General features: G+C 41.1%; 41 protein-coding genes, 2 tRNA genes and 3 rRNA genes (1 of these 46 running past the window's edge). 33 read left to right on the forward strand and 13 right to left on the reverse strand.

Annotation, left to right across the window (positions count from 1 at the left end; genetic code table 11):
- The 4 genes from dnaA to gyrB all read left to right on the forward strand — a co-directional run bounded on the left by dnaA (position 1) and on the right by gyrB (position 6,270).
- Positions 1–1,404, forward strand: coding sequence for a chromosomal replication initiator protein DnaA (gene dnaA / locus AC0JIQ_RS00005; RefSeq protein WP_346512020.1), 1,404 nt, complete (start codon positions 1–3; stop codon positions 1,402–1,404).
- 90 nt (positions 1,405–1,494) lie between these two features.
- Positions 1,495–2,643 (forward strand): DNA polymerase III subunit beta, encoded by a 1,149-nt coding sequence (gene dnaN, locus AC0JIQ_RS00010; protein ID WP_474202259.1) that lies wholly within the window; start codon positions 1,495–1,497, stop codon positions 2,641–2,643.
- A 27-nt stretch (positions 2,644–2,670) separates the two neighbouring features.
- Positions 2,671–3,753: a DNA replication/repair protein RecF gene (gene recF, locus AC0JIQ_RS00015; RefSeq protein WP_474202260.1), complete on the forward strand. Its 1,083-nt coding sequence runs from the start codon at positions 2,671–2,673 to the stop codon at positions 3,751–3,753.
- Between the two features lie 48 nt (positions 3,754–3,801).
- Positions 3,802–6,270 (forward strand): DNA topoisomerase (ATP-hydrolyzing) subunit B, encoded by a 2,469-nt coding sequence (gene gyrB, locus AC0JIQ_RS00020; RefSeq protein WP_474202262.1) that lies wholly within the window; start codon positions 3,802–3,804, stop codon positions 6,268–6,270.
- Positions 6,271–6,383: 113 nt separating this feature from the next.
- Here the strand turns inward: gyrB and AC0JIQ_RS00025 are convergent, their stop codons facing one another.
- Entirely contained in the window at positions 6,384–6,941 is a 558-nt protein-coding gene (locus AC0JIQ_RS00025; RefSeq protein ID WP_474202263.1) for a VTT domain-containing protein, read from the reverse strand.
- Between the two features lie 312 nt (positions 6,942–7,253).
- The gene (locus AC0JIQ_RS00030) at positions 7,254–9,182 is read right to left on the reverse strand and encodes an ATP-binding cassette domain-containing protein (protein ID WP_474202264.1); all 1,929 of its coding nucleotides are present in this window, start codon (positions 9,180–9,182) and stop codon (positions 7,254–7,256) included.
- A 211-nt stretch (positions 9,183–9,393) separates the two neighbouring features.
- Between AC0JIQ_RS00030 and AC0JIQ_RS00035 the strand changes: the two genes are divergently transcribed.
- The 6 genes from AC0JIQ_RS00035 to erpA all read left to right on the forward strand — a co-directional run bounded on the left by AC0JIQ_RS00035 (position 9,394) and on the right by erpA (position 15,664).
- Complete coding sequence (locus AC0JIQ_RS00035) at positions 9,394–10,401, forward strand: putative solute-binding protein (protein ID WP_474202265.1); 1,008 nt, start codon at positions 9,394–9,396, stop codon at positions 10,399–10,401.
- Between the two features lie 52 nt (positions 10,402–10,453).
- Positions 10,454–11,467 carry a putative solute-binding protein gene (locus tag AC0JIQ_RS00040; RefSeq protein WP_004660569.1) on the forward strand — a complete coding sequence of 338 codons (1,014 nt, stop codon included), beginning with the start codon at positions 10,454–10,456 and terminating at the stop codon, positions 11,465–11,467.
- Between the two features lie 223 nt (positions 11,468–11,690).
- Complete coding sequence (locus AC0JIQ_RS00045; RefSeq protein ID WP_050041824.1) at positions 11,691–12,692, forward strand: putative solute-binding protein; 1,002 nt, start codon at positions 11,691–11,693, stop codon at positions 12,690–12,692.
- 216 nt (positions 12,693–12,908) lie between these two features.
- The gene (locus tag AC0JIQ_RS00050) at positions 12,909–13,916 is read left to right on the forward strand and encodes a putative solute-binding protein (protein WP_474202266.1); all 1,008 of its coding nucleotides are present in this window, start codon (positions 12,909–12,911) and stop codon (positions 13,914–13,916) included.
- 285 nt (positions 13,917–14,201) lie between these two features.
- Positions 14,202–15,206, forward strand: coding sequence for a putative solute-binding protein (locus AC0JIQ_RS00055; protein ID WP_004660574.1), 1,005 nt, complete (start codon positions 14,202–14,204; stop codon positions 15,204–15,206).
- 122 nt (positions 15,207–15,328) lie between these two features.
- The gene (gene erpA, locus AC0JIQ_RS00060; RefSeq protein ID WP_474202267.1) at positions 15,329–15,664 is read left to right on the forward strand and encodes an iron-sulfur cluster insertion protein ErpA; all 336 of its coding nucleotides are present in this window, start codon (positions 15,329–15,331) and stop codon (positions 15,662–15,664) included.
- Positions 15,665–15,714: 50 nt separating this feature from the next.
- On the opposite strand, the gene AC0JIQ_RS00065 is transcribed toward erpA, so the two are convergent.
- Positions 15,715–16,842, reverse strand: a complete 1,128-nt coding sequence (locus AC0JIQ_RS00065; protein WP_474202268.1) for an anhydro-N-acetylmuramic acid kinase — start codon at positions 16,840–16,842, stop codon at positions 15,715–15,717.
- 61 nt (positions 16,843–16,903) lie between these two features.
- Here AC0JIQ_RS00065 and tyrS point away from each other — a divergent pair, with 61 nt between their 5' ends.
- The 9 genes from tyrS (at position 16,904) to AC0JIQ_RS00110 (ending at position 27,672) form a co-directional block, all read left to right on the forward strand.
- Positions 16,904–18,136, forward strand: a complete 1,233-nt coding sequence (gene tyrS / locus AC0JIQ_RS00070) for a tyrosine--tRNA ligase (protein WP_152630146.1) — start codon at positions 16,904–16,906, stop codon at positions 18,134–18,136.
- Positions 18,137–18,660: 524 nt separating this feature from the next.
- On the forward strand, positions 18,661–20,784 hold the full coding sequence (locus AC0JIQ_RS00075; protein WP_474202269.1) for an AAA family ATPase: 2,124 nt from the start codon (positions 18,661–18,663) through the stop codon (positions 20,782–20,784).
- A 498-nt stretch (positions 20,785–21,282) separates the two neighbouring features.
- Positions 21,283–22,819, forward strand: a 16S ribosomal RNA gene (locus AC0JIQ_RS00080).
- Between the two features lie 59 nt (positions 22,820–22,878).
- Positions 22,879–22,955, forward strand: a tRNA-Ile gene (locus AC0JIQ_RS00085).
- A gap of 55 nt (positions 22,956–23,010) precedes the next feature.
- Positions 23,011–23,086: transfer RNA gene (locus AC0JIQ_RS00090), tRNA-Ala, on the forward strand.
- Between the two features lie 359 nt (positions 23,087–23,445).
- A 23S ribosomal RNA gene (locus tag AC0JIQ_RS00095) occupies positions 23,446–26,336 on the forward strand.
- 159 nt (positions 26,337–26,495) lie between these two features.
- Positions 26,496–26,610, forward strand: a 5S ribosomal RNA gene (gene rrf / locus AC0JIQ_RS00100).
- Together the 16S, 23S and 5S rRNA genes with 2 tRNA genes alongside form the textbook arrangement of a ribosomal RNA operon.
- Positions 26,611–26,700: 90 nt before the next feature.
- Positions 26,701–27,333, forward strand: a complete 633-nt coding sequence (locus tag AC0JIQ_RS00105; protein ID WP_168154660.1) for a hypothetical protein — start codon at positions 26,701–26,703, stop codon at positions 27,331–27,333.
- 27 nt (positions 27,334–27,360) lie between these two features.
- The gene (locus tag AC0JIQ_RS00110; RefSeq protein WP_474202270.1) at positions 27,361–27,672 is read left to right on the forward strand and encodes an ankyrin repeat domain-containing protein; all 312 of its coding nucleotides are present in this window, start codon (positions 27,361–27,363) and stop codon (positions 27,670–27,672) included.
- A gap of 285 nt (positions 27,673–27,957) precedes the next feature.
- On the opposite strand, the gene AC0JIQ_RS00115 is transcribed toward AC0JIQ_RS00110, so the two are convergent.
- The gene (locus tag AC0JIQ_RS00115; RefSeq protein ID WP_474202271.1) at positions 27,958–28,653 is read right to left on the reverse strand and encodes a TIGR04219 family outer membrane beta-barrel protein; all 696 of its coding nucleotides are present in this window, start codon (positions 28,651–28,653) and stop codon (positions 27,958–27,960) included.
- Between the two features lie 132 nt (positions 28,654–28,785).
- Here AC0JIQ_RS00115 and AC0JIQ_RS00120 point away from each other — a divergent pair, with 132 nt between their 5' ends.
- From AC0JIQ_RS00120 to AC0JIQ_RS00130, 3 genes are all read left to right on the forward strand, one after another.
- Positions 28,786–30,228 (forward strand): aldehyde dehydrogenase family protein, encoded by a 1,443-nt coding sequence (locus tag AC0JIQ_RS00120; RefSeq protein WP_474202272.1) that lies wholly within the window; start codon positions 28,786–28,788, stop codon positions 30,226–30,228.
- Between the two features lie 372 nt (positions 30,229–30,600).
- The gene (locus AC0JIQ_RS00125; RefSeq protein WP_004659682.1) at positions 30,601–32,079 is read left to right on the forward strand and encodes a sodium-dependent transporter; all 1,479 of its coding nucleotides are present in this window, start codon (positions 30,601–30,603) and stop codon (positions 32,077–32,079) included.
- A gap of 10 nt (positions 32,080–32,089) precedes the next feature.
- Complete coding sequence (locus AC0JIQ_RS00130) at positions 32,090–32,233, forward strand: methionine/alanine import family NSS transporter small subunit (RefSeq protein ID WP_004659683.1); 144 nt, start codon at positions 32,090–32,092, stop codon at positions 32,231–32,233.
- Positions 32,234–32,279: 46 nt separating this feature from the next.
- Here AC0JIQ_RS00130 and rsmB read toward each other — a convergent pair whose 3' ends face one another.
- Together rsmB and fmt are read right to left on the reverse strand one after the other, a co-directional pair.
- Positions 32,280–33,587 (reverse strand): 16S rRNA (cytosine(967)-C(5))-methyltransferase RsmB, encoded by a 1,308-nt coding sequence (rsmB, locus tag AC0JIQ_RS00135; protein WP_474202273.1) that lies wholly within the window; start codon positions 33,585–33,587, stop codon positions 32,280–32,282.
- Entirely contained in the window at positions 33,584–34,546 is a 963-nt protein-coding gene (gene fmt, locus AC0JIQ_RS00140) for a methionyl-tRNA formyltransferase (RefSeq protein ID WP_474202274.1), read from the reverse strand. The genes rsmB and fmt overlap by 4 nt, the downstream gene beginning before the upstream one ends.
- A gap of 603 nt (positions 34,547–35,149) precedes the next feature.
- On the opposite strand from fmt, the gene ilvD reads away from it, so the two are divergent.
- The 3 genes from ilvD (at position 35,150) to AC0JIQ_RS00155 (ending at position 39,244) form a co-directional block, all read left to right on the forward strand.
- A complete protein-coding gene (ilvD, locus tag AC0JIQ_RS00145; RefSeq protein WP_005219091.1) occupies positions 35,150–36,979 on the forward strand; it encodes a dihydroxy-acid dehydratase in 1,830 nt (609 codons plus the stop codon).
- A gap of 164 nt (positions 36,980–37,143) precedes the next feature.
- Positions 37,144–38,433: a hypothetical protein gene (locus AC0JIQ_RS00150; protein WP_474202275.1), complete on the forward strand. Its 1,290-nt coding sequence runs from the start codon at positions 37,144–37,146 to the stop codon at positions 38,431–38,433.
- 79 nt (positions 38,434–38,512) lie between these two features.
- Positions 38,513–39,244, forward strand: a complete 732-nt coding sequence (locus tag AC0JIQ_RS00155) for a sulfite exporter TauE/SafE family protein (RefSeq protein WP_474202276.1) — start codon at positions 38,513–38,515, stop codon at positions 39,242–39,244.
- Between the two features lie 12 nt (positions 39,245–39,256).
- On the opposite strand, the gene AC0JIQ_RS00160 is transcribed toward AC0JIQ_RS00155, so the two are convergent.
- From AC0JIQ_RS00160 to AC0JIQ_RS00175, 4 genes are all read right to left on the reverse strand, one after another.
- Complete coding sequence (locus tag AC0JIQ_RS00160; protein WP_474202277.1) at positions 39,257–40,147, reverse strand: LysR family transcriptional regulator; 891 nt, start codon at positions 40,145–40,147, stop codon at positions 39,257–39,259.
- 108 nt (positions 40,148–40,255) lie between these two features.
- Positions 40,256–41,551, reverse strand: a complete 1,296-nt coding sequence (locus AC0JIQ_RS00165) for a solute carrier family 23 protein (protein ID WP_474202278.1) — start codon at positions 41,549–41,551, stop codon at positions 40,256–40,258.
- Between the two features lie 294 nt (positions 41,552–41,845).
- A complete protein-coding gene (ppc, locus tag AC0JIQ_RS00170; protein WP_474202279.1) occupies positions 41,846–44,527 on the reverse strand; it encodes a phosphoenolpyruvate carboxylase in 2,682 nt (893 codons plus the stop codon).
- Positions 44,528–44,611: 84 nt separating this feature from the next.
- Positions 44,612–45,235, reverse strand: a complete 624-nt coding sequence (locus AC0JIQ_RS00175; RefSeq protein WP_474202280.1) for a TetR/AcrR family transcriptional regulator — start codon at positions 45,233–45,235, stop codon at positions 44,612–44,614.
- Between the two features lie 153 nt (positions 45,236–45,388).
- Between AC0JIQ_RS00175 and AC0JIQ_RS00180 the strand changes: the two genes are divergently transcribed.
- The 6 genes from AC0JIQ_RS00180 to AC0JIQ_RS00205 all read left to right on the forward strand — a co-directional run bounded on the left by AC0JIQ_RS00180 (position 45,389) and on the right by AC0JIQ_RS00205 (position 53,071).
- Positions 45,389–46,489 (forward strand): efflux RND transporter periplasmic adaptor subunit, encoded by a 1,101-nt coding sequence (locus tag AC0JIQ_RS00180; protein WP_474202281.1) that lies wholly within the window; start codon positions 45,389–45,391, stop codon positions 46,487–46,489.
- Positions 46,490–46,491: 2 nt separating this feature from the next.
- Positions 46,492–49,620, forward strand: coding sequence for an efflux RND transporter permease subunit (locus tag AC0JIQ_RS00185; protein ID WP_474202282.1), 3,129 nt, complete (start codon positions 46,492–46,494; stop codon positions 49,618–49,620).
- A 132-nt stretch (positions 49,621–49,752) separates the two neighbouring features.
- On the forward strand, positions 49,753–50,130 hold the full coding sequence (locus AC0JIQ_RS00190; protein WP_005219113.1) for a hypothetical protein: 378 nt from the start codon (positions 49,753–49,755) through the stop codon (positions 50,128–50,130).
- 143 nt (positions 50,131–50,273) lie between these two features.
- A complete protein-coding gene (dnaJ, locus tag AC0JIQ_RS00195; protein WP_005219116.1) occupies positions 50,274–51,392 on the forward strand; it encodes a molecular chaperone DnaJ in 1,119 nt (372 codons plus the stop codon).
- A 113-nt stretch (positions 51,393–51,505) separates the two neighbouring features.
- Positions 51,506–52,327 (forward strand): 4-hydroxy-tetrahydrodipicolinate reductase, encoded by an 822-nt coding sequence (gene dapB, locus AC0JIQ_RS00200; protein WP_005219118.1) that lies wholly within the window; start codon positions 51,506–51,508, stop codon positions 52,325–52,327.
- Positions 52,328–52,423: 96 nt separating this feature from the next.
- On the forward strand, positions 52,424–53,071 hold the full coding sequence (locus tag AC0JIQ_RS00205) for an START domain-containing protein (RefSeq protein WP_474202283.1): 648 nt from the start codon (positions 52,424–52,426) through the stop codon (positions 53,069–53,071).
- A gap of 65 nt (positions 53,072–53,136) precedes the next feature.
- On the opposite strand, the gene AC0JIQ_RS00210 is transcribed toward AC0JIQ_RS00205, so the two are convergent.
- Together AC0JIQ_RS00210 and dkgB are read right to left on the reverse strand one after the other, a co-directional pair.
- A complete protein-coding gene (locus AC0JIQ_RS00210; protein ID WP_474202284.1) occupies positions 53,137–54,324 on the reverse strand; it encodes an MFS transporter in 1,188 nt (395 codons plus the stop codon).
- Between the two features lies 1 nt (position 54,325).
- Positions 54,326–55,132, reverse strand: coding sequence for a 2,5-didehydrogluconate reductase DkgB (dkgB, locus tag AC0JIQ_RS00215; protein ID WP_474202285.1), 807 nt, complete (start codon positions 55,130–55,132; stop codon positions 54,326–54,328).
- Positions 55,133–55,263: 131 nt separating this feature from the next.
- On the opposite strand from dkgB, the gene AC0JIQ_RS00220 reads away from it, so the two are divergent.
- The gene (locus tag AC0JIQ_RS00220; protein WP_005219125.1) at positions 55,264–56,166 is read left to right on the forward strand and encodes a LysR substrate-binding domain-containing protein; all 903 of its coding nucleotides are present in this window, start codon (positions 55,264–55,266) and stop codon (positions 56,164–56,166) included.
- On the opposite strand, the gene AC0JIQ_RS00225 is transcribed toward AC0JIQ_RS00220, so the two are convergent.
- Positions 56,114–56,521, reverse strand: a complete 408-nt coding sequence (locus tag AC0JIQ_RS00225; protein WP_474202286.1) for a hypothetical protein — start codon at positions 56,519–56,521, stop codon at positions 56,114–56,116. The genes AC0JIQ_RS00220 and AC0JIQ_RS00225 overlap by 53 nt on opposite strands.
- 90 nt (positions 56,522–56,611) lie before the next feature.
- Here AC0JIQ_RS00225 and AC0JIQ_RS00230 point away from each other — a divergent pair, with 90 nt between their 5' ends.
- Positions 56,612–57,671, forward strand: partial view of an aminotransferase-like domain-containing protein gene (locus AC0JIQ_RS00230; protein WP_474202287.1) — the 5' portion only. Its footprint extends 368 nt past the window's final position; the window shows 1,060 of its 1,428 coding nt (coding positions 1–1,060); its start codon is at positions 56,612–56,614; the stop codon falls past the right edge of the window.

Consider the following 57,671-nt stretch of genomic DNA (forward strand, 5'->3'; position numbering starts at 1 on the left):
ATGCTCTGGACAGACTGCTTAACTCGCTTGCGACAAGAGCTCTCTGACAACGTCTTTGCGATGTGGATTCGTCCTTTAGTTGCTGAAGAAGTTGACGGTGTGATGCGTTTATATGCACCTAATCCATATTGGACACGTTATATTCAAGACAACCATTTAGAGTTAATTTCAATTCTTGCTGAGCAATTATCGGAAGGTCGAGTACGTCAGGTTGAAATCTTGGTTGATTCGCGTCCAGGTACTATTTTGTCTTCTCATGAGCAACCTGCAACCACGACTGCTGCTTTAAGTAACACCCCAACCACTCCAACTGTTCCTATTAAAGCTAAGAAAGAAACTGATTTGGTGCAACCAAGTCAAAATGTCACGAAAATACCAAAGAAAAGACAACTCAACCCATTATTTACATTCTCTTTATTTGTTGAAGGCCGTTCTAACCAAATGGCTGCTGAGACTTGCCGTAAGGTATTAACCCAATTAGGCGCATCTCAGCACAATCCTTTATTTTTATATGGTCCTACAGGTTTGGGTAAAACACACTTGATGCAAGCCGTAGGGAACGCACTTTTACAAGCCAAACCGAATGCACGTGTCATGTATATGACCTCGGAAAGTTTTGTACAAGACTTTGTCAGTTCATTACAGAAAGGTAAGGTTGAAGAGTTTAAGAAAAATTGTCGTTCTTTAGATTTATTGTTGGTTGATGATATTCATTTGCTTGCTGGTAAAGAAGCAAGCCTTGTTGAATTCTTCTATACATTCAATGCCTTATTGGATGAATCTAAACAAATTATTTTAACCTCAGACCGTTATCCAAAAGAACTCACGGAACTGGATCCACGTTTGGTTTCCCGATTCTCTTGGGGATTATCTGTTGGTGTTGAGCCACCAGATATTGAAACCCGTATCGAAATTTTGCTAAAAAAAGCTGAAAATAGTGGGGTAGATTTGCCACGAAATTGTGCTTTATTCATTGCACAACAAGTGGTCGCAAACGTTCGTGAACTTGAAGGTGCCCTCAATAAGGTGGTGGCTATTTCACGTTTTAAAGGCACTGCGATTGATTTGGATGTGGTGCGTGAGTCATTAAAAGATGTTTTAGCGATTCGTGCACGCACTATTAGTGTGGAAAATATTCAGCGTGTCGTCAGTGAATATTTCCGTATCCCATTAAAAGAATTAATTGGACCTAAGCGTACCCGTATTTATGCACGTCCACGCCAATTAGCGATGGGGCTAGCCCGAGAGCTGACAGGGGATAGTTTTCCTGAGATTGGAATGGCATTTGGTGGCCGTGATCATAGTACCGTGATGCATGCCTGTGAAAAAGTGGTCAGCTTGCGAGAACAAGATCCAATTTTTAATGAAGATTATAAAAACTTACTTCGTCTGTTACAAAGTTAATCTATTTTTCAGAGTTGCAAACTACTTTTAAGTGCAGCATAGTACACTGCTAACATTCATATCAGCTTCTGTTGTAAGAGGAATAAAATCGTGCGTTTGAAAATCGCTAAAGAAAGTTTAGTCAATGTTTTATCACATGTGGTGGGGGCTGTTGAACGTCGCCATACCTTGAATATTCTTTCAAATGTCAAAATTCAAACCACTCAACAGGCCTTAACGATTACGGGTTCTGATTTAGAAGTTGAATTAGTTGCAAGTACGACTTTATCTGAAGGTGCTTGTTTAGAAGCAGGTGAAACAACAGTTCCTGCACGTAAACTCGTCGAAATTTGTAAATCCCTTCCGACAGCAGCTTTGATTGATTTGCAAATAACAGAAGACCAACGCTGTATTTTAAAATCAGGCAATAGCCGTTTCGTATTGGGTACCCTTCCAGCAGAAGATTATCCATTACTTACGACTGACAATAGTCAAGGTACTCAGGTTCAAGTCACTCAGCGTGAATTAAAACGTTTATTTGAAAAAACAGCCTTTGCGATGGCAGTTCAAGATGTACGTTTTTACTTAACCGGTACGTTGTTGGAAATTGATCAAAATCAATTGCGTACAGTAACAACAGATGGTCATCGTTTAGCTTTGTGTGAAGTTGCTGCTTCATCAACTGCATCTGCACCAATTCAAGCGATCGTACCTCGTAAAGCTGTTGGAGAGTTACAACGTTTACTGAGTATTGAAGATGAGCAGTTGACTCTGTTGATTGGACGTGAATTGTTGAATGTCACCATCAATACGCCAAGCCGTGATAAAGAGCAGGGCGTTATTACCGTGCGTTTCACCACTAAACTAATTGATGGAAAGTTCCCTGATTATCGCCGTGTGATTCCTAAAAATGGTGACAAGCATGTCTTTATTGCTCATGATGTCTTTAAGCAATCTTTACAACGTGTTGCTATTTTAAGTAATGAAAAACTTCGTGGTGTTTTCTTGAATTTTAATCAAGATTCATTGCAGTTGCGTGCCAATAACCCGGAGCAAGATGAAGCGGTCGAAGATATTGCAATTCAATATCAAGATGCACCTTTAGAAATGTCATTTAATGCGCAATATATCCTTGAAGTACTTGGCGTGCTGGATGGTGATGACGTGAAAATGAGCATGAGTGAAGCCAATCAGTCGGTGCTTGTTCAAGACCCAGCACATCCTGATCAAACTTATGTCGTGATGCCAATGCGAGTTTAATGGCGATTGGTGTTTGAGTTTTAAAGCATGCAAATCACGCGTTTAAATATCGAACGTGTACGTAATTTAAAGACGGTTGCACTCCATGAGTTGCAACCGTTTAATATTTTTTACGGCGCAAATGGTTCTGGAAAAACTTCAGTTCTAGAGGCTATTCATTTACTGGCAACAGGGCGTTCTTTTCGCACCCATATTCCAAAACATTACATTCAATATGAAGCAGGGGATGCGATTGTTTTTGCGCAATCTGCCACTGAACGTATTGGTATGCAGAAGTTGGCTTCGGGCGAACAGGTGATTAAGGTCAATGGCGATACCATTGCGACTCAAGGTCAACTGGCAAAATTATTACCTTTACAGCATATCGATCCACAAAGTACCGATATTATTGATCATGGCGCAAAGCCAAGACGACAGTTATTAGACTGGTTAATGTTCCACGTGGAACCTGAATTCTATTTTGCATGGCAGTATTATTCTCGCGCACTCAAACAACGTAATAGTTTACTCAAAACACGGCGTAATCTGACTTTGGCTGATTTAGAGCCTTGGAATAAAATGCTCAGTGATTATGGTGAAATGTTGCATTCACAACGGGTCAGTATTGTTGAGCAATGGAACCAATTTTTCCATGAAGATTTAAAAATACTGCTACCTAATCTTGATATAGAACTGGAATACAATCCTGGTTTTCATACTGAGCAAGGTCTATTGCAAGACTTGGTTCAGCAGCATCAAAAAGATCTGGATCGGCGTTATACTGAGTATGGTCCGCATCGTGCTGATCTGCGTTTAAAAACACCTTTTGGCAATGCTGATGATGTACTCTCTCGTGGGCAAAAAAAGTTGTTAATCATGGCATTAAAACTGTCACAAATTGCAATGCTGCATGCGAGTAATAAGGAAACTGTGGTATTATTAGATGATCTGACAGCAGAGTTAGATGAGACCGCACAACAACGGTTAATTGAGCGATTGAGTCAGTTAGGAAGTCAAGTTTTTATGACCACCTTAGACCATGCGTCGGTATTAAAACACTTACAGGATTTGTCGATTTCTTTTCAATTATTCCACGTTGTTCACGGTCAAGTCAGTCTTGCTGCACCATAATTTTATTTCCTCATTTTTGGATAGATTAATATTTACTAGGGAGTAACCATGAGTTCAGAGTCTCAATCAGTCTCTCAAACAGAACAATCAAATGAAAAAGCTTATGATTCCTCTAGTATCAAAGTTTTACGTGGATTAGACGCGGTTCGTAAACGTCCTGGTATGTATATCGGTGACACTGATGACGGTACAGGTTTGCACCATATGGTGTTCGAGGTGGTGGATAATGCCATTGATGAAGCGTTAGCAGGGCATTGTGATGAAATTTTAGTCACGATACATGAGGATGAGTCGGTCAGCGTATCCGATAATGGTCGTGGTATTCCAACAGATATTCACCCAGAAGAGGGGATATCTGCGGCAGAAGTGATTTTGACCATTCTGCATGCGGGTGGTAAGTTTGATGATAATAGCTATAAGGTGTCAGGCGGTTTACACGGCGTAGGCGTTTCAGTTGTAAATGCTTTATCAAAAAAATTACAACTTACAATTTATCGTGCTGGACAAATTCACGAGCAAGAATATCAGCATGGTGATTCACAATATCCATTACGTGTGATTGGTGAAACAGATAAATCGGGTACAACGGTTCGTTTTTGGCCAAGTGAGCTAACGTTTAGCCAAACCATTTTTAGTGTCGATATTTTGGCACGTCGTTTAAGAGAGCTATCTTTCTTGAATGCAGGTGTTCGAATCGTTTTGCGTGATGAGCGTGTCAATCTTGAGCATGTTTATGACTATGAAGGCGGTTTATCTGAATTCGTTAAATATATTAACGAAGGCAAACACCATTTGAATGATATTTTTCATTTTACCGTTGATGCTGACAATGGTATTGGGGTTGAAGTTGCGTTGCAGTGGAACGATAGTTATCAAGAAAATGTACGTTGCTTTACCAATAACATTCCGCAAAAAGATGGTGGTACTCACCTTGCAGGCTTCCGTGCGGCATTGACTCGTGGCTTAAACAGCTACATGGAAAATGAAAGTTTATTGAAAAAAGAAAAAGTTGCTGTCACAGGTGACGATGCCCGTGAAGGTTTAACTGCAATTATTTCAGTGAAAGTACCTGATCCTAAATTCTCTTCACAAACCAAAGAAAAATTGGTTTCGAGCGAAGTAAAACCTGCGGTAGAGCAGGCCATGAACAAAGAGTTTTCTGCTTATTTATTGGAAAATCCACAAGCAGCGAAATCGATTGCAGGTAAGATCATTGATGCGGCGCGTGCGCGTGATGCAGCGCGTAAAGCACGCGAAATGACCCGTCGTAAGAGTGCTTTAGACATCGCAGGTTTGCCTGGTAAATTGGCAGACTGTCAAGAAAAAGACCCAGCATTGTCTGAACTTTATCTAGTCGAGGGTGACTCTGCCGGCGGTAGTGCTAAACAAGGTCGTAACCGTAAAATGCAGGCGATTTTACCGTTGAAAGGTAAAATCTTGAACGTTGAACGTGCGCGTTTTGACAAAATGATTTCAAGTCAAGAAGTTGGTACGCTCATCACTGCTTTAGGTTGTGGGATTGGACGTGAAGAATATAACCCAGACAAATTACGTTATCACAAAATCATTATCATGACCGATGCGGACGTGGATGGTTCACATATTCGTACCTTGTTATTGACCTTCTTCTTCCGTCAAATGCCAGAATTGGTTGAGCGTGGATATATTTATATTGCACAGCCACCATTGTATAAGTTGAAGAAAGGTAAGCAAGAGCAGTACATCAAAGATAATGATGCACTTGAAACTTACTTGATTTCGAATGCGATTGATGAACTTGCATTACATGTTAGCGCTGAAGCACCAGCGATTAATGGTGCAGCATTAGCGAGCGTTATTGCTGACTATCAAGTGTCACAAAAGAGCTTACAACGCCTCACTCAACGTTATCCTGCAAGTTTGTTGGATGGTTTACTTGAGCTTGATGCCTTTAAAGCAGATCACAATCATGAACGTGACTATGTTGAATCATGGGCTGAGCAATTACGTGTTGCAATTGAAAAGTTACAACCAAGCTTACGCCCTGAGATTACATTAGAAGCGTTTGAACGTGAAAATGCGCAGGGCGAGAAATCAGCACATTATTGGCCACGTGTTACTGTCTATGTACACAACTTACCGCATTCGTATTTACTCGATGCTGGTCTGTTAAATTCTGCTGAATATGCGCGTTTATTGAAGAATTCGAAGAGCTGGTTTAAGTTACTTGAAGAAGGAGCTTATCTGCAAAAAGGCGAGCGTCGTATTCAGGTCAGTAATTTCCATCAAGTTTGGCAACATATTTTACAAGACTCTCGCCGTGGCATGATGATCCAACGCTATAAAGGTTTGGGTGAGATGAATGCTGAGCAGCTTTGGGAAACGACGATGGATCCTGAAAATCGAAATATGTTGCAAGTGACCATTGATGATGCAATTGAAGCAGATCGTATGTTCTCTTGTTTGATGGGTGATGATGTAGAACCACGTCGTGCCTTTATCGAAGAAAATGCGCTGAATGCGGATATTGATGCTTAATTAAATTGATGTGAGATTTAGTTTGTATTATTTCTCTCGTATATAACAAAAAGGCGATGCTTGATGCATCGCCTTTTTCTTATATGAATGTTTCACGTGGAACATTCCGTTGATTAGGTTTCAACTAAATCGCTGACTTGAATGAGTGCATGTCCAAATAAATAACCAGCAGTCACTAAAACACTGATCCAAAGCAATGCACCTAAAATGTTATAAATGACAAAATGGGTATAATTCATATTACTTGAACCCGCAGCTAAGGGTGCAAATGAACGAGCAAAAGGAATAAAACGAGCCAATAGAATAGTTTTCCCACCATGTTTTAAGAAAAATGTATTAGTTTTCTTTAGATATTCTTGTTTGATAAATCGAGATTCCATATTAAAAATTCGGTCACCAAAATGGCGACCAATGTGATAATTCACCATGTAGCCCAAAGCCGCAGCTATAAAAAGTAAGCTAATCATATAACCGAGATGCATAAACTCAATGACTGAACATAAAGCTCCTACGGTGAGTAAAAGACTATCGCCTGGTAAAAAGAACATAAACACAAAGGCGGTTTCTGAAAAGATAATCAAAAATAGGATCGCATAAATCCATAAGCCATATTCTTGAATTAAAATGGGAAGAATATGTTCAAAGTTAAAAATAAAATCTAAAGAATTCATTCAGTTTGTATGATCCAAAATAGAGTACTCACCAAATTGAAGTACAAAAATATAAAATGAACTTAGTTCTCGATGTGCATTTAAAAGTAATAACTTTAAAATGATAGAGTTGAGTATATCTAGCCTGAACCCAAAGCTCAATTTTATGAGAAAATTCCAATTTAGACCTTATCTGAAATGATTGGCAGAATCATGACACTTTTATCGGTGTTCTTATTATTTTTTAGTATCTAAGCAAATCGTAATGTTGTTATTTATTCTTCTATGATTAGAAAAAGCCTAATTCCCAAAAAGAGAATTAGGCATTTATTTTTAAACTTCAAAAGAACTTTCTAACTCTTCAAGTTCCATCATCAACTCTAACAGTTGTTCTTCGTACTGTTCTAGCTTAGATTTTAGCTCAGTTTGTTCATTCATCAGCTTAATCAAATCATCTTTACGATGAGCTTCATAAAGAGTGCTGTCTGCTAATTCATTTTCAATTGCAGCTAAGCGTGGCTGAATCTTTTCAATTTGAGTTTCAGCTTTCTCAATATTTTTTCGAATAGGACGAGTTATTTCACGACGACGAGCCGCTTCTTTACGTTGCGCTTCTTTGTCAACTTTAGCTGCTGTATTTTGAGACACTACTGTTTGTTGCTGTACTGCATTCTGTGAATTAATGAGCTGTTGGCGCGCTTCACGTAACCACTTAGCATAGTCTTGTAAATCACCCTCAAACTCCGTACATTTTCCTGCATGTACTAAAAGTAGATCATCACAGACACTGGCGATCAGTTGACGTTCATGTGAAACTAGGACCACGGCACCATCGAAGTCTTGTAGAGCCATACTTAAAGCATGGCGCATATCTAAGTCTAAATGGTTGGTTGGTTCATCTAGAATTAAAACATTTGGGCGCTGCCATACGATTAGCGCCAAAGCTAAGCGAGCACGTTCGCCACCTGAAAAGCTTTCACACGGCGTATCCATACGTTCGCCACTAAAGCCAAATCCACCTAAAAAAGCACGCAATGCGGCTTCACTGATCTTTTTATCAGCAATACGAGCCAATTGCAGCATTGGACTAGCATTGGCATCTAAAGCATCCATCTGGTGCTGAGCAAAATATCCAATATTGAGTAATTCTGAGGCTTTACGTTCGCCAGCAAGTAATGGCAAATCACCGACTAAAGTTTTGATCAGGGTTGATTTACCCGCTCCGTTCATCCCTAGTAAACCAATACGAGAACTTGGAGTAATTTGCAGACGAATTTTTTCAGCAATCATTTTATCGCCATAACCAATAGTCGCTGCATCTAAACTCAGCAAGGGTGAACTCATTTTCGTGGGTTCGCGGAAACTAAAGGTAAATGGCGTATCGACATGAGCAGGCGCAAGTTGTTGCATGCGTTCCAACTGTTTGATACGGCTTTGCGCTTGGCGAGCCTTAGTTGCTTTGGCTTTAAAGCGATCAATAAATTTTTGCAGATGGGCGCGCGTTTCTTCTTGCTTTTCAAAAGCCTGTTGTTGTTGTGCTAAGCGTTCGCTACGTGTCGTTTCAAAGGTAGAGTAGTTGCCTGTATATAATGTTAATTCTTGATTTTCAATATGAAGAATATGATCCGTAATTGCATCGAGAAAATCACGGTCATGCGAAATCAGGACCAGTGTTCCTTCATAGGCTTTAAGCCAATCTTCTAGCCATAAGATGGCGTCTAAATCTAAATGGTTCGTTGGTTCATCTAATAACAGTAAGTCTGAACGACTCATTAAGGTGCGTGCAAGATTTAAACGCATCCGCCAACCACCAGAGAAGCTTGCGACATTTAAACGGATTTGATGGTCAAGAAATCCTAAACCTGCCATTAATTGGGCTGCTTTCGCAGGTGCTGCATAACCATGAATTTCATCAAATCGACCATGTAATTTGGCTAAATCATCATTACTCAGTTGATCTGGATGAGCTAATTTTTCTTGAATATCCCAATATTCTTCGTCACCAGACAAAACAAAATCAATTGCTGGCATTTCTAAGGCTTTAATTTCCTGAGCCATGTGTGCCACAGTCCAAACTGCTGGACGAGTTAGATTCCCTTCATCTGCAACCAAGTCACCTAAGAAAGCAGCAAATAGTGTTGATTTGCCTGCGCCATTCACGCCAGTAAGACCAATTTTCCAGCCAGGGTGAAGCTGCATCGATGCTTTTTGAAATAGAACTCGCCCACCACGGCGTAATGAAACTTGGTCAAATTGAATCATGAGTATGCAAAATAGCGAAGAGATAGCTGCATTTTAAGGTGATCGCCCATGAATGCAAATTTTTATATTACAGATCAAACTGATCGAATTAAATCATTCTACCAATAAAAAATAGAGCAAAAGCTCTACTTTTGTCATTCAAATCAGATTATTATTTAGTTTATATGAAAAAATAAGTAACAAGACTAGAAATATAGAAACAGGATTATGAATGAAGAATGGAATTCTTGCATTAGGGGCGATGCTACTTTTGGGTTTAAATACTCAGGTAAATGCCTCAACCACAATTTGTGTTTTCGATTTATTGGGTAAGTCTGGTGAAGCCTACAAAGCCATGGAGGAATGGGCACTGGCTGCAAAAACATGGCGCGCTGACATTCATTTAATTAGCTATCAAAGTGAAGCACAAGCTGAGAATGATTTTGAACAAGGCAAATGTGATGGCGTATACATGACGTCTATGCGTGCGCGTAGTTATAACAAATTTGCAGGTTCTGTCGATGCGATTGGTGCTGTACCGAGTTATGCGATTGCACAAAAAGCCATTAGTTTTGCTTTAGATAAGCGTAATCAACGTCGTCTGACCAGTAGTATAGGTAATCAAGTCTACGAAGTTGTCGGTATTTCACAAATTGGTCTGGCTTATATTTTCGTTAAAGATAAAAAAATGGATACCATTGAGCAGATCAAAGGTAAAAAATTTGCTGTTCTCGCCTATGATGAAGCACAGAAAATCGTTGTTAAAAGCCTTGGGGGGCAAGCGGTCCTTTCTGACATTTCCGATATCACTAAAAAATTTAACAATGGCCAAGCCGATATTATGGCCGCACCAGCTTATGCCTATAAACCATTAGAACTCTTTAAAGGTTTGGGAAATGATGGGGCAATTATTACTTTTCCAGCTGTCAACATGACGATGGATTTGATTATTCGTCCTGAAAAATTCTCAAGCAACTTTGGTCAAAATTCGAGAACTTGGTTCTTGAATCGTTTGAATAATAATTTTTCATTAATCCAAAGAATTGAGGCTGAACTACCAGCGAAATATAAAATTAATCTGAGCAATGAAGACAAAATGCGTTATCAGCAAATTTTGCGTGAAGCTCGAATTGGTTTAACTAAAAAGGGGATTTACGACGCCAGTATGATGAGCGTTTTAAAGCGTGCGCGTTGTACCGTAGAACGTACCAATTTTGAATGTACCCTTGGTGGAGAATAATTTTTTAGTTTTTTGTGTGTTTGATAATTTGATTTTTTTGCAGGGAAACGAAATGAAAAAGGGGTTGTTTGTTTTGGCTGGCTTAGCACTTATGGGTATGAGTGCAACTGGTCAAGTTCAGGCTAAACAAAATGTATGTGTATTTGATTTACTTGGTAAAGCAGGTGAAACATTTAAAATTACTGAAGAATGGGCTATTGCAGCTAAAGGATGGCAAGCAGATATTCGTTTGCTCTCTTATCAAGATGAAGCAAAAGCGCAAAATGATTTTGAGGCTGGCAAATGTGATGCTGTCTATATGACCTCGATGCGTGCTCGTAAATATAATCGTTTCGCAGGATCGATCGATGCGATTGGTGGAGTAACCAGCAATCATGTCGCGCAAAAAGCGATTAGTTTTGCTTTGGACAAGAGAAATAAGCGTCGTTTATTGGCAAATGTCGATAATCAGAATTATGAAGTTGCGGGTATTTTACAATTTGGTTTGGCATATGTATTTGTACACGATCGCAATTTAAATACTATCGAAAAGGCAAAGGGTAAAAAGTTTGCCTACTTGCAATACGATATTGCACAAAAAGAGATTGTTGATAGTTTGGAAATGGTTTCCGTGCCTTCTGAAATCTCAGATTTTGTTAAAAAATTTAATAGCTATCAGGTGGATGTGATTGCTTCGCCAGCTTATGCATATAAACCTTTAGAAATTGAGCGAGGAATTTCAAAAGGTGGTGCAATGTTTTCGTTTCCTGTGGTCAACATTACGGGTGATTTGATTATTCGTCCAGAGAAATTCCCGGCGAATTTTGCTGCACAATCAAGAGAGTGGTATGTTGATCAATTACCAAGAAGTTTTGCATTAGTGAAACGTCTCGAAAATGGGATTCCAAATAAATATAAGTTGAATCTTCCGAAGGAAGACGAAGTGCGTTACCAGAAAATTTTACGAGAAGGCCGTATTCGTTTAACCAAACAAGGAGTCTACGATCCAATTATGATGAGTGTATTAAAACGTGCTCGTTGTACAGTAGAAAGAACAAGTTTTGAGTGTTCTTTAGGAGGCGAATAATTCGCTTTTGTAATGTAAGTTAAATAGAGTGATTATTTTTGATAAATGATCACTCCATAAAAATATTCATCAAAAACATTTGTGAAAATGTGATGTGGTTTGTAAAAAAACATAAAAAACCGACGTATGTCGATAAGTACACTAGGTTTTTGGGCAGAATTTGACTATATTTGTCTCAATTTGGTGGAAAAATATGCAAAAACAGCAAATAAGGGAAAACAAGATGAAAAAAGGAATTTGGGCATTGAGTGCTGCGACTCTATTTGTCATGACCACTCCTGTACAGGCAAAACAAGAAATTTGTGTATTTGATCTATTGGGAAAAGCTGGCGAGTCTTACAAACTTGTTGAAGAGTGGAAGCTTGCCTCAAAAACATGGCAAGCTGATGTTGAGCTGATACCTTATCAAGATGAAGAAAAAGCGGAGAAAGATTTCGATGCGGGTAAATGTGACGGGGTTTATATGACGTCGATGCGTGCTCGTAAATATAATAAATTTGCAGGATCTGTTGATGCTGTAGGCGCAGTGACTAGCAATGCGATTGCACAGAAAGCAATTACTTATGTGCTTGATAAGCGTAACCAACACCGTTTAACTGCAACAACTAATGGTGAGAAATACGAAGTTGTTGGTATTATTCAAGTTGGCTTAGCCTATATTTTCGTACGTGATAAAAATATAGATACGATTGAAAAGGCCAAAGGCAAAAAATTTGCGTATTTACATTATGATCAAGCGCAAAAAACGATTGTTGAAAGCATAAATCTTGTTGCTGTACCCTCTGATATTTCAGATTTTGTGAAGAAGTTTAATAGTGGTCAGGTTGATGTAATTGCTGCACCAGCATATGCATATAAACCTTTAGAAATTAGTAAAGGTTTAGCAAATGGCGCATTATTTAATTTTCCAGTTGTGAACATCACGGGGGATTTAATTATTCGTCCTGGACAATTCCCAAGTGGTTTTGGTACCCAATCTCGACAATGGTTCGTGAACAAATTGCCAAGTAATTTCGCAATGGTACAGCGCTTAGAAGCGGGTATGAATGCGAAAAGAATTACGTTGTCTAGTGAAGATAAAATTCGCTATCAAAAAATGTTGCGTGATGGACGAATGAATTTGACCAGACAAGGGGTCTACGATGCCAGTATGATGAACGTCCTAAAACGAGCACGTTGTACTGTTGAACGCACTAACTTTGAATGTTCTTTGAGTGGCGAATAGTTATAGTTTTTGTTCCTGAATTTATAAATTGATTAACGAAAGTCATCACTTATAACAAATATGTTTATGAAAATAAGTGAATGAGATAAAACAGGACAAAAAGTAAACATTATTGACATAAAAATAGAGCACAAGCTCTATTTTTTTTTGAAAAACATGATTAATATTTGCTTCGAACAAGGAGACAAACATAAAGTTTGTGGAAGGATGAAAAATATGAAAAAAATTGCGTTAGCTATTGCAGCAACTTCAATCTTAGGTGTATCTGCTTCTACTCAAGCAGCAATTGATGTGTGTGTATTCGACTTATTAGGAAAGTCAGGTGAATCATACAAAATGATGCAGGACTGGGCACTTGCAGCAAAAGGCTGGGGCGCTGATGTAAACCTTCTTGCAATCACAGATGAACAAGTCGCTGATAATAACTTTAAAGCGGGTAAATGTGCTGCTGTAGCAATGACAGCAATGCGTGCTCGTCCATATAACAAGTTTGCGGGTTCTATTGACTCTTTAGGCGGTGCGCCAAGTAATGAGATCGCTCAACGTGCGATTACATATGTTTTAGATGAACGTAATGCTGCAAAAATGGTAACTAACCTTGGTGGTAATAAATACGAAGTTGGTGGTATTGCTCCATTAGGCGCGGCTTACATTTTCGTGCGTGATAAGAGCATTAACTCAATCGAAAAAGCAGCGGGTAAAAAATTCGCAGTATTGGGTTATGACGACGCGCAAAAAATTATGGTACAACGCGTAGGTGCACAAGCTGTACTTTCTGATATTTCTAACTTTGCTGCTAAATTTAACAATGGACAAGTAGATATGGTAGGCGCACCTGCTTATGCATATAAGCCATTAGAGTTGAGCAAAGGCTTAGGTCCTAACGGTGCAATGTTTAACTTCCCAGTATTACAAGTGACTGCGGATCTTGTGTTACGCCCAGAAAAATTCCCAGCTGGTTTTGGCCAAAAATCTCGTGATTATTTTGTGAAGCAACTTCCAAAAGCTTTCGCAATGATCAAGCGTTATGAAGCTGAAATCCCAGCAAAATACAAAATGAACTTAACTGCTGAAGACAAGTTAAAATATCAAAAATTAATGCGTGATGGTCGTTTAGAAATGACTAAACGTGGTATTTATGATGCTGGTATGATGTCAGTATTGAAGAAAGCACGTTGTTCAGTAGACAAAGCGAACTTTGAATGTGCATTACCTGGTGAATAATCATTAAATGCTATAAAAGTAACTTAAAGCCTAGATTTTTCTAGGCTTTTTGTTTTTAAGCGCTTGTCATTTAAGTCATTGTCTTTATATAGAAATATCGCAATCATACCCATATAAAAAAACCAAATGAAATCGAGAAGATTTAAAATATGTTTTAATCAGGAAGATTAAAAACGACTGTATTTAAACATATATTCATTTGAAGACCTTATTAGGATAGAACGTTGCTCTTCATATACGTAAATGTTTCGCAACAAAACAATATAGATGCAAAGGAAAAATAATATGCAATGGTTTAAGCCTTTACTACTTGCGACAGGCATAGCAGCTGTCTCTGTTGCAGCTCAAGCAAAACAAACAATGTGTGTATTTGACATCGTAGGCAAAAGCGGCGATGTGTATGCATTAATGAAAGATTATCAGCTTGCAGCTAAAACTTGGGGTGCAGATATTGAACTCAAAGTAGCGACGAATGAAGCTGTAATTGCTGAAGATTTTAAAGCAGGGAAATGTGATGGCGTCAGTATCACAGGCATGCGAGGCCGCCAATTCAACCCATTTACAGGCTCATTAGATGCAATTGGTGCAATCACCGACCTTAAGCTTGCTGTAAAAGTGATGCAAGGTTTAGCGAGTCCAACTTTTGCCAAAGCGATGGTGAATGGCAAATATGAAGTGGCTGGTGTGATTCCGATTGGTGATGCATATTTATTAGTAAATGACCGTAATATCAATACTGTTGCAAAAGCTGCAGGTAAAAAAATTGCGGTTTTAGACTATGATGAAGCACAAAAAATTATGGCTTCACAAGTGGGTGCTCAAGCTGTAAGTTCAGATATTACTAATTTTGGTGCTAAATTTAATAATGGTCAGGTTGATATCATTGGTGCACCTGCTGCCGCGTTTAAACCATTAGAACTTTACAAAGGTTTAGGTACTAAAGGGGCGATTGTCAATTATCCAATTTTACAGGTAACGGGTAACTTAATTATTCATCCTGATAAATTCCCAGAAGGTTTTGGTCAAAAATCAAGAGAATGGGTGAAGGCACAATTGCCACGTGCTTTTGGTATCTTGGGTAAAATGAAAGCGGATATTCCACAAAAATACTGGATGGAAGTACCTCCTGCTGATAAACCTGGCTATCAAAAATTAATGCGTGAGGCACGTATTAACCTTACAGCAAAAGGAATTTACGATAAGCGTATGATGAAGTTGTTATGGCAATTCCGTTGCCGCGAAGATGCCAAAAATTTTGAATGTGCTTTGCAGGAAGAGAATTATAAATAATCTGTTAAAAAGTCCTTAATCGCACTTTAAACTTCAAATACAGACCCGATATTGAGTATGCTATACTGAATATCGGGTCTTTTATTTATGAAAGACGAATTGAAGTCTGAGGAATATCTACCATGAATGCCCAAGCTCTTGAATTGTCAGATAATGCTGCCAACAAAGTTCGCCAATTACGCGAAAGTGAAGGGAATAACGACTTGATGTTACGTGTTTATGTAACGGGTGGTGGATGCTCAGGCTTTTCTTATGGTTTTAATTTCGCTGTAAGTGTTAATGAAGATGATGCTGAATTTACCAATGGCGACGTTAAAATGTTAGTTGATTCACTTAGCTATCAATACTTAGTTGGTTCAGTGGTTGATTATCTTGAAGGACTCGAAGGTTCTCGCTTTGTGGTGCAAAACCCGAATGCAACGACAACTTGCGGTTGTGGATCATCTTTCTCGATTTAATAGATTCTAAAGATAAAAAAGCTTCTCAATTTGAGAAGCTTTTTTATTGTTTACACCATCGTAATCGTACCTAAAATACGATCACCCGATGCACCTGTTACTGTGGGTAAATTACCGCTAAGTTGTTCAACGAAACGCATGGCTAACCATGCAAACGCCGTCGCTTCGACCCATGTTGGTGCCAAGCCAAGGGCATCCGTGGTTTGTACTGACCAATTGTGTTTGCGTAAGCGCCAACGTAATTGTTCCAATAAATAAGAATTATAAGCACCGCCACCACAAACGTAGAGTTCGCCTGTTTCCATACTAGAACGATAGACTGCTTTTTGAATTGCCCTTACAGTAAGTTTCAGTAAGGTCGCTTGAATATTTTCAGGCGTATCTTCTAGTTCGTCATAGGTTAAATCATTGCGCCAATCGATCAGTTGATCATCTAACCAATCAATATTAAAGTCTTCGCGACCTGTACTTTTTGGAGGTTCTTTCGAAAAGTATTCGTGTGAGTGCAATCGATCTAATAGGGAACGTATTGGATGACCATAAGCAGCCCAGTCGCCATTTTCATCGTATGGATGCCCTGTATGACGATGACACCATGCATCCATTAACATATTTGCAGGGCCTGTATCAAAGCCATAAACACCGTCAAGGTCATTTGCAGGCAACATACTGACATTGGCAATACCGCCTAAATTCAAAATGACACGATGGATACTGTCATGCTGAAACAATGCTTGATGAAAAGCTGGTACTAAAGGAGCACCTTGCCCTCCTGCAGCCATATCACGACGACGAAAATCAGAAACGACAGGGAGTTGAGTAATTTCAGTGATGATATTTGGATCACCAATTTGTAAGGTAAAGCCATGCTCAGGGCGATGACGAATAGTTTGCCCATGAGAACCAATAGCCTTGATTTGATTACGATCTAAATTGTTCCTTTCAATCAGCGTATTAATGCCATGTCCAATCATTTGTGCCAAAGCGACATCGGCTTTACCCATACGATCAATTTCATTGTCGTCAGGAAGCGTTAAGGCCATTAATTCATCACGTAATTCAGGCTCAAAAGGCACAGTCAGCGTGGCATGTAGTGTTAAAGGGTCAAATGAACTTGCAACAATATCAACACCATCCATGCTCGTGCCTGTCATTACACCAATATAGATCGCGCTCATATACAACTTATCCTGCAAGATGCTGAAAAAATGTTAGTATATCGCACAAATTGAATAACTGATGTGTTTAGGTTTTGTGATGTCAAATTTCTTGCCAGCCGAAGAACAGCTTGCTCTCATTCAACGAGGCACGCACGAGATTATCTCTGATGAAGATTTATTGAAAAAACTGAAAGAGAATCGTCCACTCCGTGTAAAAGCAGGCTTTGACCCAACGGCTCCTGATTTACACTTAGGACATACGGTTCTAATCAATAAATTAAAAACCTTCCAAGATTTGGGACATGAGGTTACTTTCTTGATTGGTGATTATACCGCCATGATCGGTGATCCAACGGGCAAAAGCGCAACACGTCCGCCGTTGTCGCAAGAGCAAGTACTTGCCAATGCCAAGACTTATCAAGAACAAGTTTTTAAAATTTTAGATCCAAATAAAACCAAAGTTCGTTTTAACTCAGAATGGTTTAGTCAAAAAACTGCGGCTGATTTAATTCAATTAGCAAGTCAGCAAACAGTATCACGTATGTTAGAGCGTGATGACTTTACTAAGCGATATAATAACCATCAACCGATTGCGATTCATGAGTTCCTCTATCCATTGGTACAAGGTTATGACTCGATTGCGCTTGAAGCAGATGTTGAGTTAGGTGGTACAGACCAAACCTTTAACTTGCTCATGGGACGTACTTTACAAGGTCGTTATGGTCAAGAATCACAAGTCTGCATCACTGTACCAATCCTTGAAGGTTTAGATGGCGTCAATAAGATGTCTAAATCTTTAGGCAACTATATTGGTGTATTTGACACCCCAGGTGCAATGTATCAAAAAATCCTGTCTATGCCAGATAGCTTGATTGAACGTTACTTTGATCTACTGAGCTTTAAGTCATTGGATGAAATTAAAGTCTTGTTGGATGAAATGGCTGCGGGTCGTAACCCACAAGAAATCAAACGTATTTTAGCACTTGAGCTAGTTGAACGTTTTCATGATGCCGAAGCTGCTGAAAATGCACATAAGAGCGCGGGTAACCGTGTCACAGAAGGCGAAGTACCTGAAGATACACCAGAAGTGACGATTTCTCGTGGTGAGTTTGGTGGTGAGTTATTTATTGCAACCATTCTTCGAGTGGCAGGCTTAAATCCGAATGCAGCTGCTGCAAAAGATGCCGTGGGTCGTGGTGCGGTTAAAGTTGACTGGAATGTGGTTGATATGAGCTTCTCTGTAAAAGAGAATGTCACTTTAATTATCCAATCGGGTAAAAAAGCGATTGCTCGTGTGACATTTACCGATTAATTTAACTTTTAAATGATCTTTATATAATGCTCATTTGTTAAAATGGGCATTATTTTTTTATAAATACCCAATAAAACCTCTTGCGATCTTATAATAAGCATTTTAGAATAACGCCAAAATCCAGCGTCAATCGCTTAAATATTAAAATGACTTTTATTTAACTCCACTCACTTCAATATTGATCTTGTACCGTTGCCTTTGACAAGATTGTCCAAAAACAATGACTGGTTGCAGGATGACCATAATATCTTGATTTAACCCAATACACAGCAATTATGGATTGTTGGTTTTAAGAATGTTTGGCTGTATGCCATCTTCGGGAGAGAAATCATGCGTGTAATAACATACTTTATCGGCTTTATTTAAAGACAGGATAATATTTTCTATTATCTAGATTTAATTGAAGTAAAAAATTTAAATCTTATTTCCCAAGAATTAATATGTTCTTGTAGATGATTATTGCCTTTAAATAAAAATGGCAAGGATTAAATCTGCACGACATTTAGAAATAATATCAAAACAATATGAATGATTTTATGAATAACCCTTTTATGCAAAATATGCAGCAAGAGGAAGATCGATATTTAACTGAAGTACACCCTTTAGCAAAATTATGGGCATTACGTATTTTGGTTGAGCTCGGTGGTGCGAAAGAATTTATCAATGATAATTGTTTTAGTCATCAATGGATTGCTAAGCATTTAGGCTTTTCTGAAGCTTTATTGGGTGAACAATTTAATTCACAACTGGCACATCAAGAATTGGTTCAACTGTATCAGATGGCTGAAATTGTACAGGTTCAAAATCCTGCTCAATTTAGTGCGGAATTGTCATATAACCTGAAACTGTTGCAACGATTGCTTGGCTTAAATGAAGTTGAATGTTTAATTCTTGGTTTTGTGGTGTTGGTACATAGTGAACAATTACTCGATGATATTGCAGATCATTTGGGTACATTAACCGCCGCAAAAAGTATGAAAGCTTTAGCGATTATTTTGGCAGTTCCTTATGAAGATGTACGTCAGGCATTGGCAGTACAGGGATGCTTACATCGAAGCGGACTCATTCATTTACAGCGTGAATATAGCAGTCATTTGCGTAGTAAATTGGATTTGGTTTCTGCTCAGTTGGTGGATAAATTATTGGTCAAAGCCAATGATGTGATGGACTTATTTGTAGGCACAATTAATAAAAGTGCAGCAGCTGAGTTGACACTAAAGGATTACCCTCATCTTCAATCACAATTGGATTTACTGCTTGCTTATCTCCAACAGGTGAAACAACAGGCACAATTGGGCGTCAATATTTTTATTTATGGCAGCTCAGGCACAGGTAAAACTCAGTTGTGCAAAGTACTGGCTGAGGCATTACAGGTACAACTATTTGAAATTGCCTGTGAAGATGAGGATGGTGATGCCATTACTGCAACAGGGCGATTATGTGCCTATCGTGCCGCGCAAAGTGTATTTGATGGTCAGACAGCTTTATTACTTTTTGATGAAGTTGAAGATGTATTTAATGACACAGAAAAAGGCGCGGGTATGAAAAGTACGGCACAAAGTCGAAAGGCTTGGGTTAACCGCATACTGGAACAGAATCGTACCCCAACGATTTGGGTATCCAATTCTGATCAGATTGACCCAGCATTCTTGCGTCGTTTTGATTTGATCCTTGAGGTCACGATTCCGCCGAAACAACAAAGAATGAAGATGATTGAGCAATACTGTGGTGATCAACTCAGTGATCAGCATCAGCAAGCTTTGGCAAATGCTGCTCATTTATCACCAGCATTATTGCGCCGTGCCTATCGTGTGGCAAAAGCCGCAAAACGTGCCAATCAAAGCCTACAAGTTCAAAATACCATGCTGCAACTGGTTTCCAATACATTGGTGGCTCAAGGACATCAGCGAGTGAAGTTCTATGATAGTGCGGGTTTACCCAAATTCTATGATCTGGACTATATCAATACCAAAGCCAACATGATGCAGATTGCAGCAGGGATTAAACAACATGGCTTTGGGCGACTGTGTTTATATGGTGCATCAGGTACGGGCAAAACAGCATTTGCGCGTTGGTTAGCGGATTATATTGGGCAACCTTTACTGATTAAGCGAGGTTCAGACCTACAGTCACCGTATATTGGCGAGATGGAGCAAAATTTAGCAAAAGCATTTACTGAAGCTGAAGAGCAAAAAGCGATCTTACTGCTAGATGAAGTTGATAGTTTGCTTCAGGATCGGCGCAATGCAGTTCGGTCTTGGGAAATTGCTCAGGTCAATGAGTTCCTTGTACAAATGGAAAGCTTTAATGGGATTATGATTACGACCACCAATCGTTTTGATGATCTTGACCAAGCCGCCTTGCGCCGCTTTGATTTCAAAATCCATTTTGACTATTTAACTTACATACAACGCTTGCAGCTATTTAAGCAAGTATGTCAGCAGTTAAGTATTGAAATGAATGAACAGCAGATTTCAGTTAAACTAAAACAGCTTAACCGCCTATGTGCAGGAGACTTTGCTGTGATTATTCGACAAGCCCGTTTTCATCCATTTCAAAATGCCGATGAAATATTGCAGCATTTAAATGATGAAATGGCTGTGAAATACCAAGTTTCTCAAACAATAGGCTTTTCAGCATCAGCTTAATGCTGAAAAGATGAGCGACCAAAAAGGCTAAAACTGCTGATTTAGTGTGGAAAATATACGATCTATCACTAAAAAAGCAGATTTAGCCTGAAAAACAATCGTTCAAAAAGAAATAATAAAAAATGGGGTTGTATTGGTTTGGGAATGCTGTAGAATGCACATCCATCGGCGGTGATGCAGATAAAAACTTGTTGAGAAACAAGGATTTGGCTAGATTGGTTGGGTTCTTGGATTGATTGATAGGTTTTAAAAATATCTAAATTACCTGTTGACTTTAAGATAAATTAGAGTAACATAGCCGACCTAGCTTGATGATGACGAATCATCAAGAAGATCATTAAGAGAATAGAAGAACAACTTGTGTGGATTTTTACTGGTTGATCGATCGAAAATATTTCATTGATTGAATGGTAGAAATTTCTCGAAGTTTATTTGAGCGAATTTTTAGTCAGAAAATTGATGAGCCAAGATTTGTAGCCATAAGCTACTAATGATTTTAAACTGAAGAGTTTGATCATGGCTCAGATTGAACGCTGGCGGCAGGCTTAACACATGCAAGTCGAGCGGAGATGAGGTGCTTGCACCTTATCTTAGCGGCGGACGGGTGAGTAATGCTTAGGAATCTGCCATTTAGTGGGGGACAACATTCCGAAAGGAATGCTAATACCGCATACGTCCTACGGGAGAAAGCAGGGGATCTTCGGACCTTGCGCTAAATGATGAGCCTAAGTCGGATTAGCTAGTTGGTGGGGTAAAGGCCTACCAAGGCGACGATCTGTAGCGGGTCTGAGAGGATGATCCGCCACACTGGGACTGAGACACGGCCCAGACTCCTACGGGAGGCAGCAGTGGGGAATATTGGACAATGGGCGGAAGCCTGATCCAGCCATGCCGCGTGTGTGAAGAAGGCCTTTTGGTTGTAAAGCACTTTAAGCGAGGAGGAGGCTACTAGTACTAATACTACTGGATAGTGGACGTTACTCGCAGAATAAGCACCGGCTAACTCTGTGCCAGCAGCCGCGGTAATACAGAGGGTGCGAGCGTTAATCGGATTTACTGGGCGTAAAGCGTGCGTAGGCGGCTTTTTAAGTCGGATGTGAAATCCCCGAGCTTAACTTGGGAATTGCATTCGATACTGGGAAGCTAGAGTATGGGAGAGGATGGTAGAATTCCAGGTGTAGCGGTGAAATGCGTAGAGATCTGGAGGAATACCGATGGCGAAGGCAGCCATCTGGCCTAATACTGACGCTGAGGTACGAAAGCATGGGGAGCAAACAGGATTAGATACCCTGGTAGTCCATGCCGTAAACGATGTCTACTAGCCGTTGGGGCCTTTGAGGCTTTAGTGGCGCAGCTAACGCGATAAGTAGACCGCCTGGGGAGTACGGTCGCAAGACTAAAACTCAAATGAATTGACGGGGGCCCGCACAAGCGGTGGAGCATGTGGTTTAATTCGATGCAACGCGAAGAACCTTACCTGGCCTTGACATACTAGAAACTTTCCAGAGATGGATTGGTGCCTTCGGGAATCTAGATACAGGTGCTGCATGGCTGTCGTCAGCTCGTGTCGTGAGATGTTGGGTTAAGTCCCGCAACGAGCGCAACCCTTTTCCTTACTTGCCAGCATTTCGGATGGGAACTTTAAGGATACTGCCAGTGACAAACTGGAGGAAGGCGGGGACGACGTCAAGTCATCATGGCCCTTACGGCCAGGGCTACACACGTGCTACAATGGTCGGTACAAAGGGTTGCTACCTAGCGATAGGATGCTAATCTCAAAAAGCCGATCGTAGTCCGGATTGGAGTCTGCAACTCGACTCCATGAAGTCGGAATCGCTAGTAATCGCGGATCAGAATGCCGCGGTGAATACGTTCCCGGGCCTTGTACACACCGCCCGTCACACCATGGGAGTTTGTTGCACCAGAAGTAGGTAGTCTAACCGCAAGGAGGACGCTTACCACGGTGTGGCCGATGACTGGGGTGAAGTCGTAACAAGGTAGCCGTAGGGGAACCTGCGGCTGGATCACCTCCTTAACGAAAGATTGGTGACTGGTAAGAATCCACAACAAGTTGTTCTTCGAAGATGTATCTGAGGGTCTGTAGCTCAGTTGGTTAGAGCACACGCTTGATAAGCGTGGGGTCACAAGTTCAAGTCTTGTCAGACCCACCAAATCTGATTGTAGTAGCTTAGATTGAAAGATATGTCGTTCATTAAGTGATAAGCTGGGGACTTAGCTTAGTTGGTAGAGCGCCTGCTTTGCACGCAGGAGGTCAGGAGTTCGACTCTCCTAGTCTCCACCATGAATTAAAAGAGTTTGTAAAAACGAACTTAATTCAAAGCTAAGAAGATTATAGAGTTTAGTGAATACAGTCCAAGTTGACTGGTTTATTAATCTCTGTGATTTATCACAGTTTACTGCTCACCGACGAGGTGGTAGTTAATCATTAACAGATTAGAAAATTGAGTCTGAAATAAATTGTTCACTCATTTGTTCGAAAGAACAAAATGAGAACTAGCAAAAACACTGAATCAAGCGTTTTGGTATATGAATTTAGATTGAAGCTGTATGGTGATTAAGTTCACAGACAACGAATAGTAGCAATTAAGTTTGCAACGCTAACACTCACTTGTATGTGTTAACGACTGTTTGGGGTTGTATAGTCAAGTAATTAAGTGCATGTGGTGGATGCCTTGGCAGTCAGAGGCGATGAAAGACGTAATAGCCTGCGATAAGCTCCGGGGAGGCGGCAAATATCCTTTGATCCGGAGATTTCTGAATGGGGGAACCCACCCGCTATAAGGCGGGTATCATAAGCTGAATACATAGGCTTATGAAGCGAACGAGGGGAAGTGAAACATCTCAGTACCCTTAGGAAAAGAAATCAATTGAGATTCCCTTAGTAGCGGCGAGCGAACGGGGAGCAGCCCATTAAGTTGTGTGTGTTCTAGTGGAACGCTCTGGGAAGTGCGAACGTAGAGGGTGATATTCCCGTACACGAAAGGGCACACACAATGATGACGAGTAGGGCGAGGCACGTGAAACCTTGTCTGAATATGGGGGGACCATCCTCCAAGGCTAAATACTCCTGACTGACCGATAGTGAACCAGTACCGTGAGGGAAAGGCGAAAAGAACCCCTGTGAGGGGAGTGAAATAGATCCTGAAACCGCATGCATACAAGCAGTGGGAGCCGACTTGTTCGGTGACTGCGTACCTTTTGTATAATGGGTCAGCGACTTATATTCAGTAGCGAGGTTAACCGTATAGGGGAGCCGTAGAGAAATCGAGTCTTAATAGGGCGTTTAGTTGCTGGGTATAGACCCGAAACCAGGCGATCTATCCATGAGCAGGTTGAAGGTTGGGTAACACTAACTGGAGGACCGAACCCACTGTCGTTGAAAAGCCAGGGGATGACTTGTGGATAGGGGTGAAAGGCTAATCAAGCCTGGTGATAGCTGGTTCTCCCCGAAAGCTATTTAGGTAGCGCCTCGGACGAATACCATTGGGGGTAGAGCACTGTTTCGGCTAGGGGGTCATCCCGACTTACCAAACCGATGCAAACTCCGAATACCAATGAGTACTATCCGGGAGACAGACTGCGGGTGCTAACGTCCGTAGTCAAGAGGAAAACAATCCAGACCGCCAGCTAAGGCCCCAAAATCATAGTTAAGTGGGAAACGATGTGGGAAGGCATAGACAGCTAGGAGGTTGGCTTAGAAGCAGCCACCCTTTAAAGAAAGCGTAATAGCTCACTAGTCGAGTCGGCCTGCGCGGAAGATGTAACGGGGCTAAAACTATGTGCCGAAGCTGCGGATTTGACATTAGTCAAGTGGTAGGGGAGCGTTCTGTAAGCCGATGAAGGTGTATTGAGAAGTATGCTGGAGGTATCAGAAGTGCGAATGCTGACGTGAGTAACGACAAAACGGGTGAAAAACCCGTTCGCTGAAAGACCAAGGGTTCCAGTCCAACGTTAATCGGGGCTGGGTGAGTCGACCCCTAAGGCGAGGCCGAGAGGCGTAGTCGATGGGAAATTGGTTAATATTCCAATACTTCTGTGTAATGCGATGAGAGGACGGAGAAGGTTAAGTCAGCCTGGCGTTGGTTGTCCAGGTGGAAGGTTGTAGGCATGTATCTTAGGCAAATCCGGGGTACTCTATGCTGAGAACTGATAGCAAGCTGTACTTGTACAGTGAAGTGGCTGATACCATGCTTCCAGGAAAAGTCTCTAAGCTTCAGTTACACAGGAATCGTACCCGAAACCGACACAGGTGGTCAGGTCGAGTAGACCAAAGCGCTTGAGAGAACTCTGCTGAAGGAACTAGGCAAAATGGTACCGTAACTTCGGGAGAAGGTACGCTGCTGACGGTGATGGGACTTGCTCCCTGAGCTATTGGCAGCCACAGAAACCAGGCCGCTGCAACTGTTTATTAAAAACATAGCACTCTGCAAACACGAAAGTGGACGTATAGGGTGTGATGCCTGCCCGGTGCTGGAAGGTTAATTGATGGGGTTAGCGTAAGCGAAGCTCTTGATCGAAGCCCCAGTAAACGGCGGCCGTAACTATAACGGTCCTAAGGTAGCGAAATTCCTTGTCGGGTAAGTTCCGACCTGCACGAATGGCATAATGATGGCGGCGCTGTCTCCAGCAGAGGCTCAGTGAAATCGAAATCGCTGTGAAGATGCAGTGTACCCGCGGCTAGACGGAAAGACCCCGTGAACCTTTACTGCAGCTTGACATTGAACTTTGACCTTACTTGTGTAGGATAGGTGGGAGGCTTTGAAGTTGGAACGCTAGTTCCAATGGAGCCGTCCTTGAAATACCACCCTGGTAATGTTGAGGTTCTAACTCTGCCCCGTAATCCGGGGCGAGGACCATGTCTGGTGGGTAGTTTGACTGGGGCGGTCTCCTCCTAAAGAGTAACGGAGGAGTACGAAGGTGCGCTCAGCGTGGTCGGAAATCACGCGTAGAGTATAAAGGCAAAAGCGCGCTTAACTGCGAGACCCACAAGTCGAGCAGGTACGAAAGTAGGTCTTAGTGATCCGGTGGTTCTGTATGGAAGGGCCATCGCTCAACGGATAAAAGGTACTCTGGGGATAACAGGCTGATACCGCCCAAGAGTTCATATCGACGGCGGTGTTTGGCACCTCGATGTCGGCTCATCTCATCCTGGGGCTGAAGCAGGTCCCAAGGGTATGGCTGTTCGCCATTTAAAGAGGTACGCGAGCTGGGTTTAGAACGTCGTGAGACAGTTCGGTCCCTATCTACCGTGGGCGCTGGAAATTTGAGAGGATCTGCTCCTAGTACGAGAGGACCAGAGTGGACGAACCTCTGGTGTACCGGTTGTGACGCCAGTCGCATCGCCGGGTAGCTATGTTCGGAAGGGATAACCGCTGAAAGCATCTAAGCGGGAAGCCTACCTCAAGATAAGATTTCCCTAGGAATTTATTCCTCTAAAGAGCCGTTCGAGACTAGGACGTTGATAGGTTGGGTGTGGAAGCACGGTGACGTGTGAAGCTGACCAATACTAATTGCTCGTGAGGCTTGACTATACAACACCCAAACAGTTGTTGTATTCAAGATAAATTCAATACATAACTTGATTTAGTGTGAAAACTAGTTACAATACAGACCCAATAATCTAATCCGTTAATAACTCTTTCGGTAATAAGTGGCAAAAAACGTAAGACCACCGAAAGCCAAAACAGTTTGCTGGCGACAATAGCAAGAGTGAACCACCTGATCCCTTCCCGAACTCAGAAGTGAAACCTCTTAGCGCTGATGGTAGTGTGGCGTTTGCCATGTGAGAGTAAGTCATCGCCAGCTTTTAAATTCAAACACCCCCTCCGCTAATGCTGAGGGGGTGTTTTTTATTGCGAAAGTAATATATTGTTTGAATTTTAAACAGATATTTAAATGAAAGATTTACAAAAAATTTATACTGATAAAGTAAACGAGGCACTTTTTAGATTACAGAAGTGTGAAAGTCTTATAGAGTCATATTTCGAAATCAAAGATTTATTAGATTTAGAATCCTCAATATTACATTTACGTAAAGCATTAGAAATATTTGCTTTAGCTTCGATCGCCCCAAATAAAATTAAATATCAAGAATATCGTGCTCAAGCTGATAAAAATCCTGACTATACAAAAGATTATAAAGCTAGCTCAATTTTAAAAGCTTTAAGTGGAATAAATTCTGACTTTTACCCTATACCTTTGTTACCAGCTGAGAAGTTAGAGAATGGGACTTGGCATTTTGATAGAAAAACAGGAAAATTCTTTGACAAAAATCAGTTTATTAAATTGTATGATCGATTAGGAAAATATTTACACGCTGATAATCCTTGGGGCAACAATAAAGAATGGGAAGATTTTGCTTTAGTAGTAAGGGATGGTATAAGTTCCATCCGTGATCTTTTTAAGTTGTATTTTACTGTAATACGGACACCAGAATTTACAGGTGTATGGGTTCTAGAGACACGTGAAAATGTGGTTCAATTTCTTGTTGCTGAATCTCATGGCGAATTTATCGTTGAGAATTATTAATTTGAAAGGTTATTAAAGAGAATTATTATGAAACAAAACTCTTTCTCTCCACTCTCCGAAGATGATGAAGAACTGCATCTTCCTGAGCTAGTGTATTGGGCATCTTTAGGAGATGTGGAGCAAGTCGAGAAGTCATTGGCAGAGGGTGTAGACCCAAACCAAACTGATGACGAAGGCTATAGTGCATTACAGGCTGCCGCTGAAAATGATCATTTGGCGGTGGTGAAGCTACTGGTGAGTAAAGGGGCAAATGTGGCTTATCAAGGCGAATATACTGCGCTGCAGCTTGCAGAAATGGCAGAGCATGATGAAGTAATTGCTTATCTTAAAAGTCTTTAAATCACGCATAAAATGATAAATAAAAAGAAGCCCCATCATCCTGACGGGGCTTCTTAGTATTCAGTTTCTTGTCGTTTATATTCCTTATCAACGACCGCTTCCTGCGTATTTTGTTATTTTCAATGAGACTTCCTGTCTCTTTGTGTTTGATATGATAAGGCAAAGTTTTAAATTGAACTATTCGCCAATGACAACGATGGTTGTAGGCTTAAGCTTACATGGCAAATATATACTTCATAATAAAAAAAGCGGAATCATCAGACTCCGCTTTTTCATTAATTTGATTTAGAAATGAATGTCTAAACCAACATATGGCCCTTTAAAATTAAATTTAAGATCGTTTTTTTCGTAGTCATCTAATTTAATGTCTAAGATACGGTAGCCAGCTTTCAAGCCAACATCGACCAACAGATTATCAATAAAGTTATATTGTAATTCGGCTTGTGCGTCAGTAATTTTGGTATCATTGATGTTGCTATATAACAATTCAGCTTTAGCGCTCAAGCCTGTAAATGGTAATTTTACACCTGCTGATCCATAGATCACAGGAACAGTTTTATCGATGTCTGTTTTGCTTAAACCGAGTGTTTTAACATCACCATTTAAACTGGTTGCGCCTAAACCAACATCTGCATTTACGATGGTATCCAAGATTTCATAATATAAAATGAAATCGGTATGGTCTATGTTCAAGTCATAAACTGGCTGAGCTGCAACTTCATTTTCAGTTTGTGATTTTAAATTCACATAGCGAATTTTTGCATTTGGAATCAGTGGAATTGGGTGTTCAAATGCAAGCGAAACTTGAGCAGATCCCTTACGATCAAGGTCTTGATCTGGTGCTGACGTTTGCGCAGCCATATTGGCTTCACCGTTGTAATTCCAGTAGCTGAGATCGCCTTTTACACCAATCATGTCTGCTTGTGCTAGACCACACAGACTTGTCCCTAAAGCTAAGATTGATATTTTTAATATTTTCATTCGATTGTCCTAATTCATATCAAAAACCGTAATGAATTGTTGTGAATTCATCAGTGATTGGGCGAATCATATAGTGATATTTGAAAATATACAGTAGTCTAATTTTAAATTTTAATAATGGGATGAAGAATAATGACCGATGCACAAAATGTTGTGGATTATCCTTTGTATGTTGCAGGGAAAGCAGTAAAGACAGGTCAATGGTTAGAAGTTCATGATAAATATAGTAATACGGTCTATGCTCGAGTTGCGTTAGCAGATGAAAAAGTGTTGGAAAAAGCAATTTCTGCTTCAGTTAAAGCTGAGGTAGATATGGCGACTCTTAAGCCATTTGAAAAACAAAAAGTTCTATTACATTGCGTTAAACGTTTTAATGAATTACGTGAAGAATTGACAGATATATTGATTGTTGAAGGGGGTAAGCCGCGAGGTGCAGCCAGTGCAGAAGTGGAACGTCTGATAAATACTTTCCAATTGGCTGCAGATGCGGTCACACAACTTGATGATGGTCGAATGTTGCCTTTGGCAGTCACTCCTGCGGCTGCTCGTTTTCGAGGTATGGTTAAGCATGTGCCAATTGGTGCAGTTTCGCTGATTAGCCCATTTAATTTCCCTTTAAATCTGGTGGCACACAAGATCGCACCTGCAATTGCAGCAGGTTGTCCATTTGTATTGAAGCCTGCGAGTTTGACACCGATCAGTGCATTAATGATTGCCAAGGTTTTGGCGGAAACTGATTTACCAAAAGGCTCATGGTCAGTGTTGCCTTGTGATCGCCAAGCAGCGGATATTTTGGTAACAGATGATCGCTTTAAATTACTCAGCTTTACGGGGTCAGATCAGGTTGGTTGGGACATGAAAGCACGTGCAGGGCGCAAGAAAGTTACTTTGGAACTGGGTGGGAACGCTGCGGTTCTGATCGATGCAGATACCGTGATTGATGAGGCGCTGATTGATCGTTTGATCAGTGCCGCTTATGGGCATGCAGGGCAAGTCTGTATCAGTGTACAACGGATTTTAGTTCATGCTGATCTTTATGTGGAAGTGAAAAAGAAACTCATCGCCAAATTGAAAAAAATTAAAGTAGATAATCCAAAGCTAAGTACCACATTAGTAGGTCCGATGATTAAGGAAGCTGAAGCTGTTCGCCTGAAAAAATGGGTTGATAAAGCCGAGAAAAAAGGGGCAAAGGTTCTGACGGGAGGACATTTACAAGGCGTATTATTTGAACCGACCTTACTGGAGAATGTTGATGCCAAGCTAGAAATCTATAAGGATGAAGCATTTGGCCCGATTGCTATTTTAGAAAAATTTAAAGAGTTTGAGCAGGGTATTAATACAATTAATCAAAGTCGTTTTGGTTTACAGGCAGGGGTATATACGCAAAATCTGAATAAAATGCTCTATGCATGGGATCATTTGCATGTTGGTGGAGTCATCATTAATGATGTACCTACATTCCGTGTTGATAACATGCCTTATGGTGGCGTGAAGGATTCTGGATTAGGTCGCGAAGGAATTCACTCAGCGATTCGTGATATGCAAGAAGAACGCTTGCTCGCAATTAAACAATAAAATAGAAGTTCAAGCGGAGTTCTGGCTTCGCTTGATTAGTTTATATACTTGATTTTATAAATTGACTGTAAGGTCAAAATTTCATTCAGTTGAAAAATAATCAGTTATTTAAAAAACATAATTTTTCAGACAGAAATTACAGTAAAAAGAAATAAAAACAGGTATTGTTCGGCTATTAAAAAGCAGAAAAACAAAATCCAATCTTTAAGGAAGATGGTTTGGTTTTTGCTTGTTTGTTCATGAAAATGAGAGGCCCACAAGGTTGAAATTTCATGCAAGCAAAACAAGATTTTTATGGCACTTTTCATGTCTGTTGGATAATAAAACCTAACGCAGTATGAAAAATGCCAGCGGTATATATTTAGGTGTCATATGGCAGATTCTCGTGAAAACTGGACATCACGATCTGGTTTTATTATTGCAGCCGTTGGTTCGGCTGTAGGTTTAGGTAATATTTGGCGCTTTCCTTATGTTGCCTACGAAAATGGTGGTGGTGCGTTTCTTATCCCCTATTTACTCGCACTGATTACGGCTGGTTTACCTCTTTTATTTTTAGATTATGCGACTGGACATCGTAGTACAGGCTCACCCCCTAAAGCATATCGTGCTTTATTTAAAGGTGGTGAAACACTAGGTTGGTGGCAAGTCTGTGTCTGTATCATTATTGGGTTGTACTATGCCAGCGTACTGACGTGGGCGGGAAGTTATGTATATTTCTCGATTGGTCAGGCGTGGGGCAGTGACCCAGAAAGTTTCTTCTTTAATACGTACTTACAGACCTCGAAAGCAACTGGCTTTGATTTGCAGTTTGTCAGCCATTTATTTTGGCCAATTGTTGGGATTTGGGCACTGACCTTAGTGATTTTGTATGGTGGTGTTAAAAAAGGTGTTGAATTATCAAATAAGATTTTCATGCCTTTGTTATTCGTCCTGTTCACAGTACTGGTAATTCAATCATTACGTTTACCTGGTGCCGCTGAAGGCTTAAATGCATTTTTCACTCCGAACTGGTCTGCGATGATGGACTATAAAGTGTGGTTAGCTGCTTATGGGCACACTTTCTTCTCATTATCTGTTGGCTTCGGGATCATGGTGACATACTCCTCTTACTTAAAGCCGAAAACCAATTTAACAGGTTCGGGTTTGATCGTTGGTTTTGCCAATGCTTCAACTGAGATCTTGGCAGGTATTGGTATTTTTGCAGCATTGGGTTTTATGGCTCATGCAGCGGGTAAAGAAGTACATGATGTTGTCAGTGGTGGTATTGGTCTAGCATTTATTGCCTTTCCAAAAATCATTTCAAGCTTGGGTGCAGGTGCAGATTTATTTGGTCTATTGTTCTTCTCTTCGCTTTTTGTCGCAGGTATTTCTTCCATGGTCAGTATCTTGGAAGTACCGATTGCAGCGATGCAAGATAAGTTAAAATGGAGCCGTAAGAAAGCAGTAACCATCATTGGTGGTGGTAGTGCATTCGTTTCAGTTATCTTATTCTCAAGCGTAAATGCGATTAAACTGGTTGATATTGTGGATCACTTTATCAATAACATCGGGATTATTGGTGGTGCATTATTATCAATCATCAGTGTGGCTTGGTTTAAGCGTTCAGCTTTAATCGAACTTCGTGATCATGTGAACCGTATTTCGACGATTCAATTGGGTAAAGGTTGGGATTTCACTTTAACTGTGATCACCTCTCTGATCTTATTAACCACATTGAGCATGACTGTGTTTAACTTGGTCAAAAATGGTTACGATACGTATAGTATGAGCTTGCAAGGCATCTTTGGGTGGGGCAGTGTGATTTTCTGTGCTGTCGTTGCAGTTATACTCAGCAAAATGAAAGATCGTTAGGAGCGCAGTTATGAATACTTCAGCAATCGTGATGATGATCATTTCAATGGTATTTTTATGGGGCGGACTTGCTTTGTCGATTCTGCACTTAATGAAACATCCAGAAGAGTTAGATGACGTTTTAGAAGAAGTCAAAGATCATCATACGCTTTAAAATAGATTCAAAAAAGCAGGCTTTAAAGCCTGCTTTTTTATTTTGATTATGCCAATTTTTTAATTCGGCAATAATAGAAACCATCGCCAGATTGTGTAGTTGGTAATAATTGACGACCATAGGTCTGTTCAATACCCCAATCGGCTTCGATTTTGATTTCCTCTGCATCCGCATGTTCGGCGAAGAAAGCAACCATTTGCTGTTCATTCTCAGCTTTTAGAATGGAGCAGGTGATATAAAGTAAAGTGCCACCAACTTTGAGCTGTTGCCACATCTGCTGCAAAATCTGTTGCTGTAAGGCCACTGTTTGCGCGATATCGGTTGATTGTCTTAACAGACGAATATCGGGGTGGCGACGAATCACACCTGTTGCAGAACAAGGCGCATCCAGCACGATACAATCGACGGGTTCTGGTGCCTGCCAAGTGGTGGCATCAGCCGTAATAATCTCGACATTGTTGTCATTTAAGGCAAGACGTTCTAAATTTTCAGAAACACGCAATAAACGTTTTGCATCATGATCAAGCGCGATCAATTTTTTAGGATGATAGCGCTCAAGGATGTGTGCAGTTTTACCGCCTGGTGCAGCACATGCATCGACAACCACTTGGTCATCTAAATTGGGTAAAAGCATCGCGCACAATTGTGCATGTTCATCCTGAACAGAAAAGCCACCTTCTTCGAAACCAGGTAAATGGGTAATATTGCCCGTTTGTTCCAAAACAATACCAACATCTGAAAGCGTGCAAGCACGAGCATCGATCTGTTCTTCATCTAAAATATCAAGATACTCATCACGACTGATTTGACGTTCATTGACGCGCAGGGTCAGAGGGGCGGCTTGTTTTAAGGCTTGGCATAGAGTCTCTGCTTGCTCAGGCCAATCTTTTTTTAGTCGCTTGAATAACCAGCTTGGTAAACCATGCGTATTATTTAAAGCGGTTTCAAATTCAGCTGTTTCACGTGAAACACGACGCAGAATCGCATTGACCAAACCACTCATTGGTTCGAAACCGAGTTGCTTAGCCGCATTTACCGTTTCTGAAATCGCAGCATGTACAGGAATACGCGTACATAAAATTTGATATAAACCTAGATATAAACAACTTTCTAGCGCTTCATTGTCTAATGGTTTCGTAAGCAATGGTAGAGTAATTGCTTTTAAAGAAAACCATTGGCGTAAACAACCTAAAGTAAGCTCGTGATATAAACTACGGTCACGTTCAGAAACGATATTGATATGTTGATTTAAAACAGAAGACAAAGATTGCCCATTTTGAACCGCCAAAAGTGTTTTGACCACCTGCGCACGCAGATTCAAATTTTTTGCAGATGATTGATTCGATTGGCTCATGGGAGAATTTGTCCAAGATGTAATTTTTGGGTTTGGGCAATTTGAACTGGATTGAGGGCTTTAGCACCTGGCCATTGCAAACTGGTTAAGCACACTGTGCTATTATCGCCACAGGCAACGTGTACGCCTTGTTTATCTATGGCAAGGATCTCACCGACTTGTGCATCAGCTTTTTGATGTTGAGAAAGCATTGAGCCCCAAATACGTAAGGCATTGTTTTCATCGAGCTGAATAAAAGCGACTGGCCAAGGGTTAAAGGCACGAATATTACGATCGATTTGAACTGCATTTACAGTCCAATCGATACGCGCTTCTGCTTTCACTAATTTGTGCGCATAAACGGTCAGTGCTTCATCTTGTACTTCACGTTTTTCAATAAAATCCTGCAAGCTTTGTTCTGATTCAAGCACCGTACAAATCGCTTCTGCACCTTGAACAGCCAATTTGTCATGCAAGCTGGCCGTGGTATCTTCCGCAGTAATTGGGCAATAGGTTTTATACATCATATCGCCAGTATCTAAACCTGCAGCCATTTGCATGATGGTAATCCCTGTTTCAGCATCCCCTGTTGCGATTGCACGTTGAATTGGCGCAGCACCACGCCAGCGGGGTAACAGCGAACCATGGATATTTAAACAACCATATTTAGGGGTATCTAAAACCGCTTGCGGTAAGATTAAACCATAGGCTGCAACCACCATGACATCAGCGCCTAGAGCAGCAAGTTGTTGCCGAGCTGCCAAGCCGTCCTCGGTAGACGCTTTAAAATTCAAAGGTTGGTAAACGGGTAAACCGTGTTCAAGTGCCAATTGTTTAACAGGCGATGGTGTTAATTTTTGTCCACGTCCTGATTTACGGTCAGGCTGGGTATAAACAGCAATAATTTGGTGTGATGTTTTTAATAATGCCGTTAATGCAGTTGCTGCAAATTCAGGTGTACCAGCAAAAATAATTTTCAAACGGTCAACTCTTCAAAATAAATCAATCTATGTTGATTATATCAAAGTCCTAAACGGAAAAGATCAATCCCAAATGAGAAAGGATACGCAGATTATACATAAAAATGTGCAAATCAAACATTTTTACATGTAATCTAATTTGAGCATCTCTAATCATTTGGGCGGTGAGTTTTTAGGAGCTTGAATGATTATATAAAGCAAAAAAGGAATGATGATGAGCGATGTCTCGTTAACATCATATTTAAACCTTGATCAACCAAAGCTATGGTCATTCAATAATAAAAATAGGTGAGTATATGAACAGTAAAGAGCTCATATTAGGCAGTAGAATTAGTTTCATTTTGATTCTAGCAACCATCATTACCCGAATATTAGAACTTTACGTAGCAACTTAGCTTGATGATTGTATTTAGCGGAAAATTCCAGAATTTTTGATCAGATCAGAAGCTTGTGAGGCTGAATGATGTAAAAAAGAGCTGAAAAAGATCTCTAAGTAGGTCATCTGTTAAACGATGACTTGTAGTATGATGGAAAAAGCTCAGTATCATTTCGCCAGAGAGAATGTCCCATTCTTCTCGAGCACAAACTTGTTGGGAATCAAAAATGCCTGATTATCGTTCGAAAACATCAACACATGGAAGAAATATGGCTGGCGCGCGCGGTTTATGGCGTGCGACAGGTATGAAAGATGAAGATTTTGGCAAACCAATTATTGCGGTGGTCAATTCATTTACCCAATTTGTTCCTGGACATGTGCATCTTAAAGATTTAGGGCAACTTGTTGCACGAGAAATTGAAGCTTCTGGTGGTGTCGCAAAAGAATTTAATACCATTGCCGTTGATGATGGGATTGCCATGGGCCATGACGGGATGCTGTATTCACTACCATCACGTGATTTAATTGCTGATTCTGTAGAATACATGGTGAATGCACATTGTGCCGATGCAATGGTATGTATCTCGAACTGTGACAAGATCACACCGGGAATGCTGATGGCTGCAATGCGCTTGAATATCCCAGTAGTGTTCGTATCTGGCGGTCCTATGGAAGCGGGTAAAGTCAAATTCCGTGGTGATGAAAAGGCAATCGACCTAGTTGATGCCATGGTCGTTGCAGCAGATGAAAGCTATACCGATGAAGAAGTTGCAGCATTTGAGCGTTCGGCATGTCCAACTTGTGGTTCATGTTCGGGTATGTTTACTGCAAACTCAATGAACTGTTTAACTGAAGCTTTGGGTTTATCATTGCCGGGTAATGGTTCTATTGTTGCAACTCATGCTAACCGCGAAAAACTATTCCTAAAAGCAGGTCGTTTAGTGGTTGAACTTGCGAAGCGTTATTATGAACAAAATGACGACAGCATTCTGCCACGTTCAATTGCAACCAAAGCAGCATTTGAAAATGCGATGACTTTGGATATTGCAATGGGTGGTTCTACCAATACCGTATTGCATTTGCTTGCTGCTGCACATGAAGCAGAAGTTGATTTCACTATGGATGATATCGACAATTTATCTCGTAAAGTACCTGTATTGTCTAAAGTTGCACCTGCAAAGTCGGATGTGCATATGGAAGATGTACACCGTGCTGGGGGTATCATGGCGATCTTGGGTGAACTTGATCGTGCTAACTTACTGAACACTTCTTGCCCAACGGTACATGAACCTACTCTCAAAGATGCCTTAGACAAGTGGGATATTATCCGCACTGAAGATGCAGATGTTTATGAGTTCTATCGCTCATCACCGGGTGGTGTTCCAACTCAAGTGGCATTCTCACAAAACCGTTATTATTCAACTTTGGATGGTGACCGTGAGAAAGGTGTGATTCGTAATGCTGAACATGCTTTCTCTAAAGACGGTGGCTTGGCAGTACTTTACGGCAACATCGCTTTAGATGGCTGTATCGTGAAAACTGCTGGTGTAGATGAGTCGATTCTTAAATTCACGGGTACAGCGCGTGTTTTTGAAAGCCAAGATTCAGCGGTTGAAGCGATTTTAGATCATAAGATCGTGGCAGGTGACATCGTTGTCATTCGTTATGAAGGCCCACGTGGTGGTCCAGGCATGCAGGAAATGTTGTACCCAACCAGTTACTTGAAGTCGAAAGGTTTGGGTAAGGACTGTGCGTTGATTACTGATGGTCGCTTCTCTGGTGGTTCTTCAGGTTTATCAATTGGTCACGTGTCTCCAGAAGCAGCGGAAGGTGGTGCAATTGGTCTGGTTGAAGATGGTGATACTATCCAAATTGATATTCCGAATCGTACCATTCACCTTGATGTTGATGATGCAACCATGGCACATCGCCGTACAGCTCAAGAAGCCAAAGGTTGGCATCCAGCGGAAGAGCGTAAGCGTAAAGTTTCAAAATCTTTGAAAATTTATGCTTTGCATTCAACCAGTGCTGCGAAAGGTGCTGTACGCGTTCTGTAAACTATTGCTAAGCGACGATGTTTATCATCCCTCTTTATTACGATAAAGAGGGACTTTTTTCTGATTTTATAAGATACTCATTATACTTATTTGCTCACTTGTTTGAATTCAAGTTAGAGAAAGCTTATCCATTCATCACTTTATAATCATTAGAGGCGATCGACATGTCTTTGTTACGTCGTTGGTTTGATCCCATCCGATCGAGTTGGTTCTATCAAAAACCTTCTCGTCAGGCGGTGTTGCCCACGGAACAGGGTTTAAGTATTTACCTGCGTTTAGACGATGTTTATAGCTATCTTGCAGTACAACAGCTTGATCAGCTCAATGAAATTTTGAGTGATGAACTAAAACCTTTAAAAGTGATTATTTCAAGACAGGGTGCTGAGCCTCCTAATGGTATGTCAGAACAAGATTGGCAGAGTTATTGTTTAAATGATGCTAAAATTCTCGCCAAACAACATCGGTTTGGTTTCGATGAAACCCCTGAAATACCTAGTCCAGAAGCATTACAACAAGCAGAAATAATTCTAAAAAATACCCCTCTGAGAGAACAAAATTTTTTACATTTACTCGAAGATGTATTCCACATGTTATGGCAACAACAATATGGGAAATTACGTACTCTTTATGCGATGGCAAGTCAGCATCAAACACCTCAAGATTATCCTGAACGTATTTTTAAAGATGTGCCTGTTGCAGCCAGTTACTTCGAATTTGGTGAGCGTAAATATCAGGCCGTTGATGATTTATTACGCCTTACACGCCGTTTGAAACAACAAAAATTACTCACCGGAAATCCAATTTTTCTGATTAATCATATTGAATGGCGTGAGCATCTCATTAATGACGCTGAGTCACTGACAGAAGTCCAAAGCTTACATCCAGAATTAGATCTGTATATTGCGCTTGAAGACCCTATGAGTTGGCTATTATTGGCTTATATCAAAGAAGAATTGGCCAATTATTATAATATTCAATTGAGCGTTTATCCGCTGAGCTATCATGGGCGAGATTGGTTTGACTGGAGTTTGGCGACTCGTGTTTCTAAACGTACACAGGTGGCATTCACCCCATTCTGTCGGCCTACCAAAGAAGCGACTTATGAAATGGCAAAACTATTTTATAGCGTGCCTGAAGAAGAACAGATCGATTGTATTCATGAGATATTGCAAGGTGTTTGGACGCGTGGCAAAGATCTTTCTTTCAAAACCCACTTTCAACGTATGCAGAAGCGTTTAGAGATTGACAACATTACCGAACAAGATGTTGAAGCTTTGTTGAAACAGAATGATGAACTCTGTCAGCAAAAGCATCAGCCAGATTTTCCTGTACTGGAATTACGTATAGATGGACAGAGCTATGTTTTTAATAGTCTATATCGAGTTTGGATGATTGAAAGTATTATCAGCAATGTTTTGGAAGATAAATATAGAACTGCCTCAAGCTCTGCCTGAGGCCTACTCCCAAAAATAAGAATAGGGCAAGCTACGCTTTTTTCGTAGCATAACTCCGATGCAACATCGGAGATCGGACGTGACTTTTTTAGCAATTATTGTGATGGTATTTGTCTTTGCCGGCATGATTAAGGGCATGATCGGCTTAGGTTTACCTGCGGTCTCGATGGGACTGCTGACGGTTGCCATGAGTCCATTTCAGGCAGCATCACTGCTGATCGTTCCATCCATGATCACCAATATTTGGCAGTTGTTTGCAGAAGGCCGAGTTTGGACCTTTGTCCGTCGTTTCTGGTCGTTGCTGCTGGGGATTGTGATGGGTTCGATCTGGAGTTTTTTACCGACCTTAAGTCAGAGTCATGGCAAGACCAGTGAAATATTATTGGGCAGCATGTTGGTGCTATATGGCCTGTATGGGTTATGTGTCAAAAATCTACCTCATTTGGCAGCACATGAACGTTGGTTATCTCCCTTGGTTGGATATATCGGCGGGGCGGTGACTGTCGCAACAGGTGTAGTAATTATTCCCGTCGTGCCTTATTTACAGTCTTTACATCTGAAACGTGATGAGCTGGTTCAGGCTTTAGGATTGACCTTTACTGTGTCCACCATTTGCTTGGCAGTATTTCTACATCATAACCCGATGCAGGGAATCACACTGGATTATCGTCTATCGGTTGTGGCCTTGGTGGCAGCTTTGGTTGGGATGTGGTTGGGTAAAAAAATCCGTTATCAACTGAATGAGCAACGTTTCCGTCGTTTATTTTTTATCGGTTTGGTGGCGTTAGGCGGATATATGCTATCGCATTAATCTTGCTGTGGACTAAGGACGATGCTGTAACAGAAACTCAGAAAATTGCTGATAATTTTCGGGCAGTTGACTGAAATCTTGTGTTGCCAATAGTAGCTTTCGATTAGCCCATGCACCTAATAATTGAACCATATGGAAATGATAATCGGGTTGTAAGCGTTGTGCAGCATGCGCAGGCATAATCGCGATGCCGACGCCTTTAGCGATGACCTCTGCAATGGCGGCGAAATTAGGTAAGCGCAAACGGTATTGGATATTAAAACCAAGCAATTTGGCTTGAGTTTCGATGGATTGCTGCAAAGAATGATGCGGCATCAGTCCAATAAAACCATAATTCAGTGCTTCGACTAGATTTAATGACGTATGCTGAGCTAAGGCATGAGCCTCAGGGCAGATTAGAACAAGAGGATCGCTGGCAAATTCCTGTGTCTGTAAATGTTGAGTATCAAAAAAGCTAGAAACTAATCCGAGTTTGGCAGTCCCTTTGCTCAGTGCAGCCACGATTTCAGAACTTTCTGCTTCGTGCAGATCGATATTCATTTCTGCATGACGCATCAAATATTGTGGTAATAGCGGTGGTAGATATTCACTTTGTGCCGAAGAATTACACCACAGAGTTAAAGATTCGGGCTGTTGTTGCCTAAAGCGTTGCATGTCGTATTCGAGTTGATTTTTTTGTCCAATCAAACACTGTGCATGTTCAGCCAAAGCATGCCCAGCCGTCGTAAGTTCGACCCCAGAGGTGTGGCGAAGAAAGAGCAAGGTATCGAAATATTGTTCGAGTTTTTTAATCCGTTCGCTGGCTGCTTGCAGTGAAATCGCAGAACGTTCAGCCCCTTTGGTGAAGCTGCCTGTGCTGACAATATGCAGGAATAGTTGTAAATCAAAAAAATCAAAACGCATGATGGCAACGTGTTGAAATATAAAAAGCCATCATACTAAAAAGGCGCTAAATAAAGATAGGATATTATTGTGGTGCAAAAAAAGGCAGCCTCAGCTGCCTTCAATCTTCTAATTTTTATCTTTTAAAGTGAATAACAGGTTCAGGAAAATCGCAGCAAAAGTTGCGGTTCCGATTCCCCCTAAATTAAAGCTACCAAACAGTAATTCAAAGTTACCTGCACCTAAAATAATGGTGACAGATGCAACAATAAGGTTTTTATTATTAGAAAAATCGACTTTATTTTCGATCCAAATTTTCGCACCTGCAATGGTAATTAAACCAAAGACCACAATCGAAGCACCTGTGAGGACTGCGGTTGGGATCGTACTAATCACTGCGCCAAATTTAGGAGACAGACCCAAGAAAATCGCAAAGACACCAGCGATCACAAACACAATCGTAGAATAAACACGGGTTACTGCCATCACACCAATATTTTCACCATAGGTGGTCATACCTGGTGCACCAACACTACCCGATAACGTTGTGGCCAAACCATCCGCAACAAAAGCTTTACCCAATTGAGGTGTAAGATCTTCGCCTGTCATTGAACCGACTGCTTTGATGTGACCTAGATTTTCAGCGACTAAAATCAATGCAACAGGAGCAATAATTAAAATTGCATTTAAATCAAAAGTTGGGTGTGAAAAAGTTGGGATACCAAACCATGGTGCTGCTGCGATTTGGGAGAAATCAATCGGTTTACCAAATCCTAGAATATTTGTTGCAACCACATATATGGCATAAGCAATCAATAAACCCACTAAGAGTAATAAACGTTGTAATAAGCCCTTGGTAAATACCGCAATAATGCCCATGCTTAATACAGTGATGAGTGCCATCCACATTTCAAAAGGCTGTCCAGCAACGCCTTTAATGGTGATAGGTGCAAGGTTGAGACCAATAATCATCACCACAGCACCTGTGACAACAGGTGGCATGAGTTTCTCAATCCAACGTGTGCCTGTGAGCATGACCGCAAAACCGATCAAGGCATAAAAAATACCACAGGCAACAATTCCACCAAGTGCAACGGCAAGGTTTGGATTGGCTCCTGACCCAGTAATGTGACCAGTTGCGGCTGCAACGACACCAATAAATGCAAAGCTTGAGCCTAAATAACTTGGAACACGACCACCCGTGATCAAGAAGAAAATAATAGTACAGATCCCTGACATTAAGATGGCAAGGTTTGGGCTAAAGCCCATCAGAAGGGGTGCAAGAACAGTTGCACCAAACATTGCAAATGCGTGTTGTACCCCTAATACCGCACTTTGTAAGGGCGGTAAATATTCATTTGTCGCGACAGGGCGATGATCAATCTTTCCCTGATACGGCTGCCATTTTGGAAACCAATTTGACATAGATGAGACTCATTATGTGATATCAGCGGGTATGATACCCTGTCTTAAAACGAGCTTTCACCTATAAGTCATTGAGAATATTGCCAGATCATGTTTTTTACGTCTGTATTTTTACCTTTTGGTAAAATATATTTAAAAATAAACTATCGTATTTATTATTTATTTTATTCGCCTAATTTAAAAAACCTACGCCTAATATTTAAAAAAAATTTCTAAATTTTTTTTCTAAAAATGGAATATTTTGCCAATCTTGCCATCAACATGTTTGATTTATGTTGATGGCAAGGTCTTTATTTAGCCGGTATTGCGCAAACCTGCCGCAATGCCTGCAATACTGACCATTAAGGCATGATCGACTGGGCTATGCTCAGTTTGATGTTCCGCTAAATACAGACGACGACGTTTCATTAACTCTGCTTGCAGTAAATGTAAGGGTAATAAATACGGTTTACGCACCTGCATAGATTGGTCAAGCACTTCATTATTACTCAAAAGCTTAGACTCACCTTTAAGACTGAGCAATGTATCTACGGCATTTTGTAGACGTTGGCGTAATTCAACCCCCAAGTTTTTTAAGTCTTGGTCTTGTGTCAGGTGAGACTCGTAATAGAGCGCAATATCTGCATCAGATTTGGATAAGACCATTTCCAGCATATCAATTAAAGTTTGGAAATACGGCCACTGTTCAAGCATTTCATTTAAGGTGTTTTTGTGTTGTCCATGTACCTGATTGATCGCCGTGCCTGTACCCAACCAAGCGGGCAACATCAAGCGAATTTGTGTCCATGCAAATACCCAAGGAATCGCTCGAAGAGATTCTATGCCACCACTGACTTTTCGTTTAGCTGGGCGTGAACCAAGCGGTAGCATTTGTAATTCTAACTCAGGCGTGACCGTGCGTAGATAACTGACAAAATTCGGATTTTCACGCACAGTTTGTCGATAAACCTGTACCGATAAATCAGTCATTTGATTCATTAAGTCTCGCCATTCTTTCTTTGGCTCTGGCGGTGGTAATAGTGTTGCTTCTAATGTTGCCGCTGTATAGATTTCCAAATTTTGTAGCGCGATGCCTTCTAAACCAAATTTAAAGCGAATCATTTCACCCTGTTCAGTGACACGAATTGCTCCAGAGATTGAACCTGGTGGCTGTGAGAACAATGCTTGTTGTGTTGGTGCACCGCCACGACTGATTGAACCGCCACGACCATGAAACAGAGTCAATTGCACACCATGTTGTCGAGCGACAGCGGTGAGTTCTTCTTGCGCACGATATTGTGCCCAGTTCGCAGACATAAAGCCCGCGTCCTTTGCCGAGTCTGAATAGCCAATCATCACTTCATGTTTACCCTGAATATGCTGTTTATACCAATGCATATTGAATAAGGTATTCATGGTTTTGGCTGCACCATCAAGATCTTTTAAGGTTTCAAATAAAGGCACGACACGTAGTGGATGTTGGATACCAGCTTCTTTTTGTAAGAGTAAAACAGCTAAGACGTCGCTTGGATATTCTGCCATCGAAATAATATAGGCACCTAAGCTCTCAGCTGGTTGTTCAGCCAAAGTGCGCATGGTCGCAAATACTTCCAGTACGTCTGGGTGCTGAATCAGACTACCTTCTGGCTCATTGAAGAATTTAGGCAGTAATGGACGTTTGCTTTGTAGCTCTTGGATCAGGAAGTTTTGACGGGCTTGTTCGGTCCACGATTCAAAATTGCCCAAGCCTAAATATTCGGTAATCGCTGAAATGGCTTGACGATGTCGACCTGATTCTTGGCGAATATCAAGTTTGAGTAACTCAATTCCAAAACAATTAATTCGGTATATAAAATCAAGTAATTGCCCATTGGCGATTTCAGCGAGGTTGCTCTCGATTAAGGAGCGATAACAAAGTAATAAGGGCTGTAATAATTCATCTTTATTTCGAATGATCTGACTATCATCAGCTTCATGGCCTTGTAAGCGTTGGCCTAAACAATAGCGCGTCGCTTTTAAACGTTCACGGGTTTCGCGTAAATATTCACGATAGGGTTCTGGGTGTTCATAACCTAATGCTTGAGTGAGTTCATCTGAACAGCTTTGAATTGACAATTCCCAGCGTAGATTTTCAATATCACGTAGATATAAATCAGCTGCCTGCCAACGTGATAACCATAATACTTCTTGTGTTACTTGATGAGTTACATTGGGATTGCCATCACGATCACCGCCCATCCATGAGGCAAAGCGAATTGGCGCGATATTGAGCGGTAAGTTTTGTTCACAATGCTGTTGGGTCAGTTCATTTAGCTCACGAATAAACTTAGGTACGGCATTCCACAAAGTTTGTTCAATTGTTGCAAAGCCCCACTTTGCTTCATCGACAGGGGTCGGGCGATGTTGGCGAATTTCGTCTGTCTGCCAAGCTGAACTGACCAATTGTTTCAGGGTAGCGATGGTTTGTTGGCGTTCACGAGGTGTTAGTTTTTGCTGATCCAGTTGAGATAGACAATCGGTAATATCATCATATTTTTGAATCAAGGTACGACGACTGACTTCGGTTGGATGCGCTGTGAGTACCAATTCAATTTTTAAATCGCAGATTTGTTCGAATAATTGTTTTGAGTTGATCTGTTCAGTTTTGAATTTTTCAAATAAATGTGACAAAGGATTTGGATTAGGGGCTTGTTCGTCAAACTCAGCCTGACGGCGATTACGCACCACATGATATTGTTCTGCGATATTGGCGAAATTGAGAAAATGTGAGAATGCACGAGTCAGTGGCAAAATTTCTTCATCTTTCAAACCAAGGAAAAGTTGTTCTAACTGTTTTTCTGCTTCAATTTGACCGTCACGAGCACCTTTGGCTAATGCACGGATTTGCTCAATTTGATTAAACAAATCTTGCCCAGCGTGTTGCTTTAAGGTCTCTCCAAGTAGATTGCCCAGTAAACGGACATCTTCACGTAATGGAGCTGTGATTTGTTGAATCATTCTATTTCTCCTCATGGTCTCTTTCGACTATAGCGCGATTGAAAGACAATCCAAGTGGAGATCGTAAATAAATGTGAATTTTATCTAATTTTTAGGTTGATATTTAAGCAAAAAAAACTGAATTGCTTGTTCAATCATCTGCTCGATTTCCATGGTGGTTGGAACGGGATCTAAACCAAGCAAAACTTTATGATGTCGTGTTCCTAACATCAATGACATGATGAGATCAGTGAGTCTTAGTGGCTCATCTGCTCGAATGAATTTAAATGCGATCGCTTGCTCAAAAAAATCACACCAAACATTACACATACGCGTATGCGATGCATCAAAAAATTGTTGTGTGAGTGGACTTTGTTCAGCTGCAAGTTCAAACAAGAGACAATCTAATTTCAGCGCCTCAGGCAAATAAATAATACTTAAAGCTCGATGACACATTAAATATAGTGCTTGCCCAAAATCGGACTCAGCTGTGAGTTCAAATTGTTTCGCTCGAATCGACTCTTCACAACTTTCCTCAATAGCACACATAAATAGATTGGCTTTATCTTGAAAGTGGTTATAAACCGTGAGTTTAGTCACGCCTGCTTCTTTTGCAATTTGGTTCATATTGGTGGCGTGGTAACCCATTTTTAAAAAAATAGATTTTGCAGCCTGTAAGATTTTGGCTCTTTTTTCTAAATCTTTAGGGCGACCACTGTGAATTTGCACGTTAGCTGTCTCATTTAATTCAATTCAAAATCAAAATGCTAGATTTAATTTTTAATTAGTGTACTCATGGGTATATTAATTAAAAAATAAACAATCTATCATAATGTTCATATTGTGCCTTAAAAAATCAATTTGAATAAGAGCGAAAAAGAGATGAATCTGCTAAATCATGTAATTGTGGGGTTGCTCGTACTCAGCAGTGTCACTTTAACAGCATGTCAAAAAGAGGTTCCCAAGACTGAGGAAATACCTTATGTCATGGTGACGCAGCCAAGTAGTAATCATATTGATCAAAAAAGCTATGCAGGTGATGTTCAAGCCAAGCAACAAACCGCATTGGCATTTCGTGTCGGAGGACAAATTACCGAACGTTATGTTGATGTGGGTGATCGAGTCAAAGTTGGACAGGTTTTGGCTAAATTAGATGTGAAAGACGCACAATTGCAAATGAACGCTGCCAAAGCGCAATTGCAAAGTGCTGAAGCCGCAGCAAAAATTGCAGCTGAAGAATATCAGCGTTATCAACAGCTATTACCTGTCAATGCGGTGAGTCGTTCACAATTCGATGCGATAAAAAATCAGTACGAATCTGCTCAAGCAGGCTTACAACAAGCACGCTCTAATTATGAAGTGTCTTCAAATCAAACCGGTTATAACCAACTTATTTCGAATAAAAATGGCGTGATTACTCAACGTCAAATTGAAATTGGACAAGTAATTGCGGCAGGTCAACCTGCCTATCAACTCGCAATTGAAGGTGAGCGAGAAGTGGTCTTTGGTGTACCTGAGCAGGCTGTCAGTACCATTAAAGTCGGTCAACCGGCTTGGGTAACTTTGTGGTCTCAGCCAGAAGCACGTTTTGCGGCAAAAGTCCGTGAAGTGTCACCCGCTGCAGACCAATCGCGAACATTCACCGTGAAAGTTTCATTGCTTGAAGGGCAATCGAGTATCCAACTGGGGCAAAGCGCTCGGGTATTCTTTGTTGCAAATGAAAATAATGTATTGAGTGTGCCTCTATCCAGTGTTACTGCCAATAATCAACAAGCCTATGTCTGGGTCGTGAATAGTAATCAAACCTTACGTAAAGTCCCTGTTACTTTAGGTACTTATGGGCGTGACAGTGTGCCTATTCTGTCAGGTCTAAAAGCTTCAGATTGGGTTGTGGTTGGTGGTGTGCATCTATTGCGTGACCAGCAAAAAATTCATCCTGTAGATCGTGATAATCGCGCAGTCACGGTTAAAACTGGAGGTTAAGCATGAAATTTAACCTTTCAGAATGGGCACTTAAGAATAAGGGAATTATTCTGTATTTTATGCTGTTACTTGGCATTGTCGGAATTATGTCTTATTCCAAACTTTCTCAAAGTGAAGATCCACCCTTTACTTTCAAAGTGATGGTGGTACAGACCTATTGGCCAGGGGCAACTGCTAAAGAAGTGTCGACCTTGGTCACAGATCGCATCGAAAAAGAATTGATGACCACTGGTCAGTATGACCGCATCATGGCGTATTCGCGTCCAGGTGAGTCATTGGTGACCTTTGTTGCAAAAGACAGTTTGCCATCTAGCCAAATTCCTGATGTTTGGTACAACGTACGTAAAAAGGTCAATGATGTCCGTTCACAACTTCCAAGCGGTGTACAAGGTCCATTTTTTAATGATGAGTTTGGTGATACCTTCGGCAATATCTATGTTTTGACGGGTAAAGATTTTGACTATGCGGTAATGAAAGAATATGCCGATCGTTTGCAACTACAACTGCAACGGGTCAAAGACGTCAGTAAGGTTAATTTGGTGGGTCTACAAGATCAGAAGATCTGGATCGAATTATCAAATACCAAAGCTGTTCAGCTCGGTGTCCCCGTGACTGCAATTCAGGAAGCGATTCAGAAGCAAAATGATATGGCAGGTGCAGGTTTCTTTGAAACAGGTACAGACCGTATTCAAATCCGAGTTAGCGGACACTTACATAGTGTCGATGACCTGAAAAAAATGCCGTTGTTGGTGGGTGATAAAACTATTCAACTTGGTGATGTTGCTGAGGTCTATCGCGGCTTTAGTGAACCTGCTCAACCACGTATGCGCTTTATGGGTGAGAATGGGATTGGCATTGCGGTGTCCATGCGTAAAGGTGGGGACATCATTGCCTTGGGCAAAAATTTAGAAACCGAATTTAACAGTCTACAAAAAAGCTTACCTTTAGGCATGAAACTGCAAAAAGTTTCAGACCAACCCGTCGCAGTACAACGTAGTATTCAAGAGTTCTTAAAAGTTTTAGCTGAAGCGGTCATTATCGTTTTATTAGTCAGTTTCTTCTCGCTCGGTTTTCGCACAGGGCTTGTTGTTGCATTGTCGATCCCATTAGTTTTAGCAATGACCTTTGCTGGGATGAGTCTATTTGATGTCGGCTTACATAAGATCTCATTAGGCGCATTGATTCTTGCGCTGGGTTTGTTGGTCGATGATGCCATTATCGCCGTGGAAATGATGGCGATTAAAATGGAACAGGGTTACAGCCGATTAAAAGCGGCAGGTTTTGCATGGCAAACCACCGCTTTTCCAATGCTCACAGGTACATTGATTACCGCAGCAGGCTTCTTGCCAATTGCCACGGCACAATCTGGAACAGGTGAATACACACGTTCTATTTTCCAAGTCGTGACGATTGCATTGATCGTTTCATGGATCGCAGCGGTGTTGTTTGTACCGTATTTGGGTGAAAAATTATTGCCCGATTTCACCAAGCAGCAGCAACAAGCGGCATGGTATTTACGGTTATGGGCAAGATTACGCAAGCAGCCTGTACCAGTAGTTGAATTCCATAATCAGCATCATGATCCTTACCAGTCCAAGTTTTATCAATCCTTCAGGCATATCGTCGAAATCTGTATTACCTATCGTAAAACGGTGATTGCTATTACGGTCGGTATCTTTGTGTTGTCTGTTGCGATGTTTAAGTTGGTACCGCAACAATTCTTTCCACCATCGAATCGTGCTGAAATTTTAGTGGATTTAAAGCTAGAAGAAGGGGCTTCACTAACGGCGACAGAACAAGCAGTACATAAGGTAGAACAATTCCTATCCAAACAAAAAGGGATTGATAATTATGTCGCTTATGTTGGAACAGGTTCACCACGCTTTTACTTACCTTTAGATCAACAACTCCCACAAGCCAGTTTTGCTCAATTTGTGGTCTTGGCTTCGTCTCTTGATGATCGTGATGAAATCCGTCGCTCTTTAGATAAGCAGATTAAGCAATTATTGCCGCAGGTTCGTACTCGTGTGTCTTTACTCGAAAATGGTCCACCTGTGGGTTATCCATTGCAGTATCGTGTCTCGGGTGAGGACTTAAGTACGGTACGTCAATGGGCGCAAAAAGTAGCTAAAGTTTTAAGTGAAGATCCCAATACAACCAACGTACATTTAGATTGGGGCGAGCCAAGCAAAATTATTGCAATTGAAATTGACCAAGATCGTGCCCGTCAAATGGGTGTTTCCAGTGTTGATTTAGCTAACTTCCTAAACGCTTCTGTGACAGGGGCGGTGATGAATCAATATCGTGAAAAACGTGAACTCATTGAAATTCGTTTACGTGGTGATAAGTCGGAACGTGTTGAAGTGGCTTCATTAGCAAGTTTAGCTGTGCCAACCACCAAAGGAACTACTGTACCTCTAGCACAAATAGCAAAAATTGAGTCACGTTTTGAAGAAGGTCTGATTTGGCATCGTAATCGTCTACCAACGATTACAGTTCGCGCGGATATTCGAACCAATTTACAACCTGCAACAGTGGTTCAGCAATTGGCAGACAAAATGCAAGCTTTACGTGCTGATTTACCTAATGGTTACTTAGTGGAAGTCGGTGGTACGGTTGAAGAGTCTGCAAAAGGTCAAAATTCGGTGAATGCAGGCATGCCATTATTCTTGGCTGTGGTGATGACTTTGCTGATGATTCAATTACGTAGTATGTCACGCGCAACGATTGTTTTACTTACAGCACCATTGGGTTTGATTGGCGTTGTTGCATTCTTACTCCTGTTTAATAAGCCTTTTGGTTTTGTCGCGATGTTAGGGACAATTGCTTTATCTGGAATGATTATGCGTAACTCGCTGATTCTGATTGATCAGATTGAACAAGATATTCAGGCTGGACATACGCCATGGGATGCGGTGATTGGTGCAACTATGCGTCGTTTCCGTCCAATTGTGTTAACCGCACTTGCCGCAGTACTTGCGATGATCCCATTATCTCGCAGTATTTTCTTTGGTCCGATGGCTGTTGCGATTATGGGAGGCTTGATTGTTGCCACCTTGTTGACCTTATTTTTCTTACCTGCACTCTATGCCGCTTGGTTTAGAGTAAAGAAAACAACACAACTATCGTAATTATTTTGTGAATAAAGGTGCGAAATATTGAAAATTTCAATATAGTAGCACCTATATTTAAAGACCAAAAAATAATTGAATTTCATTGCATGATTGGTTTGGCAAAATGCGATGAATGAGGTGATCTAGAGCATGGGGCAAGACAATATTGAGCAGCATCGCCGCTATGTGGCGATATCTTATGTGTTCATGTTTCTTGCATTATTTACAATAGTGTTTGCAGCGTTTGCATACTTGTTAGCACGAAAAGTTGCGATTGTGGATAATGCTGAAGTATGGATTCATGCGCATGCCCTATGGATTATGCGTAACGTGCTGTTATTTACTATGATTGTCTGCTTTGCTGCGTTATGGTTTATTCCATTATTCTTTTTTGCATGGGATAGTGCATTGTGGGTGACAGGAATGACCGTTGCAGGTGTGATTTTCAGTGCAATCGCATGGTTGTTTTTGTTAAATGCATGGATCAAAGGTGTTGCTAAGTATTTTAAAAATAAAGCGGTATTCTAATTTTATCGCTTTTTTATTGTGCTAGACCTTGTAAATTTATAGTAGTGCCCTTATTAAGGCTCTGTTGACTTTGTTAATAAAATGTCAACAGAGCTTATTTATTTGTAGAGATTGAACCAATTCCGTGAGGAGCATCGCCAACCATGGCTAAACGTGATTATTATGAGGTTTTAGGCGTTTCGAAAACCGCAAGTGATGATGAGATTAAAAAAGCCTATCGTAAGTTGGCGATGAAATATCATCCAGATCGTAACCCAGACAATGCTGAAGCGGAAGAAAAATTTAAAGAAGCAGCAGAGGCTTACGAAGTACTTTCTGATGGCGAAAAACGCAGCATGTATGATCGTGCTGGTCATAGCGCTTTTGAGGGCGGTTTTGGTGGCGGCGGTGGCTTCGGTGGTGGTTTTAGCGCAGAAGACATCTTTAGCCAGTTTGGTGATATTTTTGGTGGTGCTTTCGGTGGTGGCGGTGGTCGCCAACAACAACGCCAACGTCGCGGCTCTGATCTTCGCTATGTGATGGAATTGACGCTTGAAGAAGCAGTCAAAGGCGTGAAAAAAACGATTACTTTTACTGCACCAGCGCCGTGTGAAACCTGTGATGGTAAAGGTTCTAAGAATCCAAATGATGTTGAGACGTGTCGTACCTGCCATGGTGCTGGTCAAGTGCGTATGCAGCAAGGTTTCTTCTCAGTTCAACAAACTTGTAGTACTTGCCGCGGTCAAGGCAAAATTATCAAAAACCCTTGTAATACTTGTCATGGTTCGGGCGTTGCCGATCGTCAACAAACGCTTGAAGTCACTATTCCTGCAGGTGTGGACAATGGCGATCGTGTTCGCTTAACAGGTAAAGGTGAAGCGATTCGTGATGGTCAAGCGGGTGATTTATACGTTGAAGTTGTAGTTCGTGAACACGAAGTCTTCCAACGTGACGGTGCAGATCTCTATATGGATGTGCCAGTCAGTATTGCTGATGCTGCATTAGGCAAAGAAATTGAAATCCCGACGCTTGATGGTCGTGTCAGCTTAAAAATCCCAGAAGGTACTCAAACAGGTAAGCTATTCCGCTTACGTGGTAAAGGCGTTCGTCCTGTACGTAGTAGCATGGTCGGTGACTTATTGTGCCGTATCGTGGTAGAAACACCTGTGAATTTAAACAGTCGCCAACGTGAATTGTTGAAAGAATTACAAGCGTCGTTTGATGGCGATGGTCATGCTGCATCGCCAAAGAAAAAATCTTTCTTTGATCGCTTGTTTGATTAATTGGCATCAATAAAAAACCTGCTGCGGCAGGTTTTTTTATGGGAATTTTTTAGCGTAGGCACAGAGTTTTGCTATAGTACCTCAATTGTTTAAATAAAAGACTAGGAAAAATTATGTCGACTTCTCCACGCATTGGAATCTTGGGTGCAGGCGGACGCATGGGGCGTATTCTGATTCAAGCAGTACAACAAGCAGGCTACCAACTAGCAGCAGCTGTTGAACGTCCAGAAAGCAGTTTGGTGGGTGCAGATGCAGGGGAACTTGCAGGGATTGGCAACATCGGCGTCAAGATTGTGGGAAGTTTAAGTGAAGTTTTAAAAGACTGTGATGTCGTGATTGATTTCACTGCGCCTGTTGCCACTGAACAACACTTAAAGTTATGCCGTGAAGCCGGCGTGGCAATGGTGATTGGCACTACAGGGATGTCGGATGAACAAAAGGCTTTCTTAGATGAAACCGCAACACAGACTCCAGTCGTTTATGCTGCTAACTATTCAGTTGGTGTGAATGTTTCAATCAAATTATTAGAGCTTGCAGCGAAAGTGTTTGGCGATACCGTGGATATCGAAATCATCGAATCACATCACCGTCATAAAGTAGATGCGCCATCTGGAACTGCATTTATGATGGGTGAAGCGATTGCAGATACTTTAGGTCGTGACTTGAAAACGGATGCTGTGTATTGCCGTGAAGGTCATACAGGTGCTCGTGAGCGTCAAAGCATTGGCTTTCAAACCATTCGTGGTGGCGATATTGTCGGTGAACATACCGTGATGTTTATTGGTGAAGGTGAACGTGTTGAAGTCACACACAAAGCGACCAATCGAATGAATTTTGCTTCAGGCGCTGTTCGTGCGGCTGCATGGGTCGTCGGTCGCGAAGCTCGTAAATATGATATGAAAGATGTTTTAGGCTTTAACGAGATTGAAGTTTAAAAGGTACTTTTTTTGTACTATAAAAGAGCTTGTTGAGCTTTCTTTCTGATAGAAATACAACAAGCTCTCACCATCATTACAACAATTGAGCATGACATGAATAAAAAGCATATTGTTCTTGCTACACTGCTAAGTGCGACGAGTTTAGTCGTCAGTGCCGCAGAAGCACCTAAACTAAGTTTACATCGCAATAATATTAAAGTTTGGACCTACCAAACAGAGAATAATCCTGTCTTTCAGTACAAAGCAGAAACGACTTTTGATGTACCTTTGGAGCGGGCAGTTGCAGTAGTACTTGATGTTGAACGCACACCACAATGGGTACCCTATGTTGCTAAGGCGCAGCTTTTGTCTCGGGATGAAAAGAAAGGGGAATTCACCCTGTATATGCTGTTAGATTTCCCATTTCCTTTGAAAGACCGTGATGTGGTAATTAAGGGTAAAATGAATAAGAATGCTGATGGCAGTATTAGTATTAAGAATAACGCAATTAAAAATGGTTATCCTGAACAACCTGATGTGATTCGTTTGAATCAATATACAGGAGATTGGACGTTCCAAAGACTTGCCAATAATAAGGTTAAAGTCATGACCAGTGGTTATGCTGACCCAGCAGGTTCGATCCCTCTCAGTTTTGTAAACATGTTTGTACAGCAACAACCGTATCAAATGCTGATGAAGATGAAGAAAGAAATTTACAATCCATTATATGCGCAGCCACATTTACCTGATTTACTTAAATAATCAACTAATTTGTAAAATTCTATTCGACATAAAAAGCCTGATTTAAATCAGGCTTTTTTTGCAGATTAACCTTGAGGGCATTGTTGTAACCGCAGATTGGCTTTGCTTGCTAATTTCATTTGAATCAAAACAAAAATAAGCCCAATACTTGCGAGCAAAGCGCCGATGATCGATACCGCGCTATAGTTCAAACCAAAACTTAATACTGCTCCACCTGCTGCTGCACCAATTGAATTGCCGAGGTTGAATGCGCCGATATTGACAGAAGATGCTAGACCAGATGCTTCATGAGCAACTGACATGACGCGCATTTGTAAAGGTGGAACGATGGCAAATGCTGCTGCGCCCCAAATGACTAAACCAATGGCTGCACCTAGTTGTGATTGAGCAAGGATTGGGAAAATCAACATCAAGCTGATCAATAAGAGCAAGAAGCCAATCAGGGTTTTATTGATTGATAAATCGGCAAACTTTCCACCGAAATGGTTCCCAATGGAGAAACCAATCCCGATCAAGACCAACATCATGGTGATAAAGGTCGGTGAAGCATGGCTAAACTCAACCAAGCTTGGCGCAATGTAGGTGTATAGGGTGAACATCGCCGAAGCACCAAATACGGTGGTTAAGAGTGCCAACACCACAGGCAGGCGAGTAAGAACGCTTAACTCCATTTTTACATTTGGCTTTTGTCCAACCGATCCGACAGGAAGGGCTTTCCAAAGTGACAGCATAGTGATGACACCAAGGGCTGAAATCGCAAGGAAAGACATTCTCCAGCCAATGTTTTGTCCCACCCATGTTGCCAGTGGTACGCCACCAATATTGGCGATGGTGAGGCCCATAAACATGGTGGCCACCGCACTGGCCTGTTTATTTGCTGGAACAACACTGGCTGCCACTACAGAGCCAATCCCGAAAAAGGCGCCGTGATTTAAGCTGGTAATCAGGCGAGCACCCATTAAACTCATATAGTTGGGTGCAAAGGCTGCGATCAGGTTACCAATGGTAAAAATGGCCATAAGTAAAATCAGTGCATTACGACGGGCAAAGCCACCAAACCATAAGGTCATCATTGGTGCACCGAGCATCACGCCCAGTGCATAACCCGTAATGAGCATTCCCGCACTTGGGATCGACACCCCAAGATCATTGGCAATATTGGGCAACAACCCCATTGGGGAGAACTCTGTTGTGCCAATTGCAAATGCACCAATTGCCAGTGCCAGCAAAGGAAGGTTGATGCGGCTGCTCATGTTATTTGTCCCATTCAGGCGCAAAGGGTTCAGGACTCACTTCTCGACCATTACGTTCAAGTTGAGCGATCAGCTGCATTTCCTCTGCACTTAAAGTTAAGTCTTGTGCTTTTAAGTTGCTGATCAGGTTTTCACGTTTGGTTGATGAAGGAATCACAGCAAAACCATTTTGTAAGGCCCAAGCTAATGCGACTTGTGCGCTAGTTGCCTGATGTTGTGCAGCGATCTCAACTAAGGTTGGATCCTGCAGTACTTTGCCATAGGCCAGTGTCATGTATGAAGTCACGTCGATATTTTGATCACCTAAGAAATTAACCAAAGTACGATTCTGCAAATAAGGACTAAGTTCGATCTGGTTGGTGGCAATGTGTTCTACGCCAATGCTGTCAATTGCTTGTTGGGTCAAAGCAATATTGAAATTCGAGATACCAATTTGCTGGGTCAAACCTTGTTGTTTCGCTTCTAAAAGCAATTGCATGACGCTTGGAATGGATACACCGAGTTGTGGCGCAGGCCAGTGAATCAAGGTGAGATCGACAGCATCAGTGCGAAGTTTTTGTAAGCTGTCTTTTAAACTTGGAATGAATTTTTCTTCAGTAAAGTTATCGACCCAGATTTTTGTGGTTAAGAATAAATCTTGACGTGCAACACCACTTTCAGCAATCGCTTGTCCTACTGCTGCTTCATTTCCATAAACCTGTGCGGTATCAATGGCACGATAACCAACGTCAAGCGCTGTTTTGACTGAATCAATCACCGCTTGATCTTTTAGACGGAAAGTACCTAAACCAAATTGTGGGATGCGCATATTTTTCACCTGATTTTTTTATGCTCTGAAGAGCTATTGATGGCTGCCATTTTGCGATGATTATTGTTGCTAAAAAATAGATGAATTTGCAAAATATAGTTGACTAAATATCAATAATTGATGAGGTGGCAATGAAATCTACGGTAGAAGAACTGCTTGCTTTTATGACCATTGTCGATACAGGATCGTTTATTGCTGCTGCCGAACGACTTGGACAGACAGCATCGGGAATGAGCCGCTCTCTAAGTCGTCTAGAGTCAAAGCTTGGAGTCACCTTGCTAGAGCGCACGACTCGAAAGTTAAAACTGACTCAAGAAGGACAACAATTTTTACAACATGCGCGTAAAATTCTCAGTGATTTAAGTGCAGCTGAAGAAGCTCTAGAAAAATCGGATCAGGATACCTCGGGTGTGATTCGGATTGACTCAGCCACGCCGTTTATTCTGCATGTCATTACGCCATTGGTACATAAGTTCAGACAAAGTTATCCCAATATTGAGATTGAGCTGAATAGTAATGATTTAGTGATTGATCTATTAGAACATAAGACTGATGTGGCATTTCGTTTTGGTGAATTACATGATTCCAGTCTGCATGCGAAACTGGTGTGTAAAAGCCGAATTTATATTGTTGCCAGTCCTGAATATTTACAGCGTAAGGGGAGACCTGTACAAGCCCAGACATTAATTGAGCATGATGTGATTGGTTTCACCCGTCCAACTTATATCAATACTTGGCCCATTAAAATTGATGGTGAGTATTTTCAAGCCCAACCTAAAGTAAAAGCATCGAGTGGCGAAACCGTTCGACAACTCTGTTTACGTGGGCAGGGGATTGCCCGATTATCAGAGTTTGAAATCTGGCAGGATATGAAAGAAGGTCGCCTTGAGGCGCTATTTGAAGATCAGATTGAGCACTCTTATCAAAGCATCCATGCTGTTTATTATCAACAAGCGCATTTGCCGAAACGGGTTCGCTTATTTATTGAGTTTTTGACTGAGCAGTTAAGTCATGGATTTTCGGTTTGCCAATAGCTGTTTCGGCGAGTTTGAGTTCTAAAACTTGAACAAGTTGTCCAGTCGGTTGTTGTACTGCAACTTTGACCTGTTGCTGTTGTTGCGTGCATACAAACTCAACGGTAGGTAACAGCAAACTCGACATAATCACACCATTCTCAGTAGGCTGCTTATAGGTTAGTTTCAAAGTATGATCTTGCTGATTCACAACTTTTTCTAACCTCCAAAACTCATATTCCTGCTGATTTTGTATTTTCAAATAGCCTTGAGATAAAGTTTTGCAGATGGTTTGCTGTTGTTCAACACTTTGATTCGTGGTTTGGCAACCTGTAAAAAAAATTGTACAGAATATAAATAAGATATTATTTTTCATGCTCTTATCCTTAGTCAGTTGATTTTTATAGCTTAACGGTGTTGTATTAATCGATACAGATACAGAAATTTATAAAAAAGCAGTACAGATATGACTTTTCAATATCAACGCCTAGCAGATCAATTGGCTCATAAAATTTATCAACATGAATTACAGCCACAGCAAAAGTTAAGTTCTTTAAGGGAATTTGCTCGTCAGCAAAGTATTAGTTTGAGTACCGCACAACAATGCTACGAACTGTTAGAAGCAAAAGGACTGATTTATGTCAAAGCCAAATCAGGCTATTTTGTAAGTTCAAGACAATATCAAAGTGCTGCCCCTAAAAGTCCAAGCTTTGAGTCCAAAGCACGGCAAGTCTCGAATTTAGACTTACAGAATCAGATTCAAACAGCATCGATTCAAAATCATTTAACCCCTTTAGGGGCTATTCAGTTGTCGCCCCATTTAATTCCTGTAGATGGGCTACGTCGTTCCTTACAGCGAGCGCTTAAACACTGTCAGCCTGAAGATTTTTTATATTGTAATAAACAGGGACATGAGCAGTTACGTAAGGCTTTATCAGATCATTGGCGTGAAGATGGAATTTATGTCGCTACGGAAGATATTTTTATTACCAATGGCTGTATGCCAGCTTTGTCTCTGTTAATTCAGCAGATCAGTCAGGAAGGGGACAGTATCTTAATTCCAACACCTACTTTTAATGGTCAGTTGCAAATGTTGGCAAGTCTTAAGCGTAAGATTATTGAGATTCCAGCAGATCATCGTGGTATTGACCTTGAGCGTCTTGAGTTTTTTATGAAACAGGGCGATGCCAAGCTGTGTTTACTCACTGCTAATTTTCAAAATCCATTAGGCTACTGTTTAAGTCATTCACAGAAGCAAAAAATTGCTGAACTTGCACAGCAATACCAATGTTTTATTTTAGAGGATGATATTTATGGTGAGTGCAGTTTCCAAAAAGAGAGACCTTTGCCGATTCGTTATTGGGATCAACAAGGCTACGTAATTTGGTGTGGTTCAGTCTCGAAGTCACTGTCTACCGCCTATCGTGTAGGATGGTTTTGCTTGGGACAACAATTGCAACACATACGACCACAACTCTTATCAAATAACGTCGGTGTCAATACACCCTTACAGTTAGGCTTGGCTG

This window comes from Acinetobacter sp. FB, assembly GCF_056033405.1.

Coding starts and splice junctions, on each gene's coding strand:
- AC0JIQ_RS00160 (WP_474202277.1), bottom strand. CDS start 40,147: ATGCGTTTTGATTTTTTTGATTTACAACTATTCCTGCATATTGTCAGC.
- gyrB (WP_474202262.1), top strand. CDS start 3,802: ATGAGTTCAGAGTCTCAATCAGTCTCTCAAACAGAACAATCAAATGAA.
- AC0JIQ_RS00210 (WP_474202284.1), bottom strand. CDS start 54,324: ATGAGCAGCCGCATCAACCTTCCTTTGCTGGCACTGGCAATTGGTGCA.
- recF (WP_474202260.1), top strand. CDS start 2,671: ATGCAAATCACGCGTTTAAATATCGAACGTGTACGTAATTTAAAGACG.
- AC0JIQ_RS00130 (WP_004659683.1), top strand. CDS start 32,090: ATGAATACTTCAGCAATCGTGATGATGATCATTTCAATGGTATTTTTA.
- AC0JIQ_RS00165 (WP_474202278.1), bottom strand. CDS start 41,551: ATGTCAAATTGGTTTCCAAAATGGCAGCCGTATCAGGGAAAGATTGAT.
- AC0JIQ_RS00075 (WP_474202269.1), top strand. CDS start 18,661: ATGAATGATTTTATGAATAACCCTTTTATGCAAAATATGCAGCAAGAG.
- AC0JIQ_RS00105 (WP_168154660.1), top strand. CDS start 26,701: ATGAAAGATTTACAAAAAATTTATACTGATAAAGTAAACGAGGCACTT.
- dkgB (WP_474202285.1), bottom strand. CDS start 55,132: ATGCGCATCCCACAATTTGGTTTAGGTACTTTCCGTCTAAAAGATCAA.
- AC0JIQ_RS00120 (WP_474202272.1), top strand. CDS start 28,786: ATGACCGATGCACAAAATGTTGTGGATTATCCTTTGTATGTTGCAGGG.
- AC0JIQ_RS00065 (WP_474202268.1), bottom strand. CDS start 16,842: ATGAGCGCGATCTATATTGGTGTAATGACAGGCACGAGCATGGATGGT.
- tyrS (WP_152630146.1), top strand. CDS start 16,904: ATGTGTTTAGGTTTTGTGATGTCAAATTTCTTGCCAGCCGAAGAACAG.
- AC0JIQ_RS00050 (WP_474202266.1), top strand. CDS start 12,909: ATGAAAAAAATTGCGTTAGCTATTGCAGCAACTTCAATCTTAGGTGTA.
- ilvD (WP_005219091.1), top strand. CDS start 35,150: ATGCCTGATTATCGTTCGAAAACATCAACACATGGAAGAAATATGGCT.
- AC0JIQ_RS00045 (WP_050041824.1), top strand. CDS start 11,691: ATGAAAAAAGGAATTTGGGCATTGAGTGCTGCGACTCTATTTGTCATG.
- erpA (WP_474202267.1), top strand. CDS start 15,329: ATGAATGCCCAAGCTCTTGAATTGTCAGATAATGCTGCCAACAAAGTT.
- AC0JIQ_RS00110 (WP_474202270.1), top strand. CDS start 27,361: ATGAAACAAAACTCTTTCTCTCCACTCTCCGAAGATGATGAAGAACTG.
- AC0JIQ_RS00220 (WP_005219125.1), top strand. CDS start 55,264: ATGAAATCTACGGTAGAAGAACTGCTTGCTTTTATGACCATTGTCGAT.
- rsmB (WP_474202273.1), bottom strand. CDS start 33,587: ATGAGCCAATCGAATCAATCATCTGCAAAAAATTTGAATCTGCGTGCG.
- AC0JIQ_RS00205 (WP_474202283.1), top strand. CDS start 52,424: ATGAATAAAAAGCATATTGTTCTTGCTACACTGCTAAGTGCGACGAGT.
- dnaA (WP_346512020.1), top strand. CDS start 1: ATGCTCTGGACAGACTGCTTAACTCGCTTGCGACAAGAGCTCTCTGAC.
- dnaJ (WP_005219116.1), top strand. CDS start 50,274: ATGGCTAAACGTGATTATTATGAGGTTTTAGGCGTTTCGAAAACCGCA.
- AC0JIQ_RS00185 (WP_474202282.1), top strand. CDS start 46,492: ATGAAATTTAACCTTTCAGAATGGGCACTTAAGAATAAGGGAATTATT.
- AC0JIQ_RS00025 (WP_474202263.1), bottom strand. CDS start 6,941: ATGAATTCTTTAGATTTTATTTTTAACTTTGAACATATTCTTCCCATT.
- AC0JIQ_RS00040 (WP_004660569.1), top strand. CDS start 10,454: ATGAAAAAGGGGTTGTTTGTTTTGGCTGGCTTAGCACTTATGGGTATG.
- AC0JIQ_RS00150 (WP_474202275.1), top strand. CDS start 37,144: ATGTCTTTGTTACGTCGTTGGTTTGATCCCATCCGATCGAGTTGGTTC.
- AC0JIQ_RS00055 (WP_004660574.1), top strand. CDS start 14,202: ATGCAATGGTTTAAGCCTTTACTACTTGCGACAGGCATAGCAGCTGTC.
- AC0JIQ_RS00030 (WP_474202264.1), bottom strand. CDS start 9,182: ATGATTCAATTTGACCAAGTTTCATTACGCCGTGGTGGGCGAGTTCTA.
- ppc (WP_474202279.1), bottom strand. CDS start 44,527: ATGATTCAACAAATCACAGCTCCATTACGTGAAGATGTCCGTTTACTG.
- AC0JIQ_RS00225 (WP_474202286.1), bottom strand. CDS start 56,521: ATGAAAAATAATATCTTATTTATATTCTGTACAATTTTTTTTACAGGT.
- AC0JIQ_RS00190 (WP_005219113.1), top strand. CDS start 49,753: ATGGGGCAAGACAATATTGAGCAGCATCGCCGCTATGTGGCGATATCT.
- AC0JIQ_RS00115 (WP_474202271.1), bottom strand. CDS start 28,653: ATGAAAATATTAAAAATATCAATCTTAGCTTTAGGGACAAGTCTGTGT.
- AC0JIQ_RS00035 (WP_474202265.1), top strand. CDS start 9,394: ATGAAGAATGGAATTCTTGCATTAGGGGCGATGCTACTTTTGGGTTTA.
- AC0JIQ_RS00180 (WP_474202281.1), top strand. CDS start 45,389: ATGAATCTGCTAAATCATGTAATTGTGGGGTTGCTCGTACTCAGCAGT.
- dapB (WP_005219118.1), top strand. CDS start 51,506: ATGTCGACTTCTCCACGCATTGGAATCTTGGGTGCAGGCGGACGCATG.
- AC0JIQ_RS00125 (WP_004659682.1), top strand. CDS start 30,601: ATGGCAGATTCTCGTGAAAACTGGACATCACGATCTGGTTTTATTATT.